Below are 57,671 nucleotides of genomic sequence, written 5' to 3'. Positions count from 1 at the left end.
ATGGACAAACGGAGCGATATCATTTTTGAAAGTACTAAAGATGTTTTTACCTTGTTTGATCAGAATAAAAACTTAGTCGCATTGCACTTAGAATTTAAAAACGATCAGTTTAGCGTTATCAGTGCAATTCTAGCCAAGAAATACACCACGATCGCAAAGAAAATATCATTTATTGGCAGTGATTATCTAGAGCTATACAACGCCGGTGTTTATATTTACTTGATGGACCCTTTTTTCTTTTCCAATACATCACTCCTCTTTATAAGAACCGATGTGAGAAATAAAATACTAAAAAAAGCCCCCTCCGACCTGCTTGATAATAAGGTTAAGGTATTGAATTACCTTGTAGAAAGAAGCTTTCCATCAATTGAGTAATCAGATAGATGCCCTGCTATTATGCTTTCCAGTACAAAAAATTAATGGCGGGCGGAGTGAAAACCAGCATCCTATCAACAAGAAGTTGAACAAAAATAAGAACATATGCTAGAGCTGGGGTATGGCAATGGTGGGCTGTAGAAACAGTTCCGCAGTGATTCGGCCTCTATAACATGGCCGAATCACTGCTCTGATCTCATTATTGTGATGTCTCGCATTCTCAATGCCACTCAGATCCAACACTCCCCCATCAATGTTTTTCGATCGGCACCACCAGCATATCAACCGCAATATGGTTGATCGTGCGGCGCGTACTGGATACTAAACGGCTCCACATATCGTGGTGGTGACCAAAAATCACCAAATCAATCCCCTTTTCACGGATGGCATTGTTCAGCGCTTCACTGAGTTCACCACGGCCAATGATCACTTCACTGATGGGATACTCCGCCTGCTGCTGGATAGCGTTAAGCATATTCTTAACTCGTTCGGAGAAGGTCTTATCGGCATAGTTGAATTCGCCACTACCAAACTCGCTATAGTGATTGGCTTGCTCATCGATATAAATCAACGACAGCTTGGCCTGCAGTGAGCCAGCCAATTCAGAACCTTTACGCACCAGCAGTTCGGCATCGTCACTCAGATCGGTTGCAATAACGATATGTTGATAAGTCATATTGTCGGCCCTCCGTATTACCTAATACCCAGCCTGATAACCTACCTATTAATTCTAGTCTAGTCTGAGAGTAGCAGCTCATCCTCTTATCGTTCTACTACTGGAACAATCAATCTCAGCATCAGGCACTACTGCAAAATCTGTAGGCAGCGCCCCAACGTTGTGAGCCCGCTGCGGTCTCGGTTAGCCGTTCCGCATCTAGCCCCCAAGCCCCATCTCCCATTACAGAAAGGTTCAGAAAATAAAGAAAATATATGATGGTGTGATATGCCTGGTAACTCCTTATACTCGGCCCTGTCGATAAGAAAAATCACCTGACCACCAACGCCCAACTCTTTCCCCTCCCATTCGACGCTTACTCTCAGATTAATCCAGACTTCGGCTTAATCATTTACCCATGATTGGCCCTGAGTGCCGGAAACGCCACGCGCCATTATCAGGATAACGCAATGTCAATTTCACCCTCTGCCCGGGTCGCAAGCAGCAGCTTGATTGAACCGGGGGCGATTATCGGTGCGCGCGTCAGCATTGGCCCTTTCTGCATCATCGCAGCTGGCGTCGAGATTGGTGATGACACGGTGATAGCCTCTCATGTCAGCATTAACGGCCTCACCCGTATTGGCTGTAATAACGTTATCGGGCAATTTTCCACCATCGGCGAAGTGAATCAGGATTTGAAATATGCTGGTGAAGCGACGGACGTGGTCATCGGCGACAGAAACAGGATCGGCAAGAATGCGACGATTCATCGCGGCACCGCTCAAGGCTATCGGCGAACGACTATCGGCAATGACAACCTGTTCTTGAACAACGTTCACATTGGCCATGATTGCATTGTCGGCAATACCACGGTTATCGGTGATAACTCGGGGCTAGCCGGGCATGTTGAGCTGGATGATTTTGTGCAGATAGGCAATATATGCGCGATACATCAGTTTTGTCTGTTGGGTGCCCATGCGCATATCGCCCATCAGTCCGGCGTGGTGCAGGATGTTCCACCTTTTGTCAGTGCCAGTGGCAACCGCGCGGCCCCCATCGGTGTTAACGAGTCAGCGGCAGCCTTCCAATCGCTGGACGATCGGCAACAGCAAGTGATCCAAGCCCTGTATAACATGCTGTATCACAATGCATTGGCGATCGATGAGGTGAAGCAGGAGGCGCAGCGCTTGAGCGAAATCTATCCGCTACTGCAATGGTTTACTTCTTTCTTCTCTCGCTCGGCGCGCGGCATTATCCGTTAGGTAATCCATTGATTATTCAGAGGGGCATGGCAGGCAAGCGGGCGCAGCATGCAGCGCCCCTACAATGCGTAGTCTACAGTCGTTTATTTAATTACCGCACGGCCAGTATTTTCGCTGGCAGACCAGATACGATAGCGCACCTCGACGTCCTTCGGCACGTAAACCACGATCGGCAAGCGGCTGTTATAGCGCTGCATCGCGGCATCCCCCAGATGAGCGGCAACGAACTCCTGACGCTTGGTATTATCCGGGCAAGCCATCATGGTAGAGGCCGGAGCCGACAGCTTCGGCAGTACAAAATAGTTGTAACCCCAACCGGCCAGCGTTTTACTCTCCAGGTTGCCGCCCATCATGTGACGATTGCAATCCACTTCCAGCGTTTGGCCAATCAGCAGCTCAACCTTAAAGTTTTCTTCATTCTCCTGCTTGGGTAAATAAATGACCTGCCGGCTCATGCCCGGCTCTGCTTTCGGGAACGGTGCTACTTTTTCCAACGGCTGCATATTGAGATCGTCATTACTTGCGGTGGTTGCAGCAACGGCGCTGACAGACGCGGCCATCAGCAGGCTGGTCACTACCATAGAAAGCTTGTTCATTTTTTATCCTTACAATTCATAACCTAAATACCCAACTACGCTAGCATACTTTACGCCGTTAAATTATAGGTCAAATCTGGATATCACCCTCAGACCCCTTGCCATCCATTAAGGTTTTCTTAAGACGGGATGATTACAGTAGCCTAATCCGTTACCGCCTATGAGCCTTCGTGTGAACCCATCAAACGCCAAACAATCGTCATTAAATCAATCCTCAACGGCTAGCCAAATTCAGACTGACGCCCTTTACTCCTTGCCCGCATCCTTTTACCGTTGGCAAGCCTTTGGGCTGATGGTGGCTGCGCTGCTGTTTATCTGGCTGTCACGCAATGAACAACTGGATTGGGCAGTCAGTAATTATTGGTATGACGCCGCCAGCCAGCGTTTTCCGTGGCAGAACAACTACTGGCTGGATCTGATCAACCACCGGTTGTTAAAGATTTCGGTGATCGCCGGAGCGGTGCTGGCGCTGTTTTGGGGCATTTATCGCCGTAATGCGCGGCTGATTGTCGCCATGCTGTTGATCGGCATTGGGCCGTTGGTGGTGGGGATCCTGAAGGCAACCAGCGCACACTCATGCCCTTGGGATCTGCTGGAGTACGGTGGCAAAGCGATGTCGTTTCCCCTGTTTGGCAGCACGCCAGCCTTTCCGGGGCCTGGCCGTTGCTTCCCCGGTGGCCACGCTTCCAGCGGCTTTGCCTTGATGGCACTGTTCTTTCTGTTTTATCCGCAACGCCCGCGCCTGGCTTACTGGTGCTGGCTGGGCGGCATCACGCTTGGCATGCTTATGGGCTTTGGCCAGATCATGCGGGGCGCACATTTTCTTTCCCATAACCTGTGGGCCGGGTGGTGGGTTTGGTTCAGCCAATTGGCTGTTTATTGGTGTATTAGCGGCTATTTTCGCCGTAAAACGAGGTAATACTTAATGGAGCAGTTGAACTATCTTCTTTTCGCCTGGATTGATGCCACTCCGGCCAGCCCGGAATGGTTGATCGATCTTGCCACCTTCATCGCACGGGATCTGATCGTCATTATCCCGCTGCTGATTGTCGGCCTGTGGTTCTGGGGGGCACATAGCCAACTGGCAGCACAGCGAGAAGTGGTAGCCAAAACGACCATTGCTCTGTTATTTGCCATGAGCGCTTCGGCCGCTATCGGTGCGCTGTTGCCCCATGAGCGCCCGTTTGTCACCGGCATCGGCTATACCTTTCTGGCGCATGCACCAGACAGTTCTTTCCCCAGCGATCATGGCACCGCCATCTTCACCTTCGCCCTGGCCTTCCTGTGCTGGCATCGTGTCTGGTCAGGTATTTTGCTGATGGTCGCGGCAGTCGCCATTGCCTGGTCCCGCGTGTTCCTTGGTGTGCACTGGCCGCTGGATATGGTGGGCGGTTTCCTGCTGGCCTGTGTAGGGTGTCTGTTTGCCCAATTGGTGTGGAACCTGTTTGGTGAGGCTATCGCCCAACGTCTGACGCGCCTGTACCATTTCCTGTTCGCCTTCCCGATCCGTAAAGGATGGGTGAAGGAGTAATACCTGCCCGCGGGGGGCTTGCCCCCCGCCAGCTATAGCATGCCGGTCGTTACGCGAAACTCCCGCATCTCCCCCGCTTTTAACATCACTGCCATTGGTATTGCTGCAACCTCTGGGCTGCAACTGGCCGGCTGGACAAACGCCGTCGCCCGCGAGTTGGTTCGTGGCCGCTGTAAGACGGCATAGCTGAATTGGCGGGTGGCAAAACGGGTTACATACCTTCTGCCGCACGGCGCCAGCATAAAGAACTCGGCCTGATCGACATACAGCGAGAGGTCGTCAGAGCAAATGACCCGCTGTGGATTATCACGGATATTGAGCGCACAGCCCGGCAGATTTTGGCGGAAAACGGCACCCTCTGCGCAGGCGTAGTTCATATGGCACATATAACTTAATGGCTGGGCCTGCTCAGCCAGGTTGTTGATCACCATTTCAATACTGAACTGTGTGCTGTTGGCGGCTAGCTGAACGGCCGGCTGGATGCGGCAAGGGCCATCGGCCGTGCTGGCTCGTACAGTGATTGCTTCCTCCTCGACCTCCAGCCAGACATCAATCACCGGACCATAATTAGCTGGCAAGCCTTGGTGAGAGGCAAAGCAACCACGGGCATCATTACGCAGTGGCTGCGCCTGGCTGGCTTTTGCTTTGAGAGACTGGCCATCAAACACCGCATCCCAAATCATCAAATCCTGGTAGGGCAATAACGTTAAGGTACCCCGCTGGTTTTGCAGCGCCAACGCGGCGATGTCACCAGGAAACATAAACGCGGTCACCGTAAAACCAGCGCCACGATACACTTCATTCGGCTGTATGCCGAACAATCCAGGGCTCAGATTAATGATCGTCTTCATCTTCTTTCCTCAGGGGGCAGCCGTTGCTCAGTGAACGGATTGGTCAAGGTGTAATCTATGTTATTTAAATAACATTTACCAGCGCATTCTGTGGCAGGTTGTGCTCATTAATTCCGCTTATGACTGAAAAATTAGTGTTAATACAGCTACCAATCACGATGTGACAATGTTAGGATTATAACATCACTAACATCCCAAAGCGTTATTACACCCACTGAGGAATTACCATGACTACTGAACAGATTGATTACGCTCGCTATATCGACCATACCCTGCTGGCTATGGACACCACGGAAAGCCAGATCAACCAACTGTGCGAAGAAGCGCGTCAGCATAATTTCTATGCCGTTTGCGTTAACTCGGGTTATGTCCCGTTGGCCGCTCACCTGTTGCAGGAAAGCAACGTTAAAGTATGCTCGGTTATCGGCTTCCCTCTGGGGGCGGGTTTGACCGTCTCCAAGGCTTTCGAAGCCAAAGCTGCCATTGCCGCCGGCGCCCAGGAAATCGACATGGTGATCAACGTCGGTTGGCTGAAAAGCGGCCTGAATGACGAAGTGAAGGCCGATATCGCCGCGGTGCGTGAAGTTTGCGCGGCTATCCCGTTGAAGGTAATATTGGAAACCTGTCTGCTCAGCGATGAACAAATCGTTGTAGTTTGTGAAATGTGTCGTGAACTGGATGTCGCTTTCGTTAAAACCTCTACCGGTTTCAGCACAGGCGGCGCTCGCGAAGACCACGTCAAACTGATGCGTGCTACCGTAGGCAGCGAGATGGGCGTCAAAGCCTCTGGCGCAGTGCGCGATCGCGCTACCGCAGGGAAAATGATTGCCGCCGGTGCAACACGTATCGGCACCAGCTCGGGCGTTGCGATCGTTTCTGGCGATGCAGCTGACACCGGTAGCTACTGATTTTCGCTAGCTCTATCTAGGTATAGCGACATCTAATGCGGGGTTGTGCCCCCAGTGCGAACTGGGTCTGCACTACTCCGCATTATTGTGTTGGAGCGAACGAAAGAAACTTTTGGCTCCTTTATCCCTTTCGGCCACACTTGAGAAACTTGGGGTATAAACCTGTAGGAAAAACTGATGGAAACCCGGCGCGACGAACGTATCAACCGGCTAGTTCAGGCTCTAAAGCGTTCTGACAAGATCCACTTAAAAGAAGCAGCCGCACTGCTCGGCGTCTCGGAAATGACCATCCGGCGCGATCTCAGTGCCGAACCTGCTGCAGTGGTCTTGCTTGGGGGTTATGTCGTAGCCGATCCGCGTATCAACGGGGTCACCAATTATTTTGTCTCCGACCAGAAAGCCAAACAGGTGGCGGAAAAGCGCCGTATTGGCATGTTGGCGGCACCGCTAGTCAACGAAAATGACACGGTGTTCTTTGACTGTGGCACCACCACCCCGGCCATTATCGACGCCATTGCAGATGAACTCCCCTTTACCGCCATTTGCCACTCACTCAACACCTTTCTGGCGCTGCAGGACAAGCCCAACTGCAAGGTGATCCTGTGCGGCGGCGAATTTAAACCGAGTAACTACATTTTTACCGCTGTTGGCCAACATAACGAGTTGGACCACATCTGCCCTAACGTGGCCTTTATCTCAGCGGCAGGCATCACTTTGCAGCACGGCGCAACCTGCTTCAATCTTGATGAACTGGCGATGAAACACAAAGCGTTGGACAAGGCGCAGCAAAAAATCCTGGTCGCCGACCACAGCAAATTTGCCCAAACCAAGCCTGCCTGCATCGGGCCGCTGGCATTGTTCGACAAAGTCATCACCGATCGCCAGCCTGACCCCGAATTCATCGACTTTTTCAACCAACACGCGGTCACTTTGCGTTTCTGATCTTGGCCTCACTGCCACTTTTATGCCGTGTCCCTGGTGCTACTTGAGGGGCGCGGTTGCCAATTTCTGGTTAAACTCAGGCTTTTTTTTAAGCAATTAAACTTAAATTATTCCTAATGGCCGATAATTACAGGTTAATGGATTGCAACAACTTGCCAGCGTTATTATTTCCCGCAGAACATTATTGCAGTAATTTGCATCAAATCTCACCCAGATAAAATGGTTCCCTTCTTGCACCCGCCTCGTTAAGCCGCCTTTTGGTAAAAAATTATCGGCTATTTTTAATCAAATTATCAGGATTTATCCTTATTCATATGATGATTAAGATCGTCTTATTAGGTCCGTCATCTTCCAGCCATATTGACAATGAAAATCACTAAATAAGTGTAAAAACAATCAGATAAACATTTCCCCCTCAATAACCAAACGTGATCTAAATCACTAAAACAGCTTAATCCGGCATTTTAGCTAGATCCAAACCATCACATAAAATATATTGCTCGCCCTGCCACACAAGACAGGTTTTTATCCGGTTAAACATCATACAAACCGGATAAAGGTTGTGGGATTAGTGAGAACGGTTGCAGCATGATGTTTCGCACAAACGCGCAACATTTGCATGAAAATTTACAATAAAAGCCTTTAACCGCACACATCACGCATTTGGAAGCAAGATCACGGTTGTTTCTGCTGTAAATCGTTATCTTGCCGCCAACAAAATCGGTGGGCAGTTGCTCCTCCGACAGAAACATCGGCGTTGACCCCGTTAACAGCAGAAACCATTTTGGCAGGTTAGCAACATCATTAGCCTGATAAACAATTCAGAGGCGCAATTCAACCTCTAGTTGTAACAACTGATTTTACCACTGGCGGGATAGCAACTTATTTCACCAGCGGATTTTAAACTTAAGTTTTTCTTTTTATTTTAAATTATCGTGTTCACCTCGGAGATATTTATGGACACTACACAGACCGGCACTATCGCCTCTGCAGCCTCAGGTTCCAGCACGGCCTGGCGTAAATCAGATACCATGTGGATGTTGGGCCTCTACGGCACCGCCATCGGCGCTGGCGTCTTGTTCTTGCCAATCAACGCCGGTATCGGTGGTTTGATCCCGCTGATCATCATGGCCATCATCGCCTTCCCGATGACCTTCTTTGCCCACCGTGGCCTGTGCCGTTTCGTTTTGTCCGGCAAAAACCCAGGTGAAGACATCACCGAAGTGGTAGAAGAACACTTTGGTATCAGCGCAGGTAAACTGATCACCCTGCTCTACTTCTTCGCCATTTACCCAATCCTGCTGGTTTATAGCGTTGCGATCACCAACACCGTGGACAGCTTCATCACCCACCAGTTGGGTATGACCTCGCCACCACGCGCCATCCTGTCGCTGATCCTGATCGTTGGCCTGATGGGCATTGTGCGTTTCGGTGAGCAGGCGATCGTGAAGACCATGAGTATCCTGGTATTCCCGTTTGTTGCGGTGCTGATGCTGCTGGCGCTTTATCTGATCCCTAACTGGAGCAGTGCCATCTTCGAAAACGTCTCACTGGCCGGTTCTGGCGGCAGCCTGGGCCACGGCCTGGTGATCACCCTGTGGCTGGCAATCCCGGTTATGGTGTTCTCGTTCAACCACTCACCGATCATCTCCGCCTTTGCTGTAGCAAAACGCGAAGAGTACGGCGTGGACGCTGAGAAGAAATGTTCCCGCATCCTGGGTTATGCACACATCATGATGGTGCTGACCGTGATGTTCTTTGTTTTCAGTTGCGTGCTGAGCCTGTCCCCAGCGGATCTGGCCGAAGCCAAAGCGCAAAACATCTCCATCCTGTCTTACCTGGCTAACCACTTTAACAACCCGGTGATCGAGTACATCGCACCAGTCATCGCCTTCATCGCCATCACCAAATCCTTCCTGGGCCACTACCTCGGTGCTCGTGAAGGCTTTAACGGCATGATTGCCAAATCGATGAGAAGCCGTGGCAAGACCATCACCACCAACAAGCTGAACCGCATCACTGCCATCTTCATGCTGGTGACCACCTGGATCGTTGCCACGCTGAACCCAAGCATTCTGGGCATGATCGAGAACCTGGGTGGCCCAATCATCGCGATGCTGCTGTTCCTGATGCCGATGTATGCGATCCGTAAAGTGCCTGCCATGCGCAAGTACAGCGGCCACATCAGCAACGTATTTGTGGTCGTGATGGGCCTGATTGCCATCTCCGCCATCCTGTACACACTGTTCGGTTAATAGCGCTCAGCCGGTGCCCAATGGCACCGGCTATCTCGAATCTCCCCCTCCTACCCCGCCGCGAACTCAAGCATGACCCATATGCCCCCTAAACGGCAGGCTGAGGGAATTAACTTCAAGAAGGAAGCGAGACTATGGTCAGCGTTTTCGATATTTTCAAAATTGGCATCGGCCCTTCCAGTTCCCACACCGTCGGCCCGATGAAAGCCGGTAAACAGTTTGTCGATGATTTGCAGGCTGCCGGGCAACTCCACGATACAACGCGGGTAGCGGTTGACGTCTACGGCTCACTGTCACTGACGGGTAAAGGGCACCATACCGACATCGCGATTATTATGGGCCTGGCGGGCAATCTGCCCCATGACGTGGACATCGACAGCATCGCCGGCTTTATTCGTGATGTGGAACAGCGTGGCCGCCTGTTATTGGCAAAGGGTGAGCATGAGGTTGATTTTCCACAGCTTGGTGGCATGAACTTCCATAGCACTAACCTGCCGCTTCACGAAAACGGCATGTCGATCAGCGCCTATGCTGGCGATCGGTTGCTGCACAGCAAAACCTATTACTCCATCGGCGGCGGATTTATCGTTGATGAAGAAAACTTCGGCCAATCGGCCAACAATAGCGTAGCGGTCCCCTACCCTTATCGTTCCGCGCTGGATTTACAGCAGCACTGCAAAGATACCGGGCTATCACTTTCCGGGTTGGTGATGCAGAACGAACTGGCATTGCGCAGCAAAGCAGAGATCGAAGCGCACTTTGCCGACGTCTGGCAGGTGATGCGTGCCGGTATCGAACGCGGTATGAATACCGAAGGGTTGCTCCCCGGCCCGATGAAAGTACAGCGCCGTGCCGCCGCCCTGCGCCGCATTCTGGTAACCGGTGACAAGAACAATATCGACCCGATGAACGTAGTGGATTGGATCAATATGTTCGCGTTTGCGGTCAACGAAGAGAACGCTGCGGGTGGCCGAGTTGTAACGGCACCCACCAACGGAGCCTGCGGTATCATTCCAGCGGTGCTGGCGTATTACGACCAGTTTATCCGCCCGGTGAACACCAACTCCTACAGCCGTTACTTCCTGACTGCTGGTGTGATAGGCACGCTGTACAAGATGAATGCTTCAATCTCCGGCGCCGAAGTGGGCTGCCAAGGGGAAGTCGGCGTGGCCTGCTCTATGGCGGCAGCTGGTCTGGCGGAGTTGATGGGCGGTAGCCCGGCACAGGTTTGTATCGCCGCAGAGATTGCCATGGAGCACCATCTGGGGCTGACCTGTGATCCCCTGGCCGGACAGGTTCAGGTGCCTTGTATCGAACGTAACGCGATTTCTGCCGTGAAGGCAGTCAACGCCGCACGTATGGCACTGCGTCGCACCAGCGAGCCACGCGTTTGCCTGGATAAGGTGATCGAAACCATGTACGAAACCGGCAAGGACATGAACTCCAAATACCGCGAGACATCACAGGGCGGATTGGCCATCAAGGTTGTGGCGTGTAATTGATTTTTTGCCCGCTGAAGTAATCGCTGTTTCCCCTCACCCCAACCCTCTCCCACAGGAGAGGGAGCTGTACGGAGTTACATTCAGGTACAGGCGTTAATCTGTGGCACTGCGCAGGGGCGTTGCCTGTGAGGTCAAACACGAGAGTTTATTTGTAGCACGGTAAGTCCCCTATCCCTTTTGGAGAGGGAGCTGTACGGAGTTACATTCAGGTACAGGCGTTAATCTGTGGCACTGCGCAGGGGCGTTGCCTGTGAGGTCAAACACGAGAGTTTATTTGTAGCACGGTAAGTCCCCTATCTCTTTTGGAGAGGGAGCTGTACGGAGTTACATTCAGGTACAGGCGTTAATCTGTGGCACTGCGTAGTGGCGTTGCCTGTGAGGTCAAACACGAGAGTTTATTTGTAGCACGGTAAGTCCCCTCTCCCTTTGGGAGAGGGTTAGGGTGAGGGGCATATTGGCCGAGGATCAGCCGAAAATACCGCCAAACCACTGGGTCAGCTTCATCATCACAAAGTCCCACATGCGGCTAAAGAAGTTCCCTTCCTTCACTTCCTGCATCACCACCAGCGGGTGCTGATCGATAGTTTTGCCATCCAGTTGGAAATCGATGGTGCCTACCACCTGATTTTTCGCCAGCGGCGCTTCCAGCGTCGGTTGGTTAAGCTTGTAGCTGGCCTTCAGGTTTTTCATCTGCCCCTTAGGAATAGTCACGGCGGCATCCTTCGCCACGCCCAGCGGCACTTCGCCCACGTCGCCAAACCACACTTTCTGCGTCACAAAGGCTTTATCGGCCTTGATCGGCGTTGCGGTTTCATAGAAGCGGAAGCCCCAAGTCAGCAACTTCTCGCTTTCGCTAAAGCGCACACGGTCACTCGGAGCCCCTAGCACTACTGAAATCAGACGCATTGGGCCATCGGTGGCCGAGGCGACGAGGTTATGCCCAGCCCCGCCGGTGTAACCGGTTTTGATACCATCCACATTCAGGTTGGTGCTCCACAGCAGGCGGTTACGGTTTATCTGGCGGATCTTGTTGAAGGTGAATTCTTTTTCTTTATGCAACGCGTACTCATCCGGCACGTCGCGGATCAGCGCCTGGCTCAGCAACGCCATATCGCGTGCGGTGCTGTACTGCCCTTCGGCATCCAGACCATGCACGGTCAGGAAGTGGGTATTTTGCAGGCCGAGGGACTTGCCATAATTGTTCATCAAGCCAACGAACGAATCCTGGCTACCCGCCACGAAGTCTGCCAAGGCGATGCTGGCGTCGTTACCTGACTGGATGACGATGCCTTTATTGAGTTCCGATACCGGCACCTGATCGCCGGGTTTGATAAACATCAAAGAAGAACCACGCAACACCGGGTTGCCGGTTGCCCAGGCATCTTTGCCCACGGTGACCAGATCGTCCGGTTTGATTTTACCGGCTTTCATCGCCTGGCCAATCACGTAACTGGACATGATTTTAGTCAGGCTCGCGGGATCCAGACGGGTATCCGCATTACCTTCTGCCAGGATCTTGCCGCTGTCGTAATCCATCAATACATAGGCTTTCGCATCGACCTGCGGTGCGGCCGGAGCCTCTGCTGCCTGTACGGTAGGCACAACCAACAGCATGACACCTACGCTGAGGGCCAATTTACCAAGAGGAGTGGAACGGTTATTTTTCATCATGACGTCGCCAGAGTGTCCATTCAAACCATTGAAATAGCGTTAACTTTCAAACATGTTCACGTTTTCAGCCAACCAGCGAGAGTGGCACGAGGCCGCGCTGCCAACCGCGAAATACCCAGCGGCTCCCATTTGGGCCAACGCGGCACCGAAAGTGCCCTCGTGGTGAGTTTATTAGATTGCTCTTATTTTTGCAGGGTTTAGGCTGATTTTTCTGCATTTTTACATAACTGTACGTTACCGCAGAGAAATTGGCTGGAAATCAGGCTATGCGCCAGGTTATGCAAACTTTCAACAAACCGTCGCCGCACTGTCATCAAAGTTACTTATGCTCTGCGCATTTCACCGCGACAACTGGTTCACAGCCGCGCGTATCCGTTATCCTATAGCCCGCAGCATTCCTTGCCGGAGAAATATTGATGGATTTAGCCCTGTTCGACCTGGATGAAACTCTGATTGATGATGACAGCGCCAGCCTTTGGGTTCGCTGGCTGGTAGCCGAAGGGTTCGCACCGGCAGAGTTGGAACGTCAAGAGCAGCTGTTGATGCAATCCTATTATCAGGGCCAGCTGTCGATGGAAGATTATATGCAGGCAACGCTGGTTCCGCTGGCGGGTCTGAGTACCCAGACCGTCGCTGGTTGGGTGCAACGCTATATTCGCCGGGATATCCTGCCCCGCGTCTACCCCGCGGCACGCGAACGCATGCAATGGCATCGTGAACGCGGCGACTGCATTCTGGTGATTTCAGCAACCGGTGAACATCTGGTTGCCCCCATCGCCGAGCAACTGGGGGCCGATGGCGCGCTGGCTATCGGTGTCGAAGTGTCAGAGGGCCGTTTTACCGGCAAGACCTACGGCACCATGACCTATCAGCAGGGTAAGGTCATCCGCCTGCAACAGTGGTTACAGCAACACCCTGAACTGCAATTTGCCCATAGCCACGGCTATAGCGACTCCATTAACGATAAAGCCATGCTGGAATACGTCGACAGCGCCACCGTTATCAACCCGAATAGCGATCTTGGCGCGCTGGCAGAACAGCACGGTTGGGAAGTCTGCCACTGGGAACGCTGATTTCAAGGTGACAAAAACGGCTTTGTAGCGTAGGTATGAGAGTTACTTTTGTCTGTCGATGAAGAGGTGCTTTGTGCTGACCATTTGGGGCCGTGAAAATTCTAACAACGTCAAGAAAGTGCGCTGGTGTGCCGCTGAGTTAGGGCTGAATTACACCCATATCAACGCCGGTGGTGCCTTCGGCAAGGTTAATGAAGAACCTTACCGATCGCTCAACCCCAACGGTCTGGTACCACTGTTGCAGGATGGGGACTTTGTGCTGTGGGAATCCAATACCATCGTGCGTTATCTGGCGGCCAAGTTCGGCCAGACGCCATTCTACCCGCAGGATCTCCAGGCTCGAGCTGCGGCAGAAAAATGGATGGACTGGAATACCTCAACCATCACCGGCCCCTTCCGCAACGTGTTCTGGGGCATGGTTCGCACTCCGCCTGAAAAGCGTGATATGGCTCTGATTGAGGCTGGCATTGCTGAACTGGAGCAACACTTTGCTATCATCGAACGGACGTTGGCTGAGCAGCCTTACCTCTCAGGCCAAGAGTTCGGCATCGGCGATATTCCGCTCGGCAGCTTTGTTTACGCCTGGTTTTCCATGCCTATCAAACGTCAGCCCAGCCCACATATGGAACGCTGGTATCAGCGGTTATGCGCACGCCCTGCTTACCAGCACGCGGTGATGATCCCACTCACTTGATTGCCACAGTGCCCCTACCGAGGCTCTTCGTACAACGCAGGGCTAGACGACGAAATCGTGCGGCGGATTATCCGGATGAACTCCAGAGAGGTCATCACCGCCGCCGATCTCAAACTCATCTGACAGGGCGCTAATCGCGCCCAACCCGCAGCAGTTTCCCATCACTGTCATCAGTCAGCAGATAAAGATAACCATCCGGCCCGACGCGCACGTCGCGAATACGCTCATTGCGATCGCCCAATAGCCGCTCTTCTGCCACTATTTTGTCACCGTCCAGCGTCAAACGGATCAGATCCCGTTGTGCCAACGCGCCAATAAACAGAGAGTGCTGCCATTGGGGGAATCGCGGGTTATCGTAAAACGCCATCCCGCTGACCCCCGGCGAAACTTTCCAATAATGCAGCGGCTGTTCGGTTCCTGGCACTACCTGGCCCTTGGCTTCAGGGATGGCTAACCCTGAATAATTAATTCCATAGGTCGCTATCGGCCAGCCATAGTTTTTGCCCGGCAGAGGAATATTGATTTCATCACCCCCGCGTGGACCATGCTCATGCTCCCAAATCTCCCCACTCCAGGGGTTCAGCGCCAATCCTTGCGGATTGCGATGGCCATAAGACCAAATCTCCGGTCGCTTGCCCTTTTGGTCAACAAACGGGTTATCGGCGGGTACCTTGCCCTCTGCCGTTAGCCGAACAATCTTGCCTTGCAGTTTGTCCGTTTCCTGAGCCGTCGCCCGTTGGTTGTTTTCACCCAAGCTAATAAACAGATAGCCCTGGCGATCAAAGGCGAGTTTAGAGCCAAAATGGTTGCCGGTAGACAACTTGGGCTGCTGGCGAAAAATGACACGAAAATCTTCCAGCTGTTTATTGTCTGCACTCAGGCGCCCATAACCAACAGCGGTGCCGGCTTTATCGACATCCCCTGCCTCTGCAAAGCTAAGGTAAACCCGGCGGCTAGTGACAAAATCCGGAGCCAGCACCACGTCTAGTAATCCTCCTTGCCCCTGCGCATAGACGTCTGGCACACCGGTAATTGGTGAGGAAAGCCCGGCAGACGGCTGCCATAACCGCAAACGGCCAGGACGTTCCGTTATCAGGATACCACTATCGTTCGGCAAGAAGGCCAGCGACCAGGGATGCTCAAGGCTGTCCTGTAATTCAGTCACTACCGGTGCCGCATGCAGCAGGCCATTGCCGAACAGCAACCAACCCGCAATCAAAAAAGGCCGCAACATGTCATCTCCTTAAATTGGTAGAGTCCAATGAGTTTAGCCCAGACGGTAAAGTTCGTGCTTTAATCTAAATTTCAATATGTTGCATTTTTCCTTTACTGTGCTTAAGTTAGTTGAACCATCCAGGAGGCACAATGAAAATCACCGTAACAGACGCACTACAGCCAGAAGATACCGAAGAGATTCGAAATCATTTGAAGACTTTCAACCACCAATTTGTCGGCGATATCCTGAACAAAAACATCGGGGTTTTTGTCCTGGATGATCAGGGTAATAAACTCGCTGGGTTAACCGGCAGTACCGTAGGCAGCTGGTTAAGCATCGATCTATTATGGGTTTCTGAGACATTACGCGGCGAAGGTGTAGGCAGTAAGCTCATCAAGAAAGCAGAACAGCAGGCAATAGCGGATGGCTGCAAATTTGCGCGTGTAGATACTTTCAGTTTCCAGGCTCGGCCATTCTACGAAAAACAGGGTTACCAATTGCAAATGACATTGCACAATGCGCCGGTAGAACATGAACGCTATTTCTTCACCAAAACCCTCACAGACTGACAGGTAACGCGATGGAAACCCAGGCAATGGTCATCAACTGCGTGGCGTATAAGGCCGGTAAACGGCTGAACGACGTGACGATTGAAGATATCAGTGAAGTGGTCAAGGAGCCGGACACCTTTATCTGGCTGGGCTTGTGGCAACCGGAAGACGCGTTCATGCGCAAGATCCAGGAGGAGTTTGGCCTGCACGATCTGGCGATCGAAGACGCCTTATGTGCCCACCAACGGCCGAAAATAGAAACCTACGGTGACTCACTGTTCATCGTGGTGAAAACCGCACAGTGGATGAAAGAAGAAGTCGAATACGGTGAGACCCACTTTTTCGTTGGTAAAAACTTCCTGATCAGCGTGCGCCACGGTGCTTCTTCCAGCTATGCCCCTATCCGCGCCAAGGCAGAGGAAAACCCCAAGCAACTGTGCCACGGGCCTGGCTTTGCGCTGTATTCGGTATTGGATTTTATCGTCGACAACTATCGCCATATCGTCGGCAAGTTCGAAACGATGATCGAAGACATCGAGTCCAACATGTTCAGGTCGGAGTTTGACGAAACCGCCATCGAAAACGTCTACAGCCTGCGCCGCCACCTGCTCGGCCTGCGTAATGCCGCCCTGCCGATGGATGAGATCTGCAACCAACTGATCCATCTGCATGAGGATGTGATCCCTAAAGAATTGCGGGCCTACGTTCGCGACGTGCAGGACCATACCCGGCAGGTCGCCAGCACGATAGATGATATGCGCGAAATGCTGACCAACGCCATGCACGTCAATCTGGCATTGGTGACCGTCAAGCAAAACGAAGTGGTTAAGCGATTGGCAGGCTGGGGGGCGATCCTGGCCATTCCAACGGTGATCTTCAGCCTGTACGGCATGAACTTCTCTGATATGCCCGAATTGAAGTTCCCCTGGGCTTACCACACCACGCTGGGCGTCACCGTCGCCGGTTGTTTCTTCCTGTACCAAAAACTCAAGCGTTCCGGCTGGTTATAGATCGCCATCAAAACGGCTTATACTGCTATAGCTGAGACTGCTGCTGATGCGGCTAGATGGGCGCAGCATGCGGCGTCCCTGCGGTCGAACAGTTTGGCCGTTAAAAATCCGGCCACTTTGTCATCAATCTAGGCCGTTTTTGTTTACGCCGCCAACATATAACGGTGTAATTTCCCGTTGCCCAAGTGTAAAATCCGCCCGTTTCTATTTTGGATTGAGCTATGTCACAAACTATGACCCCAAAAGCCCCCCGTGTCGGCTTTGTCTCACTAGGTTGCCCGAAAAACCTGGTTGATTCTGAACGGATCCTGACTGAACTGCGTAACGAGGGTTACCAGGTAGTGCCTCGCTATGATGATGCCGAGCTGGTGATCGTGAACACCTGCGGCTTTATCGACAGCGCCGTTCAAGAGTCACTGGAAGCGATCGGTGAAGCCTTGAACGAGAATGGCAAGGTGATTGTGACCGGCTGCCTCGGTGCCAAGGAAAACCAAATCCGTGAGGTGCATCCGAAGGTCCTGGAAATTACCGGGCCGCACAGCTACGAACAGGTTTTGTCCCACGTTCACCAATATGTGCCGAAACCGGAACATAACCCCTTTACCAGCCTGACCCCGGCGCAGGGCGTGAAGCTGACGCCAAAGCACTACGCCTACCTGAAGATTTCCGAAGGCTGTAACCATCGCTGCACCTTCTGCATCATCCCATCGATGCGTGGCGACTTGGACAGCCGCCCGATCGGCTCCGTGCTGGATGAAGCCAAACGCCTGGTGGAATCTGGGGTGAAAGAGCTGTTGGTGATCTCACAAGACACCTCGGCCTACGGCGTCGATGTCAAACACCGTACCGGTTTCTGGAACGGCCAGCCGGTAAAAACCAGCATGGTCAGCCTGTGTGAGCAGCTTTCCAGCCTGGGTGCCTGGGTGCGTCTGCACTACGTTTACCCTTACCCACACGTGGATGACGTGATCCCACTGATGGCAGAAGGCAAAATCCTGCCTTATCTGGATATTCCACTGCAGCACGCCAGCCCGAAAATCCTCAAGCTGATGAAACGCCCTGGCGCGGTTGAACGCACGCTGGAGCGCATCAAGCGCTGGCGCGAAATCTGCCCGGAACTGACACTGCGCTCCACCTTTATCGTTGGCTTCCCTGGGGAAACCGAGGAAGACTTCCAGATGCTGCTCGACTTCCTGGCCGAAGCCAAGCTGGATCGCGTTGGCTGCTTCAAGTTCAGCCCGGTAGAGGGTGCTGCCGCTAATGAACTGGCCGACCCGGTACCAGAAGAAGTGAAGGAAGAACGCTTCCATCGCTTTATGCAGTTGCAGCAGCAAATCTCCGCCCAACGCTTGCAAGACAAGATTGGCCGCGAAGTGCTGGTGCTGATCGACGAAGTGGATGAGGAAGGTGCCATTGGCCGCAGCATGGCGGACGCACCGGAAATCGATGGCGCGGTTTACCTCAACGGTGAAGCCAATGTCAAAGTCGGTGACATCGTCAAAGTGAAGATTGAGAACGCCGACGAGTACGATCTCTGGGGTTCCAAGGTCTGACTTCGACCACCGCGAAAAACAATAAAGGGGTTAGCAGCAGTGCTAACCCCTTTATTTATTGGTGAACTACCAGCTAGTTACTTTTCGTCTGGCAGAGCATAAGCAATGACATAGTCACCCCGCTCTGCGGCCTGACGAGCACCACCAGCGCTGATGATAATGTATTGCTTGCCGTTTTTCGGCGAGACAAAGGTCATTGGGCCGGACTGGCTGCCCACTGGCAGGCGCTCTTTCCAGATCTCTTTCCCAGTTGCCGTATCGAAGGCACGCAGATAGAAATCCTGAGTACCTGCAAAGAACAGCAGACCGGATTGAGTAGACAGGCTAGCACCCAGCGTTGGCATGCCCACTTCCATCGGCATACGCATTTTGATGCCCAGCGGCCCCGTATCCTGCACCGTACCTACCGGAACCTGCCACACCAGCTTGCCAGACTTCAGGTCTACCGCTGACATGGTGCCAAACGGTGGCTTCTGGCATGGAATGCCCAATGGGGAGAGGAAGCGTTCACGGATCGCACCGAACGGCGTACCGTCCATCGGAACCAGACCCATTTCGATGCCGCTGGCGCCGGTCGGCACCTTGCTGCGTGGCACCATCGAGTTGGCCAGCCCCAAACGCATATCGTTAACAAACATGATGGCATTGTTCGGATCCACCGAAACGCTACCCCAGTTCATCCCGCCCAACGAGCCAGGATATTGTAGAGCACGGTCGATACCCGGCGGTGTATAGACGCCCTGGTGACGCATCCCTTTGAACTCAATACGGCACAGCAGTTGATCGAGCGGCGTTGCGCCCCACATGTCTGACTCGGTCAGCGTCTGGTTGCCAATATTCGGCATTCCCACCGAGAACGGCTGGGTTTTGGAATAACGTTCGCCAGGCACATTGCCCTGCGGTACTTCACGCTCTTCCACTTTCGCCACCGGCTGACCGTTCTCACGGTTGAGCATAAAGATCATGCCCTGCTTACTGGTTTGCACCAGCACGGGTGTCGCGCCACCCTTACCATCTGGCAGATCGTACAGTAACGGTTGAGACGGCAGGTCAAAGTCCCACAGGTCATGGTGCGTGGTTTGGAAATGCCAACGCACTTTGCCGCTGGTGGCATCAACAGCCACAATGGAAGAGCTGTATTTATCATCCAGCGCGGTACGCTCGCCGCCGAAGAAGTCAGGCGTGGCGTTACCGGTCGGCAGATAGATCAGATTCAGTTTGGCGTCGTAAGACATTGCGGACCATACGTTCGGCGTACCGCGCGTATAGGTTTCACCCGCTGGTGGCAGTTTGGTAATGGCCGGATTACCCGGATCCCACGCCCAGGCAAGTTCACCAGTATGCACATCATAAGCACGCACCACACCAGGAGGTTCGCCGGTAGAGAAGTTATCCGCCACGCGGCCACCCACCACCACCAGGTTACCCGCCACCAATGGGGTTGAGGTTTGCTGGTAATAACCCGGTTTAACTTCGCCCATGCCCGCTTTCAGATCGACAGTTCCGTTATCACCAAAGTCGGCGCAAGGTTTGCCGGTATCGGCATCAATGGCAATCAAACGCGCATCGATGGTTGGCAGGAACAGACGGCGTTCGCACATGGCTGGTGCCGTAGCGCTAGCGGCAACCACTGGCGATGAGGCAGGCTGAGTCGCATTGTCGTAATAACCCAGGCCACGGCAGCGCTGCCAGTTAGGGGCTGAGGCTTTAGGATCGAAAGACCACTGTTGTTTGCCAGTATCGGCCTCCAACGACAGCACTTTGCCGTAGGCGGTACAGACATACAGGGTATTGCCGACCTGCAGCGGGGTATTCTGGTCTTCAGCGCCAGAACCGTTGCTTTGTGGAATATCGCCGGTATGGGCAATCCACGCCACCTTCAGCTTGCTGACGTTAGACTTGTTGATCTGATCCAGCGCGGCAAAACGGTCACCGTGGGTGGTATTCCCCCAATGTTCCCAGTTTTTCTGCTCACTACCGGCAGCCACCGGTTTAACCGGGATATCTTCCTTGGCCGCCACCAGTGGCGTAGGCACGAAGGTGTAACCAAATCCGGCCACCAGCGCAACCGCCAGCAACCCAGCCAAAGAATAGCTTACGAAGCCGCGAACCGGATGACCGGCACGTTTCTTCAACCATGGATAGGCCAACGCGGCCAGGAAGGCCAGCACGCCGAACATAAACAGGCGTGAGAACAACGGCCAGAAATCCAGGCCAACATCCCACAACGCCCAAATCAGGGTGAACACAAAGGCCAGCGCATACACCCATATGCCCGCAGGTTTGAGCTTGCTCACCAGTACCGCAGCGATCAGCATCACCACGCCCATCAGCCCAAAATAGAGACTGCCTCCCAATGAAGCCAGGTAAACGCCGCCGATTGCCAGCGCGAGGCCGATAACGCCCATCAGCCCCCCTAGCAGCCACATCAAGTAATTCCCTATACTTCGTTTATTGCCTGTCTTTGCCATATTCACTTTCTCCCACCGCTAGCAACGCGCAAATTTTGGCGCACTCACTGGTGTAATAAATAACCATCCCAAGATAACAACTCAACGGGGGTTAGGTTCCCCGCTGTACTACTGCTTACTACTCAAATGAATAAGCAACACTCATGCCCCCACCCCAGTTTCTGCCTGGAGCAGGTTCGAAATAGCGGCCATTGCCTTCGTTGACAATCACCGAGCCGACGTACTGGCGATCAAACAGATTGTCCACCCGGCCAAAAACGGTAAATTGCCAGTTCCCTACCGGGTAGCGATATCCGGTATTCAGCGCCGCCACGGTGTAGGACGGTGCCTGCTGTGAATTCTGATCGTTGGTCTGGATATCGCTCATGTAGCGCACTTCAGCACCGGCGAACCAACCTTGCGGCGGCGACCAGGCCAGCGAGGCGTACCCCATATTGCGGGCAATCCCCGGCAGGCGGTTGCCCTTTGGCACCTGCTTTGTGGCAGAACAGGTGCTATCGCCACAGACATCATCGCGGTAAGTGGCATCCAGCAGCGTCCAGGCCATTTGCAGACGCCAGTCGTAGCTGAACTGCTGCTCCAGCGCTAACTCCACCCCACGGCGACGGGTTTGCCCCGCGTTCTTGTAGCTGGTGCGCCCGTTGCTGCTCTCATCGACAACAATTTCGTTTTTGGTATCCGTCTGGAACAACGCCGCGCTGAACAGGCCGTTGCCGATACGGGTCTTGCTTCCCAGTTCAACGGTATCGCTAGTCGCCGGTTTTAGACCAAGATTGAGCCCCGCCACGCCACCTGGGCGATAAGAGAGTTCATTGATGGTTGGGGTTTCAAAGCCACGCCCGGCGGAAGCGTACACATTCCAGCCCTTGGTCAACGCATAGTTGAGCGAGCCTACTGGCAACCACTGGTGATAGCGGGCATCACCACTGTCATCACCATTACTGCCGGTAATATAGTGATCGTTGGAATCGAAATTGACGGTGCTGAAGCGCACTCCGGCATCCAGCGTCAAACGTTGGGTCAGGTTCCAGGAAGTTTGCAGATAGGGATCCACATTCCACATCAGGTTGCGTTCATCCCGCCGTAGATTACCCTTGGTCCCTAATTCGTTAACGCCATTGACTACCGTGAAATTCTCATAGCCTTTGCGCTGCTCGGTCATGGTTTCGTAGTCGAGCCCACCCGTCACGCTGAACGGCAACGTGGCGATTTCACCACGATGAGTCCAGCGAGTATCGATGCCCTGATAATGACGCGCCAGAGAGATCACTCCGCCGGGATGTTGTTCACTACGCTGCTGTACGGCTACTGGAATTGACTGAAACTGCGTGGTTTCCCGCTCACCGGCGTAAGTCATGATGCTCAGATCGTCATTGGCGCTCATCTGGCGTTCATAGCGCAACCCGGCCTGGGTTTGCGAAATGGTTTTACGCGTGTTGTATTGATCTGCTCTTGGAGCCTGGCGCGGATTGTCGTGCCATTCGGCTTCGGTTAAACCACCGGGATCGTCGGCATTAATATCCACCGAGTTAAACAACAGCGTCAGCGTGCTGACATCGTCAATGCGCACACCCAAACGCGCGTTACCCAGGTTCTTGCGTGCCCCACTGTGGTCGCGGAACCCTTCAGTGGTAAAACGGGTCGCGGAAACGGCGTAGTTCACGTCTCCGGCGTGCGTGCCATCGCCGGTTGCACCGCTGGCTTTCATGCCGTAGCGCCAGGTGCCGTCACTGCCGCTATACATACCCGCTTCAATCTTGTCCGGCTGTTGGCCGGTTTCGGTCTCTACATTGATGACGCCACCAGAAGCGTTGCCATACAGAGCAGAAAACGGCCCGCGCAAGACCTCAATCTTATCCACTGAATTAAGATCGATATTCGACGTTTGCCCTTGACCATCCGGCATGGTGGCAGGAATACCATCCACATAAATGCGCACGCCGCGTACGCCGTACATTGAGCGCGAGCCAAACCCACGGATTGACAGTTGCAAATCTTGCGCATAATTCTGGCGATTTTGAATTTGCAGCCCCGGCACGCTGCCCAGCCCTTCGGAGAGATTAATCTGCGGCCTGGCCTGACGAAGTTCATCGCCATTAAGCACGCTAACCGCTGCCGGAGTACTCAATTCTGAAAGACCGCTGCGCTTGGCCGTGACCACCATGGAAGATTGGTCCACAGCCCGATCGCTGGCCTGTACGTTTACCGCCACACACAGAGCACAAGGTAACAGCGCAGAAATGGCGATAGGTGAGATCGCTGTATTTTTTTTATTAAGAAAATTCATGTAAAAACTGCCATTAGACGCTTGAGAGGATAGGTACCTTTTAGAAAAAACCGAGCGTATGTTAATACTTATCGCAACAATTTGAAAATAGCGGAGAGAAACTCAAACTTCCGTTAACTCGAATTTCACACAAATGATAAATATAGATGATGTATATCAGGAGAGGTAATAGGAAGGATTTAGATTATTACTTTCAATATCAATGCGTAAAATTAATTTCCCTGTAATTTAGTCGAGTTTAATAATCAAACTGACAGATTAAAAAGAAGCAAGGTTTTTTTAGGGGGGTACTGCCCCGCAAGCAGCGGGACAGTTTGATTTGGTTAACTGATCGGCATGCGATTCGGGTCTGGGTATTGATATTCAAACCCCAGCTCATTACAGATACGGCTACCGTCCACCAGCCGCCCCTCTTGTTCATCTTCTTGCGCAAACTGCGGAGGTTGCAGATGCAGTTGCTCGGCCAGCGCAGGGTAGAAATCACGTTTGAGCGGATGGCCTGGCGCACAAAGATTATAGGTGTGTCCGCCCTTCGGCAGCTTCAGCAGCAGTTGAATGGCCGCAATCACGTCATCTTGATGCACCAGATTGACCCCGTGCGAGCCGCCCTTGACGTCAACCTTACCGGCCAGGAAACGCCCTGGATGACGATCCCCACCCACCAGCCCTGCCAAGCGCAAAACGTCCACCGACGTGTTGGGCAATTGATGCAGCCACAGCTCCAACTCCTCCAGCACTCGGCCAGCCGACGTCACCGGCTTGAGCGGCGAATCTTCCCGAACGGTGCCGGTGGTTTCACCGTAAACCGACGTGGAGCTGGTAAAGATAATATGCGGCACGCCAAACGCTATCGCGCTGTCTACCAGCATACGTACGGCATCAAAGTAGCTTGCGCTCCCCTCGACGGTGCGGCTGGCTGGCAGAGTGATCACCAACGCATCCGTGTACAACAGCTGTTCCAGATCGTGAGCTTCGCAAATCAGCTCCGGCGTCAGTTCCAGCCGATAACATTCGATACCACTCATCCGCGCGGCTTCTACCCCATCCGGCGTCGTTTTACTGCCAACCACTTCATACCCGTGGCCCATTAACGATAAAGCCAGCGGCATCCCTAACCAACCCAGACCCACAATGGCGACTTTTTTCATCAGTATGCCCCTAAGAATCGACTAACAAGCCCAACTTCACCGTTGCGGAAGGCCAACGGCCACACCGCAGGCGATAGTCGGATACTCCCCTAGGCTACGCCACCGCGCTGGTGGTTACAATCGGTTAACCTTAAGGTTGGGTAAAGCCGCGTGCGGCTAATAACTCAGGCGCTTTCAATAAATTAAATTCATAACCACAAAAAAGGGTTGCAAGTTATACAACGGATAGTTTAGCTTAATTAGCACCTCAGCACTGGCTGACCCAATTTTAAAGAGAAATGACATGACTCGCGTTCAGTTCAACCACCATCATCACCATCATCCTGACTAGTCTTTCAGGCGATGTGTGCTGGAAGACGATTCTCGAATCTTCCAGTGGCGCGTAGAACGAACTAAACGCAAGAAAGAGCCCTCGGAAGATATCTTCCGAGGGTTTTTTTTTGGCTCCGGACAGACAGAAAATATAATTTTAATAACAAATTCATAAAATTACAGATTAAACAGAGGTTACCATGTTGGACAAAACACGTTTACGTATCGCCATGCAGAAATCAGGCCGTCTGAGTGAAGAGTCTCAGGAATTGCTGGCCCGCTGCGGCATCAAGATCAACCTGCAGCAACAACGCCTGATTGCCTTCGCCGAGAATATGCCGATCGATATCCTGCGCGTACGTGATGACGATATCCCAGGCCTGGTGATGGATGGCGTGGTGGATCTGGGCATCATCGGTGAGAACGTGCTGGAAGAAGAACTGCTCAACCGCCGTGCTCAGGGCGAAGACCCGCGTTACTTCACGCTGCGTCGCCTGGATTTTGGGGGGTGCCGCCTGTCGCTGGCCACCTCGCTGGATAGCGAATACTCCGGCCCGCAAAGCCTGCAAGACTCCCGCATCGCAACCTCTTACCCGCACCTGCTCAAGCAATACCTCGATAAACAAGGCGTTCGTTTTAAATCTTGCCTGCTGAACGGCTCGGTGGAAGTGGCTCCGCGCGCAGGCTTGGCAGACGCTATCTGTGACCTGGTGTCTACCGGCGCCACCCTGGAAGCCAACGGCCTGCGTGAAGTGGAAGTGATTTACCGCTCGAAAGCCTGCCTGATCCAGCGTGATGGCGAAATGCCGGAAGCCAAACAACAGCTGATCGACCGCCTGATGACCCGCATCCAAGGCGTGATCCAGGCGCGCGAATCCAAATACATCATGCTGCACGCGCCAAGCGAACGCCTGGACGAAATCGTCGCGCTGCTGCCGGGAGCAGAACGCCCGACCATTCTGCCGCTGGCAGGCTCTCAGAACCGCGTAGCGATGCACATGGTCAGCAGTGAGACCCTGTTCTGGGAAACCATGGAAAAGCTCAAAGCCCTGGGTGCCAGCTCCATTCTGGTGCTGCCAATTGAGAAGATGATGGAGTAACGCCATGCCAAACTTCAATACCGTCGTCAATTGGGGCAGCTGCAGCGCGGAACAGCGCGAGGAGTTGCTGATGCGCCCGGCCATTTCGGCTTCGGACAGCATCACCCGCACGGTGCGCGAGATCCTCGATAACGTGAAGGCCAACGGTGACAGCGCGCTACGTGAGTACAGCGCCAAGTTTGATAAAACCGAAGTCGCGGCATTACGCGTAACGGCAGAGCAGATTGATCAAGCCTGCGCCCGTCTGGGTGACGAGATCAAACAGGCGATGGCGGTAGCCGTCGCCAACGTGGAAACCTTCCACAATGCACAACAGCTGCCAGCGGTAGACGTTGAAACCCTGCCCGGCGTGCGTTGCCAGCAGGTGACCCGCCCAATCGATTCGGTGGGTCTGTATATCCCTGGCGGTTCCGCACCGCTGTTCTCCACGGTATTGATGTTGGCTACCCCGGCACGCATTGCCGGTTGCCGACGCGTGGTGCTGTGTTCTCCACCGCCGATCGCCGATGAGATCCTGTATGCCGCCAAACTCTGTGGCGTGCAGGAAGTATTCCAGGTCGGTGGCGCGCAGGCGATTGCCGCCATGGCGTTTGGCACGGATTCAGTGCCACGGGTAGCGAAAATCTTCGGGCCGGGCAACGCCTTTGTCACCGAAGCCAAACGTCAGATCAGCCAACGCTTGGACGGTGCGGCCATCGATATGCCCGCAGGCCCTTCCGAGGTGTTGGTGATTGCAGACAGCGGCGCGACCCCGGCGTTTGTCGCTTCCGATCTGCTGTCTCAGGCCGAACATGGCCCAGACTCACAAGTCATTCTGTTAACCCCAGATGCCGCGATGGCCGAAGCAGTCGCCGTAGCGGTTGAGCAACAGCTGGCACAACTGCCACGGGCAGAAACCGCTCGCCAAGCTCTGGCCAGCAGCCGCCTGATTGTGGCGAAGGATTTGGCCGAGTGTGTCGCCATCAGCAACCAGTACGGCCCTGAGCACCTGATTATTCAGACCCGCAGCGCACGCGATCTGGTAGACAGCATCACCAGCGCCGGTTCGGTGTTCCTCGGTGACTGGTCGCCGGAATCTGCCGGGGATTATGCTTCCGGCACCAACCACGTGCTGCCAACCTATGGCTATACCGCCACCTGCTCTAGCCTGGGACTGGCGGATTTCCAAAAGCGCATGACGGTACAGGAACTGACGCCACAAGGCTTTATGACCCTGGCCCCGACCATTGAAATCCTGGCTGCCGCCGAACAGTTGGTCGCCCACAAAAACGCCGTGACCCTACGCGTCGCCGCACTGAAGGAGCAAGCATGAGCATCGAAGAATTAGCACGCAAAAACGTGCGCGAGCTGACCCCGTATCAGTCGGCCCGCCGCCTTGGTGGCAAGGGTGACGTCTGGCTGAATGCCAACGAATACCCGGTTGCGCCAGAGTTTCAACTGACCGCCCAGACCTTTAACCGCTATCCGGAATGCCAACCCGCGCTGGTGATTGAGCGCTACGCCGCCTACGCCGGGGTGAATAAAGACCAGGTGTTGGTCAGCCGTGGCGCCGATGAAGGTATCGAACTGCTGATCCGTGCCTTTTGCGAGCCAGGTAAAGATGCCATCCTTTTCTGCCCACCGACTTACGGCATGTACGCCGTCAGCGCCGAGACTTTTAACGTAGAGCGCCGCACGGTCGAAGCCAAAGAAGACTGGCAGCTCGATCTGCCTGCCATTGCCGCCAGCCTGGATAACGTCAAGCTGATCTACGCCTGCAGCCCGAATAACCCGACCGGCAATCTGCTCGATCCCGACGATCTGCGCAACCTGCTGGAACTGGCCAAAGGCAAAGCTATCGTCGCCATCGATGAAGCTTATATTGAATTCTGCCCGCAGGCGTCGGTTGCTAGCTGGCTGAGCGATTACCCACACCTGGTAGTATTACGCACGCTGTCCAAAGCCTTTGCTCTGGCTGGCCTGCGCTGCGGCTTTACCCTGGCCAATGAGGACGTGATCGCCCTGCTGCTGAAAGTGATTGCCCCGTATCCGCTCTCAACCCCGGTGGCCGATATCGCCGCCCAGGCGCTGAGCACCGAGGGGATCCGCGTTATGCGCCAGCGCGTCACCGAGATTGCCGCCAACCGCAGCTGGCTACAGCAGGCGTTACAAGACTGTGCCTGTGTGGAGCAGGTCTTCACCAGTGACAGCAATTACCTGCTGGTTCGCTTTACCGCCTCAAGTCATGTCTTTAAAACCTTATGGGATCAGGGCATTATCTTGCGAGACCAAAATAAACAGCCTGGCCTGTCCGGTTGCCTGCGGATCACCATCGGCACCCGTAACGAATGCCAGCGCGTCGTTGACGCACTCAATACTCTGCCCGGCGCATAGGAGCCAACGTGAGCCAAAAATATCTCTTTATTGACCGTGACGGCACGCTGATTGCTGAACCCCCTGAAGATTTCCAGGTCGACCGCCTGGATAAACTGGCGCTGGAGCCGGAGGTGATCCCTGCCCTGCTGGCCTTGCAGCAAGCTGGTTTCACCCTGGTGATGATCACCAATCAGGACGGCCTCGGCACCGCCAGCTTCCCGCAGGAAACCTTCGATCCACCGCACAACCTGATGATGCAGATCCTCAGCTCACAGGGCGTCAAATTCGACGATATCCTGATCTGCCCGCACAAGCCGGAAGACCATTGCGAATGTCGTAAACCGAAGGTCGCCATGGTCAAAGGCTATCTGGAGCCGGGCGTGATCGACGTGGCCAACAGCTATGTGATTGGCGATCGTCAAACCGATATCCAACTGGCAGCCAACATGGGTATTCAGGGGCTGCTGTATCAGCGCCAGGCGCTGGGCTGGCAGGCCATCACCCAACAACTGACCAAACGCGATCGCTATGCGCACGTTAACCGCGTGACCAAAGAGACGCAGATTGACGTTAAGGTCTGGCTGGATCGCGAAGGCGGCAGCAAGATCAAGACCGGCGTCGGCTTCTTCGACCACATGCTGGATCAGATCGCCACCCACGGCGGCTTCCGGATGGATATTCAGGTGAACGGCGATCTGTACATCGACGATCACCACACGGTAGAAGACACCGGATTGGCGCTGGGCGAAGCTCTGAGTAAAGCCCTGGGTGACAAACGCGGCATCGCACGCTTCGGCTTCGTGTTGCCGATGGATGAATGCCTGGCCCGTTGCGCACTGGATATCTCCGGCCGCCCGCACCTGGAATATAAAGCCGAGTTCAACTACCAGCGCGTAGGCGATCTCAGCACCGAGATGATCGAGCACTTCTTCCGCTCGCTGTCTTACACCATGGGCTGCACCCTGCACCTGCGAACCAAAGGCAAAAACGACCATCACCGCGTCGAAAGCCTGTTCAAGGTGTTTGGCCGCACGCTGCGCCAGGCGATCCGCGTTGAGGGCAATACGCTGCCTAGCTCGAAAGGAGTGCTGTAATGAACGTGGTGATCCTGGATACCGGCTGCGCCAACCTCGCCTCGGTCAACTATGCGGTGCAGCGCCTGGGCTATCAGCCACAGGTGAGCCGCGATCCGGAGATCGTGCTGCGCGCCGACAAACTTTTCCTGCCTGGTGTAGGTACTGCACAGGCGGCGATGGACCAGTTGGAACAGCGCGACCTGATCGATCTGATCAAAGCCTGTACCCAGCCGGTGCTGGGGATCTGCCTGGGCATGCAGTTGCTGGCAGCCAGCAGTGAAGAAAATGGGGGTATCAAAACGCTAGGGATTATCGATACTCCGGTAACACAGATGACCGATTTTGGCCTGCCTTTACCCCATATGGGCTGGAACCAGGTTACGGCGCAGGCCGGCGATCATCTGTTCCGCGGCATCGAGGATGGTGCTTACTTTTACTTCGTTCACAGTTATGCGATGCCGATATGCTCAAGCACCATCGCTCAGGCGAACTACGGCGAGCCCTTCACCGCCGCCGTACAAAAAGACAACTTCTTTGGCGTGCAGTTTCATCCAGAGCGATCTGGCAACGCCGGGGCGCAACTGTTGAAGAACTTTCTGGAGATGTAGGCAGCATGATTATTCCCGCTTTGGATTTGATCGACGGTAACGTAGTGCGCCTGCATCAGGGCGATTACGGCCAACAGCGCGACTACGGCAACGATCCGCTGCTGCGTCTGCAAGACTATCAGCAGCAAGGGGCGCAAGTTTTACACCTGGTTGATTTGACCGGTGCCAAAGATCCGGCGGCTCGCCAGATCCCACTGCTGCGTAAACTGCTGGCCGGAGTAAGCGTGCCAGTACAGGTTGGCGGCGGTATCCGTAACGAACAAGACGTTGCGGCACTGCTGGAAGCCGGAGCCACGCGTGTGGTCATCGGCTCCACTGCAGTCAAGCAGCCAGAGATGGTGCAGGGTTGGTTTGAACGCTACGGTGCCGATGCCATGGTGCTGGCGCTGGACGTACGCATCGACGCCGCAGGCCGCAAAAACGTGGCTATCAGCGGTTGGCAAGAAGACTCGGAGGCCACGCTGGAACAGGTGGTTGAACAATACCTGCCGTTTGGCCTGAAACATGTGCTGTGCACCGATATCTCACGCGACGGTACGCTGAAAGGCTCTAACGTGGGGCTGTATCAGGAAGTGTGCCAGCGCTATCCGCAGATCGCCTTCCAGGCTTCTGGCGGCATCGGCAACCTGGACGATATCGCCCAGCTGCGTGGCAGTGGTGTGGAAGGGGTGATCGTCGGGCGCGCCCTGTTGGATGGTAAATTCAGCGTTGAGGAGGCTATCGCATGCTGGCAAAACGGATAATCCCTTGTCTGGACGTCAAGGACGGGCAAGTGGTCAAGGGCGTACAGTTCCGTAACCACGAAATCATTGGCGACATCGTGCCGCTGGCCCAGCGCTACGCGCAGGAAGGCGCCGACGAACTGGTCTTTTACGATATCACCGCCTCCAGCGATGGCCGCGTAGTAGACAAAAGCTGGGTATCACGCGTGGCGGAAGTGATCGATATTCCGTTCTGCGTGGCCGGGGGCATCAAGAGTGCCGAAGACGCCAGCCAGATCCTCTCCTTTGGGGCGGACAAAATCTCCATCAACTCCCCTGCGCTGGCCGACCCAACGCTGATCAGCCGCCTGGCAGATCGCTTCGGTGTGCAGTGCATCGTGGTCGGGATCGACACCTGGTATGAAGCCGCAACCGGCAAATACCACGTCAACCAATATACCGGGGATGAAAGCCGCACCCGAGTCACCGAGTGGCAAACCCTCGATTGGGTGCAGGAAGTGCAAAAGCGTGGCGCAGGGGAGATTGTGCTCAACATGATGAACCAGGATGGCGTACGCAACGGTTACGATCTGGAACAGCTGAAGCGGGTACGTGAAGTGTGCAAGGTGCCGCTGATCGCCTCCGGCGGTGCCGGTACCATGGAACACTTCCTGGAAGCCTTCCGCGATGCCGACGTTGACGGCGCGCTGGCGGCTTCGGTATTCCATAAGCAAATCATCAATATCGGCGAACTGAAACGGTTCCTGGCAGAGAAAGGCGTGGAGATACGCGTGTGTTAACAGAACAACAGAAAGCTAAGCTGGATTGGGCAAAAACCGACAACCTGATGCCGGCAATCGTACAACATGCCGTTTCCGGCGAAGTGCTGATGCTGGGCTATATGGATCAGGCAGCACTGGACGTGACCGAGCAAACCGGCAAGGTGACGTTCTTCTCACGTACCAAGCAGCGCCTGTGGACCAAAGGCGAAAGCTCAGGCAACTTCCTTAACGTGGTCAGCATTACGCCAGACTGCGATAACGATACCTTGCTGATCCTGGCCAACCCGATCGGCCCAACCTGCCATTTGGGCAACGACAGTTGCTTCCATCCGGCAAGTAGCGACTGGGGCTTCCTGTACCAGCTTGAGCAATTGCTGGCTTCGCGTAAAACCGCCAGCCCGGATAGCTCGTACACTGCCAAGCTGTATGCCAGCGGTACCAAGCGTATTGCACAGAAGGTAGGTGAGGAAGGCGTAGAAACCGCCCTGGCCGCCACGGTGAACGATCGCGAGGAACTGACCAACGAAGCTTCCGACCTGATTTACCACCTGCTGGTGCTGTTGCAGGATCAGGAGCTGGATTTGAGCAAGGTGATTGGTCGCCTGCGCGAACGGCACGAGAAGAAATAATCCTGTTTTGCAGGAAATAAAAAAGCCGCCGGGCGTTAACCTCGGCGGCTTTTTTTATCGTTCAACGTGCGGGATTATTCCATCCATTCGGTATGGAATACGCCTTCTTTGTCGGTACGCTTATAAGTGTGAGCACCGAAGTAGTCACGCTGCGCCTGGATCAGGTTGGCAGGCAGTACAGCAGAACGGTAGCTATCGTAGTACGCGATGGCCGCAGAGAAGGTTGGCGTTGGGATGCCGTTCTGCACCGCATAGGAAACTACGTCACGCAGCGCCTGCTGATACTCATCGGCGATTTGCTTGAAGTAAGGTGCCAGCAGCAGGTTGGCGATATCTGCATTTTCAGCGTAGGCATCGGTGATCTTCTGCAGGAACTGAGCGCGGATGATGCAGCCGGCACGGAAGATCTTGGCAATTTCGCCATAGTTCAGATCCCAGTTGTTTTCCTTGGAAGCCGCTTTCAGCTGAGAGAAGCCCTGCGCATAGGAAACGATTTTACCCAGGTACAGAGCGCGACGAACTTTCTCTACAAACTCGGCTTTCTCGCCGCTGAAGGCAGCAACTTTCGGGCCGGTCAGGACTTTAGAAGCCGCTACGCGCTGGTCTTTCAGAGAAGACAGGTAACGCGCAAACACCGACTCGGTGATCAATGACAGTGGCTCGCCCAGATCCAGAGAGCTCTGGCTGGTCCATTTGCCGGTGCCTTTGTTAGCCGCTTCATCGAGGATCACATCAACCAGGTATTTACCCTCTTCGTCTTTCTTGGTGAAGATGTCTTTGGTGATGTCGATCAGGTAGCTGTTCAGTTCGCCCTTGTTCCACTCGGCGAAGGTTTCAGCCAGCTGCTCGTTGTTCAGATTCAGCGCCTGCTTCAGCAAGGAGTAGGCTTCTGCGATCAGCTGCATGTCGCCATATTCGATACCGTTGTGCACCATCTTCACGTAGTGGCCAGCACCGTCGGCACCGATATAGGCCACGCATGGCTCACCTTCGGCCACAGCGGCGATTTTCTTCAGGATGGGTGCCACCAGCTCGTAAGCTTCTTTCTGGCCACCAGGCATGATTGAAGGCCCTTTCAGCGCCCCTTCTTCGCCACCGGAAACGCCGGTGCCAATAAAGTTGAAGCCCTGAGCAGACAGCTCGCGGTTACGACGGATGGTGTCCTGATAGTAGGTGTTACCACCGTCGATCAGGATATCGCCTTTATCCAGGTGCGGAGTCAGCGAGGCAATGGTCTTGTCCGTAGCTTCGCCCGCTTTTACCATCAGCAAAATGCGGCGCGGTGTTTCCAGCGATGCAACAAACTCTTCGACGGTGTAGTGCGGCACCAGGTTTTTGCCCGGGTTCTCTGCGATAACTTCGTCAGTTTTGTCGCCTGAACGGTTAAAGATAGAAACGGTATAGCCACGGCTTTCGATGTTCAAAGCCAGATTGCGGCCCATCACCGCCATGCCGACAACGCCGATTTGCTGTTTGGACATTAGGAACTCCTGTCTGAGGATGACACCTGTATCACGGCTCTTGGCCAACAGGTTTTTGATGTGGCCAACATGTTAACTCAGGATTGTGTTCGCTGGGTAGTGATTGGTGCGATAGGTCACATAATTGCATATCACGGATAGACAATGCGGTTTTTACAGGCGCTTCTCGATCAACTGCTGGTATAGCTCAATGTAGCTTTCCGCCATACGTGCAGACGTGAACAGTTCTTGGAAACGTTTGGCAGCATTCTCTCCATAACGGGCTGCCAACTGCGGATCGTTCCACAGTTGCACCATCGCTTGGCGCAATGCATCAGCATCTGACGGAGGTACGACGATGCCTGTTTCCTTATCCAGATTGATGTAGGTAGTACCTGTGCCGATCTCACTGGAGATGAGCGGCTTACCAAACATCGCCCCTTCGAGCAAAGTGATACCAAACGCCTCTGAGCGCAAATGGGACGGGAAAACCACGCTGTAGCACAGTTGCAATAAGGCGGCTTTATCTTCATCCGGCAACGCGCCAAGGAAGTGAATATTCTTTAAACCTAAATCTGCGGCCTGCTGTTTCAACTCTTGCTCGATCGGACCAGCTCCAACGATCACCAACGGGAAGTCGGTGCCTTTTACCGCTTCAAGCAGAATATGGAGCCCCTTGTAGTAGCGGAAAGCGCCAACAAACAGGAAGAAGCGATCGCCCACCTTTTGTCGCCAGTGGTCGAGGTGCTGTTCATCCGCCATGGGATAAGAGTGCTTATCCAAACCATAAGGGATCACTTTGACTTTTGGCAGGTATTTCTGCAAGGTCACGCTCGTTTCCACATAGTTTGGCGAAGCCGCGACAATACAATCAACCGAATCTAAAAATTTTTTCATCAACGGCGTATAAAATTTTAACGCCAATTTTTGCTTCACTATATCCGAGTGATAGCTAACAATCGTCGGTTTTTTGACACCCGCGATAAAATGCACCATATCCATAAATGGATATGGAAAATGATAATGAATAATATCTGCCTGTGCAGCCAGCTGTTTAAACTTTTTTACTGCACTGATAGAAAATGGTGTTGAGGCCACTTCAAAATTGGTTGCTGCGTAATAGGCCGAGTGCGAGCCGACGCGTTCATTATCTATATCACCACGCGTGCTTAGCGACAGCGTTGTCGATTCGATATCATGACACATGCCAGCTTCGCTTAACTGGTAGATAACCTGTTCAATGCCGCCAAAGGAATCAGGATAATATGTTTTATAAAAATGCAGAACTTTTAACATGAAAGCTATTAAACCTGCTGATATGCGTGAATAGTCTCTGCGGCACAACGCTGCCAAGAGAAGGTTTTTGCCCGACTTAACCCACCGGTGATGGCAGATTCACGCCAAGTCTCATCTTCAATGCTCTGATGAATTAACTGCGTCAAGGTTTCGACATCCAAAGCGGCGCAGGTCAACGCGCACTCTCCAACCACTTCGGGTAACGAAGAACTGTTGGAACACACCACCGGCACACCCGATGCCATGGCTTCCAGCACCGGCAACCCAAACCCTTCATATAACGATGGGAACAGGAAGCTCCTGGCGCCAGCGAATAGGTAAGGTAAATCTGATGACTTGGTGTAGCCCAGATAACATAACCACCCTTCGCGTTCAGCCTGTTCAAAACGCACGTGCAGAGCCTCACTACGCCAGCCTTTAAAACCGCTGATAGCTAATGGATAAACCTTTCTTAAGCTAAGTGGCAACCGTTCGTAGGCGGATAGCAAGGTTTCAATATTCTTGCGCGGCTCAATCGACCCGGTAAATAAACAATATCGCCCTGCCTGCAAGCCATACTGGGATACTACGGCAGTAATAGACTCGGGATCGCGCGGGTAAAATTCCCCACTGCTAGCCAGCCTTGCCGCATACACTTTATTAGCAGGCAAGTTAAAATAATCCATCACCTCTTGCTGTGTAAAATCTGAGTCAGTGATCAATATATCGGCACGTTTCATCGTCAGCAGTAGCTCTTTCTGCATGAAACGGACGCGCTCTTGAGGATGACATTGTGGCCATGTAAAGACAGAGAGATCGTGAAAGGTGGCTACGCTAGGCCCAACTTTGGGAGGTAAATAGAAATTTGGGCCGTGGTAGATGGCATCAGGGTGTTTCTTTAACGCTAACGTTTTTAACCAGGGAGCCGTCAAACGGTATAGCTCAGAGGCAACTCTACTTTTTTGCACCATATGACGCAAACCCTGGCTTGAAGAACTGCTTTCCCTGGCTTGCGGTATTTGCTTACTTAGCCTACGCCCCTGAAGAAATAAAAGCTCAGATATCTCTGAGCTTTTAGTTAAACAGTTAGCTAACTCATAAGCATATCGGCCAATCCCAGTTAACGGATATTTAATCGGGTCAGTACCAAATATGACTTTCATCGTCAGTTTTCCAGCATCCAGCGCAACGTTTCCTCCAACGGAGGAGTATCCCAATCACCGACAAGACTGCGCAGTCTTGTCGCATCGCCACACAGTATCTTGACTTCGTTAGGGCGGACAAAAGCCGGGTTTACGCGGATATCCAGGTGGTGCGATGTGATTTTCTCACACAAATCAACCGCATCACGTAAAGAATAAGTTCGCCCGGAGCAGACATTGATCGTTTCGCCGATAGGCTTGACCCGTAACAGTGCCACATAGGCCTTGCTCAAGGCGCGGACATCGGTAAAGTCACGCCAAACGTCGATATTACCGAGCTCGATAACGGCAGCCTTACTCTTGTAGTGTTTGACGATTTTCGGCAACAAGAAATTATCTGCCTGGCCAACACCGGTATAATTAAAGGGCCGCGTAATGAATATCGGCAGTTTATCCACCCACAATCTGGCCATAAACTCCATGGCTAGCTTACTCACCGCATAATCATTCGCTGGGTTGGCGGGGGTTTCCTCACCGAGTTTACCCTCAGTGCTGTTACCATAAACATTGGCACTGCTGGCAATTAACACGGCATCCAATGGATGGCCACTGTCTGAGAGTGTCTGGAGTAAATTCCGAGTGCCCTGCAGGTTTACGCTATAGAAAGCATTCGCGTCACCATGGCCCACAAACGCAATGGCAGCAAGATGAACAACGACATCTGGCTTAACCTGGCCGATAGCTTCCGCTAACGCGGCTTCGTCTTGCAAGTCTACCTGAAAATAGTCCGCCTGAGCCGAAGGTAATGAACCCAGCCCATAAACCCGATATCCGGCAGCGGATAATTCCGCTGCCACATAACGGCCGGTAAACCCATTGATGCCCGTAACCAAGGCACGTTTGCCGGCGCCGAACATCAGAAGGAAGACCCTTTCTGATTACGTACAAGATCCTGCTCCACCATCATCTGGCACAGCTGCTCCAGAGTGGTCTTAGGCTCCCAACCCAAAATTTCCTTGGCGCGAGCTGGATTACCGATCAACAGTTCCACTTCTGCCGGACGGAAGAATTTCGGGTTAACGCGAACCAGCGTTTTGCCGCTAGCGACGTCAATCCCTACTTCTTGCTCATCTTTACCTTCAAAGCGCAGGGTATAACCGGCGGCTTTAAATGCCATGGCAACGAAGTCACGAACGGTTTCTGTACGGTTGGTTGCCAGCACGAAGGTATCCGGCTGCTCAGCCTGCAGCATACGCCACATGCCTTCGACATATTCTTTAGCAAAGCCCCAGTCGCGTTTAGCATCCATGTTACCCAGTTCCAACACGTCCAGTTTGCCCAGTTTAATTTTGGCAACGGAGTCAGTAATTTTACGGGTAACAAACTCACGGCCACGCAGCGGCGACTCATGGTTAAACAGAATGCCGCTTGACGCAAAAATACCGTAACTTTCACGATAGTTGATGGTCATCCAGTGGGCATACAGTTTGGCAACACCATACGGGCTACGCGGGTAGAATGGCGTATCTTCCTTCTGTGGAACTGCCTGTACTAAACCGAACATTTCAGAGGTTGATGCCTGATAGAAACGGATTTTAGTGTTAACAATGCGGATCGCTTCCAGCAGATTAACCGGGCCAATACCGGTTATTTCCGCTGTGGTAATAGGCTGTTCGAAAGACACCCCCACAAAGCTCTGTGCCGCCAGGTTATAAACCTCCATTGCACCTGTTTGCTGCAACAAACGAATGCTGGCAGACAGATCGGTCAGATCATACTCAACCAGATGCAGATTCGGGTGCTTATCAATCCCCAGTTCTTCTATGCGCCAGAAGTTTACTGAGCTGGTACGGCGATAGGTTCCATAAACCACATACCCTTTTTCAAGGAGAAGCTCAGCAAGATATGCGCCGTCTTGGCCAGTGATACCTGTAATTACTGCGGTCTTTTGCACAGAAAAGTTCCTATTTTGATCAAAACACATGATTACGCATCCAACAATGCTGCCATCCACTGAGGCACAGGTTCATTTTCTCTATCAAAACCTAGCAGCAGATTTTCTTTAAAGCCTGAAGTAATAGCGTAATGTCTCTCTTGTAAAAAAAGCTCATGGTACTTATCCGGGTGTTTGCGGTAAAGCAGAACATCCTTCTGGAAGAAACGAGCTCGGATTACCGCTGACTCCCGCTCTTTTGAACGTAATTGAGCTGGATGAAATACATCAACATCCCTTGCATAAGGCACTGCACCTAACTGCTGCATTCTCCAGCCAAAGTCCGTATCCTCACGAAAATGTGGGTGGTCAAATTGCAAATCAAACCCTCCCAAATAATTGAATACGGAACTTCTTACCAGCAGATTTGCCGTCATGAAGCCAATATTTTCAAAACCAACATTGGTTACTGGACGCCAATTATCATCACCCAAATGATCTGAGGTGATCATGCCTTCGATTCCTACAACACCTTCTAACTCAAAATACTTCCGTGCATTGGCTAACCAATTGGGGCCAGGGCGACAGTCATCATCGGTGAAGGCAATGACCTTCCCTTGGGCCAACATGGCCCCTGTATTCCTCGCTCGTACCGCACCTTTGACTGGTGAGTGGTAATAGCATAGTGGGAAACCAAAATCACGTTCGCGCTCTGACCACGGTTTCTCACTTTGATCGATAATAATGACTTCAAAATCACGTTCTATCTGCTTTTGCAGATAACCGACTAATTCATGGAGCTGATCGGGTCTTTCATAGCTCGGGATCACCACAGAGAAATGCGGTTGTGGCTGGTTTGCTAACTGAGCCCTAGAGGAAAACATTTTGCCTACGACATCAGAGATGCGCTCCCAGGCGTAACTGTTTTCAACGCAAACACGTGCCGCAGCACCGATAGCCTTACTGGTTTCAGCATCAAAGAGAGAACGAATGGCCGTAGCGAACGCCTGATCTGTTGGTTCAACGACCAACATGGCATTGAGTCCACCAGTATCAATGCCACGTGCACCAATTTGGGTGGTTACTGTCGGCATTGCCATTGACATAAAGTCAAACATCTTGATATTGGTGCCGGAGCCAGAAAACATCGGGTTCACAGCCATATCTGCCGCAGATAGCCATAACGCCTTATCTTCTTCACTCAACATGCCAGTCACACGCACATTACCGTGACTCACTTTTTCAACTGCCGCTCCGACCCCACCGGCGATAACAAAGGTGACATCAGGAACAACTGCAGCAAGCGACCCCATAATAAAGTGGGCAGCCTCGACATTTGGACCGTAAGCACTGCCGATAAAAATGGCAATTTTATCATCACTGGTAAAACCAAGTGCTTTTTTGGCTTTGACTCTTTCAGCCTCACCGGGGACATCATTTTTAAACGCCATGACCCCATTGGGGACAACCCGCATTTTTTCTGGCGAGAATTCATAAACCCGGTTAAATCGCAACAAATCCTCTTGAGAGCATGCCAGTATCACATCAGCACGTAGCCCAAGTTGATATTCATCACTAATAACCTGTCGTATAGCGGCTAACTCAGCCTCATTACTCTCATCAAAGAGTTGTGCCCGTAGATAACCCTCAACATTTTGAGAGTCATAGACCACCACTTTTCCTTGCAACAAGTTGGGATCAATTAATGGATAGACCCACGGATGAGAGAATACGACTACATCTGCCCGTTTAATATTCTCAATGACTTCATTTAAATAATTCGGCGACAAATGCCCTTGTTGACTGAAAACGACATCAATTACCGTTTTGCCCCCCGCTTGGGTCGCCCATTGTTGCGCAGCCAGGTGGTGCTCATCACTCAGGGGGACATTAATTTCTTCCAGACCCGGGCTGAGTTGGTGCTTACGATACTTTTCGCCTGGCCAGTCATATGAACCAACATAGGTGGCCTTAATATCCGTTCCCAAATTATGGTAGAGACCGAGCAGACGCAAACGCCCTCCCCCAATAGGCGGATCAATAGGCTGCATATCCGTGATGAGTACGTTCGCAGCTTCTTGCTTCAGGGCTACATCAGGAGCCATTGCCGCAGAAATTAGCTGTTTACCAACGGTAGCCCAAGACATGCCTTGAATTACATCGTATCCCTGCTGCCCCATTGCGGCCGCTTGTGATGTGTTATTGAATAACCATTCAAATCCATCACGCAGGCTCTCAGCGGTGGGCTCACAAATTAGCCCGGTTTCTTTATGCTTGACGAAATAAGTCGGTTCACCAGAGTCAGAGCAAGTGATTACCGGCTTACCACTGGCGAATCCTTCCAGTGTGACATAGCCGTAATCTTCTTTCTTTGGCACAAAAGCAACGGCTAGCGAATCAGCATAGTAAGCTAACAACTCTTCATCGCTTAGCCTGCCAACGAACTCAATTCTGTTATCACCAGCAGCCAACGACTTAAGATCACTTTCCGCTTCACCAATCCCTGAAATAACCAGGCGCATAGGCAACTTCGAAGCTTTTACAGCCTTAATAGCCAAATCAACCCGCTTCCAAGGGTGAAGCCGCCCTGGAAGGAAAAAGTAGTTGCCGGTTTGTCCTTGTCTGAAACCATTGACACCTAACGGAGGGTGAATGACCTCTGAATGAATACCACGCCAACGATATAGACGATTAGAAACCTCGTGACCAATGGTAAATTTAGCTTTAGCCTTCGAAATCGCCTCAAAATCCCATTGATGCAAAATCGCTCGCTCAGCCATCCGAACAGGATCATTACCCGGGAATGACTCACTGAACATGTCGTCAAATACGCGAACCGTATGCACTAAATACATCACATGGTTAGGGTGATTGACAGCAAAGGTCGGCGTCTTGGTCGAAATAACGGCATCAAAACGCGTCAAATCAAGATCACGGCAATACTGATAGTTATTGCCTATCTGCTCAAAGGAAGATTCGTCTGCTATAACCGGAATAATTTCAGCGACACAGCCAATCTCGAGTAGACCGCCAAGTAGCCCTTGATAGAAGCGTTCAGCCCCTCCTACTTCACCTTTTGCCGATTCTGTCGCTAAAACCGCAACGCGCAACCCTTTAAAGTCTTTCAACTCAGTGTATTGATTATGATATTTCACTGATTTCACCCTTCGTCCTTATTGACTTCAAGTTCTTTTTTAATTCTTCGGTGCAATTCATCAATACTGAGAGAGTCAGAAGACTTAAACGATGAGAACGTATTACTTTGCGCCGCTAAAACATCCTTTGCAGAAAACGCAGTGTTTGGGGTACTTCCCAGCAAAATTCTGAGGTAAAGATTGCGTAGCGCGGTGTACAACCCTAATTTTTTAGAGGTACGAACTACCAGCATCCTTAACCTTGGGTTTTGATTGGCTATCCGGGATAACTTTCTCAACCCTCGTTTCAGCAGCCCTACGCTTGGTGTTTGAGAGGACGGAGCGTTTCTATTTTTCAGTCTTCCCAACAAACGAACCGGAGAACTTATGCGCCATGAAGTACTACAGTAAATTTGATCGAAGTGTTTACGGAGCTGTTCAATCTCTTGCTTTAGAGCATAAATGCGTTCATTAGCGCCATCATATGCCTGAGAGAGCGCGCTATAAGCAGTATGTACTCTCTCATTTTCTGCGGTTAATGATGATGTTTTATGAACCAGATCCTGATATTTTTCTGCGTGATTTAAACGGTTGGAAACTTCCCCTAACCCTACGGCCAAACCATCAAGCTTGTCATTTTTATCATTCAGCATCGTGAGGATTTTAGCCAAAGCGTCATTATATTCTTGTTTATAATTATCCAGCTTTTGGCTAAGTACTTCAGCGTTTTTCAATGCCGTATACTCATTGTACGTTTGGTAGTCATCAAAAACACTAGGTGGATATTTAAGTGACGCGACAAGATCTTGGTGCTCAAGCGCGACATAAAAGCGATTAAGTCCATCAGCATACGCAAAGAGATAGTTATTTCCAATAAGCAACTCTTCAACTTCAGAGTGCGTTTCAATTTGAGTATTTGGGAAAGTCGATTCCACCACCACGACCCATGGCCGAAACTTATCCCAATCATTCCCTTTTAAAACCGAAATTTCTAAACCTTCAACATCAACCTTCAAAAAGTGAATATTTTCAGGCTGATATTCCTCACAAACATCGGCTAAAGTTCTTACCGTAACCTGGTGCCATTGGCCATTATGCCCTTCTGCTTCATGCGCTTTCGCAACTTCTTTATCAAGAGTCGCCCAGCCACGAATATCGCACTCCCAAATTTCCAACTGACCAGAGCATTCATTTAACGCACAATTAAGGTTTATATCTTCAGGTCGATCGGCGACAAGCTCATTGAAATGACCAAGGATAGGTTCAACATTGATCCCACGCCAGCCTAGATTATAAAAGGAGCGAGTCACGGAATCGATAATAGGATCATTTGCTCCTACATCAATATAAAAACCATTCTTCACATTCTTCAGTGCTTTCCAAAGCACCACATCCTCTAAATTCTGCGCATAAGAAATAAAACTCATTTTTGATGAATCCCTATTTTTGGATCTAACCACGTTAGCCCGACAAAATTAGCCTTATCAATATTCACAACATTAAAAAGCAATGCCAAATCACGCCACTCATAGTTATTGACTAAATGAGTATCAGTACTTACCAACGCGGTTTGTACGGAGTAGCTGCCAGGGCCAAGGTTTGCGTCAAAGCTGAAGTCATAAACCAACGTAGTACCAGTCTTAACATTCTCAATAACGCTCTTTTTCAAATCAGTATTTGTGCCATACAACACTTGACCTAAACGATCTTTAATACCATATCCTAAAACCAATCGAGGGATATCTTTATTGACTTTCACTTCGATATGCAAAGTCACAGCTTGGCCGACGTTAACAAATTCAACCTTTCGATTATCACTGTCCAGTAACGATATCTCGGAAACTTCAGCCTCCCCAGTTCCAGAAATGGTTTGAACCTTACCTTCAGCGGTAATTTTTTGCTCAACTTTTTGATTCTGTTTGGCGGCCAACAATGCATTATAATAATCCATAACGGCTTCAGGTTCACCTTCCATCTCAATACGTCCCGCATTGAGAAGGATTGCTCGGTCACAGATACTTTGTATGGCTTGTTTATCATGAGAAACGATTAACAACGTTGTTCCTTGCCGACGAAATTCACGTATTCTTTCAAAACTTTTATGTTGAAAATAATCATCGCCAACGGAAAGCGCTTCATCAACAATCAGAACGTCCGGTCTGATGGCTGTCGCCACGCTAAATGCCAAACGCATCTGCATGCCGCTTGAATAAACTCTTACTGGGCTATCAAGATATTCACCAATTTCTGCAAATGCTTCAATCTCCGGCATCAGCCTGGAAATCTCATCCCCATGTAACCCCAGCAATTGACCCGCCATATAAACGTTTTGGCGACCGGTGAAATCCGGATGAAATCCCATGCCCAACTCTAATAATGCGGCAACGCGACCTGAAATATGGATATGCCCTTTGGTTGGCTGACTGGTACCGGTGATCATCTTGAGTAAAGTACTTTTACCCGCGCCATTTATACCAATAATACCTACGGCTTCACCAGGATTTACGGTGAAATTGATATCCTGCAGTACCCATTTCATCTGATGCTTTACGACATTACCAGGGCAGAACCACTCTATAAGACGCGCCCAGCGATTAGGATATTGTTTAAATGCCTTCCCAATATTACTTACACTGATAGTACTCATTAAAGTTCATCCACCATTTCTGCCGCACGCTTTTGGAATAGGCGCATCCCAAAAATGCAAAGCAACACACCAATGATTGCTGCGGGCAAAATCCCATACCAATCAGGCAACTCACCTTTAACCAAGACCGTTTGGCAAGCCATGACGACCCCCGCCAGCGGATTGTATTCAATAAAACCGCGGAAGTTTTCCGGTAAAATAGTTACCGAGTAAACGATCGGAGTAAGCCAGAACCAAAACTGCAAAAAGATGCCAAAAAACTGCCCAACATCACTAAAGAAGACGTTGAGGACACCAATCGTCAAACCGAGCCCAATAGCAAAAAGAATCAAAACGGCAATAACGGGTATTAGTGAGAGTATTACCCAACCAGGGAAATAACCGCTAATTATTAAAAAAACACAAAAGATGAAAGATACAATAAAAAAGTTTAGCAGCGAACTTCCAACGATGATTGTAGGAATGCATATCCGCGGAAAGTTAATCTTCTTAAGCAGATTGCCATTATCAACGAACATAACCTGTGATCGAGAAATTATTTCAGCAAATAAACCCCAGCTTAAAATCCCAGCACAGAGATAGATACTATAAGCAAATGTATGATCTACGCCAGGTAATTTGGCCCGCATTATTTGAGAGAAAATAACCGTGTAAATAACAATCATAGCCAAAGGATTCAGGACATTCCATACTGCCCCTAACAATGAATTTCTATATTTAGTTTGAAATTCACGTTTAATACTACCCAAGATAAAGCTACGGTATTGCCATAGTCCTTTTATCATATTAAACATTGCTAGTCCCTTTGATGATAGCTTCAATCTCTTTAACTTTCTTTGAAACTATATTTCTATCACTCTTGGCTTCAACATTAAGCCTTAGTAAGGCTTCGGTATTAGAGCAGCGAACGTTAAAACGCCAATTATGGAACTCAATTGAAAGACCATCAGTTTTGTCAACGACTGCATTATGCCCATAAATAATTTCTATTTCTTTTAGCAGGCTTTCAGCGCTGCTGACTTTATAATTGATCTCCCCGCTACACGGGTACTGGGCAATACGCTCCCCAACCAACTGGCTCAACGCCTTTCCTTTAGCCGAAAGCAAACTTGCTACCAACAACCATGGGATCATCCCACTATCACAGTAGGCAAAATCACGGAAGTAGTGATGAGCACTCATTTCCCCGCCATAAACGGCATCGTCTTTACGCATACGCTCTTTGATAAACGCATGACCGGTCTTAGACATTACCGCTGTACCACCAGCCTGGCTGACAATATCAATGGTATTCCAGGATAGACGAGGGTCATGAATAATTTTCGCGCCTGGGGTGGTTTGCAGGAATGCTTCCGCCAATAAACCAACGATATAGTAGCCTTCAATGAAGGTTGCGTTTTCATCAAATAGGAAACAGCGATCGAAATCGCCATCAAACGCGATCCCCATATCAGCCTGGTGCTCTAATACCGCTTTTGCGGTATCAGCACGACACTCTGGCAACAAGGGGTTGGGAATGCCATTTGGGAATTGGCCGTCCGGCTGGTTATGGACCTTAACAAAGGAAACGGGCACATTATCTTGCTTGAAACGCCGTTCAATCTCATCGATCACATGGCCGGCAGCACCATTCCCTGAGTTGATCACCAACTTCATTGGGCTTAGCGTCTTGGTATCAATGTACCCTAACAGATGATCTACATAATCATTCAGAATGGAAATCTGCTGATAGCTACCACGTTTGCTTTCATCAACCGGAGCGAAGTTATTCACTTCGGCCAATTCCTTAATCGCAAACAGGCCTGTGTCGCCACTGATCGGTTGTGCATTCTCACGCACCAGCTTCATACCGTTATAGTTCATAGGGTTATGGCTTGCTGTAACCTCGATTCCACCATCCATATTGAGATGGAATGTGGCAAAGTAAACTTCTTCTGTTCCACTTAACCCAATGTCATAAACATCGGCTCCGGCATCACGCAGGCCGTTAGCCAAAGCCAATTTTAATGCTTCACTAGTCAAACGCACATCGCCACCCACGATAATGCGCTTTGGCTTTAAATATTCGCCATAGGCTCGCCCGATGCGGTAAGCAATATCTTCGTTTAACTCTTCACCAAGTTGACCGCGAATATCATAAGCCTTAAAGCATGTTAAACTGTTCATTAAAACCTCAAAAATTAGCAACGCCCGTAGTGATCTTTTATGCGGATAACGTCATCGTCCCCAAGATAAGAACCTGACTGAATCTCAATCAATTCTAACGGAATGTTGCCTGGGTTTTCTAAACGATGGATAACCGCAACCGGGATAAATGTTGACTGATTCTCGGTAATCAAGAACGTCTTATCGCCAGTAGTCACTCTCGCGGTGCCGGAAAGCACGACCCAATGCTCAGCGCGATGGTGATGCATTTGCAAAGAGAACGCCTCACCCGGATTCACAGTAATACGATTGACGTTAAAACGTTTCTCGGCGACCAAAATGTCGCAACGGCCCCATGGACGATACACCTCACGATGCCGACGGTATTCACTACGCTTATTCTTCTTCAGATGTTCAACAATCTTTTTAACATCTTGAACCTTAGATCTATCTACTACCAGAACGGCATCTTTGGTGTTAACAATCACCAGGTTTTCTACACCTACAGCAGCGACCAGCTTCTCGTCAGTGTTGATGTAGCAGTCACGGGAGTCATAGAGGAAAGTATCCCCGGTCAGAGCATTACCCGCCGAGTCTTTCTTACTTACTTCCCACAACGCCGACCAAGATCCGACGTCACTCCAACCAGCATCCAGGGGAATGACCACCGCATCGTGAGTCTTCTCCATTACCGCATAGTCAACCGAGTCATCCGGGCAGGCAGAAAACGCATCGCGATCAACATTGATAAAGTTTTTATCGCATTCAGTGTTAGCAAGCGCATCGCGGCAAGCCGCAAGGATATCTGGGCGGAATTTCTCCAGCTCTTCCAGATAGCGCTTGGCACGAAACATGAACATGCCGCTATTCCAGTAGTATTCACCGGTCTCGATATAGCTTTGTGCCGTCTCGCTGTCAGGCTTTTCTACAAACCGTTGAACAGGCGCAGCCACCGAACCATTCTTACATTCCCCACGTTGAATATACCCGTAACCCGTTTCAGGCCCGGTGGGGACGATACCAAAAGTGACCAGACTCTTTGCAGCTGCATGTGGTAGTGCCAGGTCAATGGCACGATGGAATGCTTCGACATCATTGATAATGTGGTCGGCCGCCAGCACCAACATGATAGGGTCATTGCCCTGGGCAATAGCATTCAATGCGGCCAGAGCGATCGCTGGAGCCGTATTGCGCCCTACCGGTTCCAAAATGATGTTATGCGATAACATGTCGATCTGCCGAAGTTGTTCAGCAACCATAAAGCGATGATCTTCGTTACAGATTACAACAGGCTCACTGACGCCGACACCATCAAGCCGCTTTAACGTTTCTTGCAGCATTGAATGGATGCTATGCAAACGCAGGAATTGCTTGGGATGGAGTTCACGGGACATTGGCCATAAACGACTGCCAGTGCCGCCTGCCATAATTACGGGTAGTAACATTATTTATCCTTTATTACGTTAAGCTAAAAAGCTTCAAGTAATACAATCACTTAATAAAAATACGCCAATCGCAGTCTTTAACTCGCTTTCTTAGGTCATCACTCAGTCTTAATCCTCTTGGCAGTCAGTATGTCATTATTCCGATTTTCACACAAACCGTCATACTTTGTTACATCATAAAGTATAATGGTTGGCCGTAGAGGCGAGGTCAAAAAACCATCTTACTCACTGCCAGATCAAAAAAGCACGCTACCGCCCTTGGCTCAACAGCTACCAATAGACTGAAAATAAAGTATAAATTTTACGTTTTGTCCAATCCTTACGCTAAGTTAAGCATACAACAAGGCACACGATCATTACTTAAACGCGTACTTGTGCCCATTGGACGAGATTTTTGTTGAGTATGCTACCACCTAAGCGGGCAAAACACCTGTACATTGTCCGCTCTTTCAGTTTAATCTGAATACGTTTGTTGGTTTATTGAGCTACACGCCTGCTCTATCAGAAAATTTATTTTATATCAATTAATTAAGAGGGAAGAAATTCCCAAATTCTGTAACAAAGCCTGCAAATTGATAGCCGCCTTATCATTGCAAGGGCGAAAAAAAAGCCCATAAATGGGCTTTTAAGAATGCGTTATATTAAAGAATTTTCTTAGTTTTTACTAGCGTATCCCTGTGGGTTGTTCTTCTGCCAGTTCCAGGTATCACGCATCATCTCATCGATACCACGACTCACCTCCCAGCCCAGTTCTTGGCGAGCCAGGTTGGCGTCGGCCCAGAAGGCTGGCAAATCACCATCGCGGCGCGGCAAGATCTGATAAGGGATAGCAACACCGGAGGCTTTCTCGAAAGCATGCACCATCTCCAGCACGGAGAACCCAACACCAGCTCCCAAATTATAAGCTTTGAACCCTTCGACCTTCTTCAGATGATCCATGGCCATCAGGTGGCCTTCAGCCAGATCCATCACGTGAATGTAGTCACGCACACCGGTACCGTCTTCCGTTGGATAATCACCGCCGAAAACACCCAGCTTCTCCAGCTTGCCAATAGCAACCTGCGAGATGTATGGCAACAGGTTATTAGGGATGCCATTAGGATCTTCGCCGATCAGGCCAGACTCATGGGCACCGACTGGGTTGAAGTAACGTAAAGCGATAATCGAGAACTGCGGCTCTGCCTTAGCAAAGTCCTGCAGGATTTGCTCAACCATCAGTTTGGATGTGCCATACGGGCTAGTCGTACCGCCAATAGGTGTGGTTTCTACATAAGGGACTGGGGAATTAGCACCATACACAGTGGCTGAGGAACTGAAGATAAACTGATGAACTCCGGCACGACGCATCTCATCCAGGAGCACCAGGGTGCCAGAGACGTTGTTTTGATAATACTCTAACGGTTTGCGGGTTGACTCCCCTACCGCTTTGAGGCCAGCAAAGTGGATCACCGCCGAGATACGGTGGCCGTCGAAGATACGGTTCAGACACTCCGGATCTTGAATATCGCCTTGGTAGAAGATGGCTGCTTTGCCCGTTAGCTGCTCCACACGGTGCAGTGACTCTTCGGATGAGTTCGATAGGTTGTCTAGGACGACAACCTCTTCTCCACGTTCCAGAAGGGCCAGAACGGTGTGGGAACCGATGTAGCCAGCTCCGCCGGTGACTAGAATTGCCATTGTTACCCCTTTTGTGCGCGCTGGGCGCGCATAGAATCAGAAACCTGTAGCCTTCTATTCTACTCATTAAAAGTTTAGCGACTAGCAAGTTTAGCAAATCCTCTGCCCAGGAACCATATTCAGCCATATTAAACATATTTAAAAAGGGATCAGTCTAACAGAGCTCTTATTTTGATGTAACAACAGATTTTACCTTTCTGAAAAGATCAAGCAGCTAAACTATCATCGTTTATGAATGGTAACCGCCAATCATACATGAAGCAACTCTGTTACTCATACACATCATAGAGTAAAAAACCACATTATTGACATCAAAACATGAAATTATAGTTTAAGATTTACTAACCAAAAACAATATAACAAACAATTCCTAAAACAAACAACCCCAGTAGAAATAATGCCCCTTTAAGTTTTCAGAAAATTTTCTGAAACATAGGGACCAAAATCTTATTACCATACTCACCTAAATGATCATCATCGTAATAAATAGGTCTACCATCATGCATGCTTCCACATATTCCATTTTTGCACAACAGCGGTAATGGATTAAGTATCTTTACGCCACATTTTTTTGCTGCCTTGTCCTGAGCCTCCCAGACAAAGGAATGACGCTTCATGTAATCTGTTTCGGTTAAATAAATATGTGGTGTTTCCTTGCCAAACATCATCGCTCTAGACAACGTTTTTGGAACATCAAACATCATCTCCGGAATAGGACGAACCATAAACACCGGGCGAGTTGAAGCAATTTCACACACAGTATCAATAAGTCCCTTTTCAAATTCACTCAAAAATTCAGGAGTTGGTGTACGGAAAACAGACGAGAAGTAGACAATTGGTCTATTCATCTTTTCTAGAATGTTATGTTGTCCAAATGCATATGCTGAAGTTCTGTTTATGATGACCACAGGAATGGATTTATCCATAGTGGCCAACTTCTTTTTTTCCCACTGATTGTACTCAAAGCAATGCTGGTTATCAGGAGCTTCTCCTGGAATAACCTTTGCACTATAAATAGTTGGGCAATTAGCATAAGTCAGGTCTAATACACCATAACTCTTTGATGGAAGTGCAGCTTGTACCGCAGTTGTCATGGCGTCAGCGTGGCTATCACCAACAACAATCGCCTTGATATCACTTCCCCCGTATACACAAGCATTGGAGGTTGTACCTGATGTCGAGAAACACTTATCCCGGCTAGGTTTGATGTTGTAGCTTTCGTTTGCGATAAGATCAATCTTCGCGGGGACGCGGCTTACAAAATTAACTTTATAGATGGCGAGTGATGCTGCGCTGATGATCACCATGCATAGAGCTATTGTTAATACGTTCCCCCATGGTGTTTGTTTTGATAGCCTTCTGCGTGCTGGGTTTTCAATCAGGTGCAGGGATAGTTCGCCAAGCACGAGGCTGACGATGATCCCGATAACTATCCACTGCCACTGGTGTGCAGTTTCAGTATATGTCAACAAAACCACTACCGGCCAATGCCAAAGATATATCGAATAGGACGATACACCTAGTCGTTCGGCAATGAAATTGGATGTAAATATTGAGTTTTGGCGGCCAGCTCCCAGGACGAGCATCGCCCCTATAACAGGAACTGCTGCATTCAGGCCCGGCCACGCAAGTGAAGGGTTAAAAAGCACAATTGACGCGCTTATTAAAATAAAGCCAAGAAGTTCGATCTGTTTTGCTTTTGGCGCTGAAATTGTGGCATTACGAGTACCCCACCAGACCGCACCGCCGGCCAGCATTTCCCATGCACGGGTAGGCAATAAGAAAAATGCAGCTGCAGGCGTTTTAAAGGCCAGATAGCTTGACAATGCAAAGGAAAGAATACAGCCAGCAAAAATAACAAACTTAATCCCATTTGTTTTCCAGAAATGCCACATTACCATGAAAGCAATCGGTAATATCAAATAGAACTGCCATTCAACGGATAAAGACCAGGTATGAAGTAGCCACTTTTCATGGGATGCAGCGTCGAAGTATCCAGCCTCCCTCCAAAACTTGATATTTGAAATGAAGAAAATAGCTGATAGTGCATGGATAGAGAGCGTTTTATAATCTGCCGTGGGGAGCCAAAACCAACCCAAGGCCAATAGGCACAGACACAAGGCAACGAGTGCTGGTATGATCCTTCTGGCTCGCGCAAGGTAAAACTTCCATATTGAAAACTTGTCTGCTTCAAGGCCATTGACGATGATTTTTGTCATAAGGAAGCCAGAGATGACAAAGAATACGTCTACACCGACAAACCCACCGCCGAAGCAAGGGATGCCAAAATGGAACAAAACAACAGCAATGACAGCCCAAGCTCTGAGTCCATTGATGTCATGCCTAAAAGCCGTTACATTTGAAGACATAATTTAACTCGATTAGCAAAAAATGAATATATTGTTGAACACAAAAAAATGTCATCAAAACTTAAAGTTGGCTAACATTCCTCATCTAATGATCGGAGGTTATGAGAATGTAATGCCACTCATATACAAATAACGACTGGCATAAAATCATTAAATAAGAGAAGAACACTATAATGACAAAAAAATTGAATTTTTAAAATAAATTATAGCCGAAAAGAAAAAGATATTAGCAAAAAAAATACAGTCTGGATTATCGTAACTTTATTAATAAAGGAGAATTGAAGCATCACATTACGACATTAATAACCTTGTTTTAAAAAGTGCATTAAACCAGACTTGAAATTATATTTACACTTAACTTTTATTTATGTCCGAGCGCTCACCAATAACATGCGATAAATATTTTCCATAAAGCGTTTTTCCTAACAACTTAGCTTCTTCCTCAACTTGCTCACGAGAAAGCCAGCCTTTACGAAATGCAATTTCTTCCAAACAAGCAACTTTAAAACCTTGGCGTTTCTCAATTGTATGAATAAACTGTGACGCTTCAATAAGGCTATCATGAGTACCAGTATCTAACCAAGCGAAACCGCGACCAAGTAATTCAACATTCAACTGGCCTGCTTCAAGATACATTTGATTCAGAGTAGTAATCTCTAGTTCGCCACGGTGAGATGGTTTAACATTTTTGGCCATTTCCACCACAGCTGCATCGTAGAAATATAATCCTGTAACAGCCCAGTTCGACTTGGGAGCAGTAGGCTTTTCTTCAAGTGAAAGAGCACTAAACTTTCCGTCAAACTCGACAACACCAAACCGTTCAGGATCCATCACCTGATAACCAAATACCGTAGCACCAACTTCTCGTTTAGCAACGCTTTCAAGCTTCGTGCTGAAACTTTGACCAAAGAAAATATTATCCCCAAGAACCAATGCACATCGTTCTCTATTTATAAACTCTTCACCAATGAGGAAAGCCTGTGCAAGCCCATCTGGACTAGGCTGAATCTCGTAGCTGAGTTTTATTCCGAAGCGACTGCCATCACCAAGTAAGCGTTTGAAAGAGGGTATATCATCAGGCGTTGATATGATTAGAATATCTCTGATCCCTGCCAGCATCAGTACAGAGAGCGGATAGTAGATCATTGGTTTATCATAAATAGGGAGTAATTGCTTGGATACACCGCGAGTGATGGGATACAGACGAGTTCCAGACCCACCAGCTAAAACAATTCCTTTCATATTCACTTTCCTAGATTAAATTAACGGGTTAGCGCTAAGCGTTCACTTTTGTAGGAGTTATCCTTAACACGACGCCACCATTCTTCATTTGCTAAATACCATTCAACAGTTTTTCGAATTCCACTTTCGAAAGTCTCCTGAGGGCTCCAGCCGAGTTCTCGTTCTATTTTCGAAGCATCAATTGCATAACGCATATCATGTCCGGGACGATCGGTAACAAAGGTGATCAATTCTTCATACATAACTAGGTTACGGGGTTTATTCGGCACCATAACATCCAAAATACGACAGATCGTTTGCACAACTTCAATATTTTTGCGCTCGTTATGGCCACCAATGTTGTACGTTTCACCTACTTCACCGTCACAGACAACTTTGTACAGAGCCCGTGCGTGATCCTCTACATACAGCCAGTCACGCACTTGAGCACCATTGCCATAAATTGGCAATGCTTTACCTTCAAGCGCATTAAGGATGGTTAGCGGGATCAGTTTTTCTGGGAAGTGATAAGGGCCATAGTTATTGGAGCAGTTCGTTACGATCGTTGGCAACCCGTAAGTGCGTAGCCAAGCTCTGACTAGGTGATCGCTTGAAGCTTTAGAAGCAGAATAAGGACTGCTTGGTGCATAAGGTGTGGTTTCAGTGAATAAGTCATCGGTACCGTGCAGATCGCCATACACTTCATCGGTCGAAATATGGTGGAAGCGGAAGGTTTTCTTTGCCTGCTCCCCCAAAGTTTGCCAATACTTGCGGGCAGTTTCAAGAAGCGTATAAGTTCCCAAAATATTGGTTTCTATAAAAGCATCAGGACCATCAATAGAGCGATCAACGTGACTCTCAGCAGCCAGGTGCATTACCGCCTCAGGTTGGAATTCGGCAAAAATATGGTCTAACTTGGCTCGATTACAAATATCTAAATGTTCAAACCTGTAACAGTCACTTTGTGCTATCGAGGCTAAAGACTCGAGATTACCTGCATAAGTAAGGCTATCTATGATCAAGATTTGATCTTTAGTTTCGTTAATAATATATCGCGCTAAGGCAGAACCAATAAAACCAGCACCACCGGTAATAAGAATTTTCATATTCCCCTCAGAGTAGCTACACAATGTGAGCTATAGATTGTCCACACAGTTATTAACTACTAATGACAAACCAATATAATTTCCTACGTAATAACATTGTCTATTAAACATTAACAACAGAGTCATTAATGACTATGATACTTTATGAACTTACAACGCTATTCTTTAAAAATGCATATAACTTAATTTATTACAACATCGGAATCATTAGATGTCATTATATTAATAAACCTTTCAGTTTTAGAAAATTGAGCCTCAGCGCCCCAAATTGAAAGAATTATACTTCTATTTTTCGTAACATCGGGTTTTGGTAGTGAATGAACAGTTTTTATATCATCAATACTGTAAATATCAAAACCACTTTCCGATAAAAATGCATATAAAGGATTAGCCTTATCTAAAAAAACGTATGCACCTACAAACAGAGATATGATAATGTTACCCAACCCTTGTTGTCTAAGATGATTCATTACAACAAAAGGACAATCCTGCAGCAAATTTACATATTCATCGAATGAAATAAAGTCAGTTAATAACTGTAAATCTTCAGATTTAAAAGATTCGTAAAACAATCTAACAATTTTATCTTTATAGAGATTAGTGTCACCATAACTCAGTGGAACCACTATTTTATACCCCAACCCAAAATTAAATACGTCCTTAAAAGCATCAATATGATTATTCGTTGGTGTACAACTATTCCCTAAAAGAACCTTTTTACTATCATAATTAACCTTAAGATCACCTAGCAAATGAAGAGTATTAACGAAGCCACAATAGTTCCAATCAACATAATTCATTTCGCAATTGAACTTTTCTGAGACCAAGCTAAACTCACTAAATAAAACAGGGGAAAAATAATCAATACTTTTTGGATTAAAGAGTATTGAAATTATTTTTTTTATAATAGAACTTACAAGTGAGTTAGGTTTAGCGTTTCCATAGATATCAATTGCAATTTTTCTAGTCTCAGGTTTCAAGACACAAAGTTCGTCATTTTCTATAATGCTATAATAATCAAAACCAAAACCTATCCAAGCTTTCTTTACTCTAGCAGAACTAAATAGACAAGCTATTTTGGCTGGCTGAGTAAGAGAATGAAATATGATTGCGTCAAAATTATTGAGTTTACCAAGAATGCACATTATTAGAAATTTTTGGAAAGAAAATACTTTTACCCGTTTACTTTTGACAAATTCAGGAGTTTCTTTCTTTGATATTACCCAATACTCATTAACCCCCTCATTGACAGCATCAAATTGGGAGATCGCATCATCTATGAATTTCTCATCTGCAGCCAAATGTAAAATCATATTATAGTTAAAGCCTCACTACAAAATTAAGAACGATCATTTATTTTTTTCTCTAATTCAAGGATATTCATCTTCCTAAGACCGATTATCTTCGCAGGAACCCCTGCATAAATGGTGAATTGATTGCAAGTTCCTTTTATGAGACTTAATGCTCCGATAGCTACACCAACATCTAATTTAGCTCCTGGTAAAATAACAGAACCAGATCCAACAATACAATGTTTCTCTAATGTAACTTCTTGATGATGAACATTTGTCAAATCTGCTGGAATCATTGGGTTTGTCATAAACTCACCTGAATAATCATCAGAACTTGAGTATATACTTACTCTTGATGATATATTGCAGTAATCCTTAATTGTAATAGCTCCTTTTCCAATAATGGAACTATAAACAGCAATATGTACAAAATCCCCAATTATTACACCATCACTTCCAGCAGATATCACGCAGAAATCATCAATTCTAACATTACTACCGATAGTAATGTTACTAGTATTGTGGAATGATGCCTTATCCGATATTAATACATTATTACCAAAAGATTTGAACCCGACTTTTTTTAAGTCATTTAAAGATAACCATCCCACAATTGTCTCCAGCTTTATTTTTTACGATAATTAATTATTAAGTTAGCAACTTTAGCAATATCATTGCTAGACAAACTGGCATGAAGAGGTAGACAAATAACATTATCGGAAATTTGTCTTGCGTTTGGTAGATTTGATGGATCTGATGATGGTAACCCTCTATAGGTTGAAAAATCAGAAATCAAAGGATAAAAATATCTACGACCTAGTACATCATTATCTTTTAAATGATTATAAAGATCATCTCTACTTCTTCCATATAGAGCTGAGTCGACAATAATAGGATAATAAGAATAATTATAGACCACATTGTCAGATAAAATTGGTAACTTTATACCATCAAAATCACCTAATAAGGTCAAATACTCCTCGAAGGCAACTTTGCGTTGACTTATTGCTTGATCAACATAGTTTAGGGACAACAATCCAAAAGCAGCCTGAACTTCATTCATTTTGGCATTTATGCCAGGAGCAACCACAGTAACTTCATCTCTAAAACCAAAATTTTTTAAATCATCAATGTGCTGTTTCATTTTCCTATCTTTGCAAATAATTGCACCACCTTCAATCGTAGAATATGTTTTGGTAGCATGAAAGCTTAAAATAGATAAGTCTCCCCAGTTTAAAACAGACTCACCATCCGATTTAACTCCAAATGCATGCGCTGCATCATAAATGACTTTTAAATTATATTTCTCGGCAATGTCCATGATTTTTTTATTATCACATGGATTTCCATAGACATGTACCGGCATAATAGCTGTAGTCTTCGGTGTAATTGCAGCCTCGATCTTTTCCGGATCCAAGTTAAACGTAACTGGATCGATATCAACAAAAACTGGCTTTATTCCATTCCACCAAAGGGAATGAGTTGTAGCTACAAAACTGTACGGCGTGGTTATTACTTCTCCGCTAATTCTGAGAGCCTGTAGAGCAGTTATTAATGCTAATGTACCATTTGAAAATAAGCTTATATATTCCGTATCTAAATATTCGGCTAACTTTTTTTCTAACTCTTGGTGATATGTGCCATTATTTGTTAGCCATTTTTTCTCCCAAATCTTCTCCAAGTAAGGAATAAACTCTTCCAGAGGAGGTAATAAAGGAGATGTGACAGTAATTTTATCGCTCATATAAACTCTATATTTCTATTAACAGTGGATTTATCTTGAACATCATTAAATTCAAGCGTCATGTATAGATTATCCGCACGGATCGTTATCCTTTAAACACTAAGAATAAAACGAAGTGCATTTATTTCGATATAGCTAGCAATCTAATAAGCTGATTTATTTATAAATCCTTTAAAAACAGTCAAGAAAATTATCTTTAAATCTAACCACAAACTCCAATTCCTTATATATTCAAGATCATACTGGATTCTTTTTTCCATTTTTTCGTTTGTATCTGTCTCACCACGCCAACCATTTATTTGTGCCCAACCAGTAATCCCTGGCTTAACTTTGTGGCGTAACATATAGCCTTGGATGATTTTTCGATACTCTTCGTTATGAGCAATGGCATGTGGCCTAGGGCCAACTATTGACATATCACCAATAAGTGTATTAAAGAATTGAGGTAATTCATCCAATGATGTTTTCCTTAAAAAACCACCTATCACTGTAAACCTAGAATCATTCTTTGTCGCTTGCGTAACTTTAGCACCATCCTCCATGACAGTCATACTTCTAAACTTCCAGACTTGTATAGACTTTCCATCCATACCGTAGCGCTTTTGTTTGAATAAAATAGGTCCACTCGAAGTAAACTTAACGGCACATCCTATAGAAAATAGCACAGGAGAAATAAAAATTAAAATGATTACTGATAATACGATATCTTCTAATCGTTTAATTATACGATTTAACCCTGTAAGGGGTGTATCGCACAATGAAAGAACAGGGATGCCATTTACTTCTTCACTACGATGCTTTAATATCTCCAATGAAAATAAATCTGGTACTAACATTACTGAGCAAGTTGTATCTGCAAGTTCATGCATTATTTTTTTTATTTCTTTTTCATTTTTCATTGGTAATGCAATATAAATTTTGTCAATATCCCCACTCTTGGCATCCATGATCATTTGGTCAATTGAAC

General features: G+C 49.4%; 49 protein-coding genes and 1 other annotated feature (2 of these 50 cut by a window edge). Of the genes, 22 read left to right on the top strand and 27 right to left on the bottom strand.

Translation table 11 applies throughout. The features are described 5' to 3' along the window. A protein-coding gene (locus ACMV5I_RS16310; RefSeq protein ID WP_414824827.1) for a hypothetical protein crosses the window boundary here: on the top strand, positions 1–375 show its 3' portion. 210 nt of this gene lie to the left of the window's left edge; 375 of the gene's 585 nt are visible here — the last part of the coding sequence; the start codon falls outside the window, past its left edge; its stop codon occupies positions 373–375. Between the two features lie 250 nt (positions 376–625). Here ACMV5I_RS16310 and ACMV5I_RS16305 read toward each other — a convergent pair whose 3' ends face one another. Continuing rightward, on the bottom strand, positions 626–1,051 hold the full coding sequence (locus ACMV5I_RS16305; protein ID WP_414824826.1) for a universal stress protein: 426 nt from the start codon (positions 1,049–1,051) through the stop codon (positions 626–628). Positions 1,052–1,500: 449 nt separating this feature from the next. Here ACMV5I_RS16305 and lpxA point away from each other — a divergent pair, with 449 nt between their 5' ends. Then, a complete protein-coding gene (lpxA, locus tag ACMV5I_RS16300; protein ID WP_202712311.1) occupies positions 1,501–2,292 on the top strand; it encodes an acyl-ACP--UDP-N-acetylglucosamine O-acyltransferase in 792 nt (263 codons plus the stop codon). An 83-nt stretch (positions 2,293–2,375) separates the two neighbouring features. Here the strand turns inward: lpxA and eco are convergent, their stop codons facing one another. Beyond that, entirely contained in the window at positions 2,376–2,888 is a 513-nt protein-coding gene (gene eco, locus ACMV5I_RS16295) for a serine protease inhibitor ecotin (protein WP_046808133.1), read from the bottom strand. Positions 2,889–3,048: 160 nt separating this feature from the next. Between eco and ACMV5I_RS16290 the strand changes: the two genes are divergently transcribed. Further along, the gene (locus tag ACMV5I_RS16290; RefSeq protein ID WP_414824825.1) at positions 3,049–3,807 is read left to right on the top strand and encodes a phosphatase PAP2 family protein; all 759 of its coding nucleotides are present in this window, start codon (positions 3,049–3,051) and stop codon (positions 3,805–3,807) included. A 6-nt stretch (positions 3,808–3,813) separates the two neighbouring features. Beyond that, the gene (gene ybjG / locus ACMV5I_RS16285) at positions 3,814–4,419 is read left to right on the top strand and encodes an undecaprenyl-diphosphate phosphatase (protein WP_024485553.1); all 606 of its coding nucleotides are present in this window, start codon (positions 3,814–3,816) and stop codon (positions 4,417–4,419) included. A gap of 32 nt (positions 4,420–4,451) precedes the next feature. On the opposite strand, the gene ACMV5I_RS16280 is transcribed toward ybjG, so the two are convergent. Further along, positions 4,452–5,270, bottom strand: coding sequence for a hypothetical protein (locus ACMV5I_RS16280; RefSeq protein ID WP_414824824.1), 819 nt, complete (start codon positions 5,268–5,270; stop codon positions 4,452–4,454). A 227-nt stretch (positions 5,271–5,497) separates the two neighbouring features. Here ACMV5I_RS16280 and deoC point away from each other — a divergent pair, with 227 nt between their 5' ends. From deoC to ACMV5I_RS16260, 4 genes are all read left to right on the top strand, one after another. Further along, entirely contained in the window at positions 5,498–6,178 is a 681-nt protein-coding gene (deoC, locus tag ACMV5I_RS16275; protein WP_024485555.1) for a deoxyribose-phosphate aldolase, read from the top strand. 177 nt (positions 6,179–6,355) lie between these two features. Beyond that, positions 6,356–7,120, top strand: a complete 765-nt coding sequence (gene deoR, locus ACMV5I_RS16270) for a DNA-binding transcriptional repressor DeoR (protein ID WP_065685372.1) — start codon at positions 6,356–6,358, stop codon at positions 7,118–7,120. Between the two features lie 956 nt (positions 7,121–8,076). After that, on the top strand, positions 8,077–9,375 hold the full coding sequence (locus ACMV5I_RS16265; RefSeq protein ID WP_174333466.1) for an HAAAP family serine/threonine permease: 1,299 nt from the start codon (positions 8,077–8,079) through the stop codon (positions 9,373–9,375). Between the two features lie 134 nt (positions 9,376–9,509). Then, a complete protein-coding gene (locus tag ACMV5I_RS16260; protein ID WP_141131802.1) occupies positions 9,510–10,877 on the top strand; it encodes an L-serine ammonia-lyase in 1,368 nt (455 codons plus the stop codon). 465 nt (positions 10,878–11,342) lie between these two features. Here the strand turns inward: ACMV5I_RS16260 and ACMV5I_RS16255 are convergent, their stop codons facing one another. Continuing rightward, positions 11,343–12,548, bottom strand: a complete 1,206-nt coding sequence (locus tag ACMV5I_RS16255) for a serine hydrolase (RefSeq protein ID WP_024484085.1) — start codon at positions 12,546–12,548, stop codon at positions 11,343–11,345. 416 nt (positions 12,549–12,964) lie between these two features. On the opposite strand from ACMV5I_RS16255, the gene ACMV5I_RS16250 reads away from it, so the two are divergent. Together ACMV5I_RS16250 and ACMV5I_RS16245 are read left to right on the top strand one after the other, a co-directional pair. Further along, entirely contained in the window at positions 12,965–13,621 is a 657-nt protein-coding gene (locus ACMV5I_RS16250; RefSeq protein WP_202670700.1) for an HAD family hydrolase, read from the top strand. Between the two features lie 73 nt (positions 13,622–13,694). After that, positions 13,695–14,315 (top strand): glutathione S-transferase family protein, encoded by a 621-nt coding sequence (locus ACMV5I_RS16245; RefSeq protein ID WP_260513273.1) that lies wholly within the window; start codon positions 13,695–13,697, stop codon positions 14,313–14,315. A 130-nt stretch (positions 14,316–14,445) separates the two neighbouring features. On the opposite strand, the gene ACMV5I_RS16240 is transcribed toward ACMV5I_RS16245, so the two are convergent. Beyond that, positions 14,446–15,549, bottom strand: coding sequence for a PQQ-dependent sugar dehydrogenase (locus ACMV5I_RS16240; protein ID WP_414824823.1), 1,104 nt, complete (start codon positions 15,547–15,549; stop codon positions 14,446–14,448). A gap of 131 nt (positions 15,550–15,680) precedes the next feature. On the opposite strand from ACMV5I_RS16240, the gene ACMV5I_RS16235 reads away from it, so the two are divergent. The 3 genes from ACMV5I_RS16235 (at position 15,681) to rimO (ending at position 18,645) form a co-directional block, all read left to right on the top strand. Continuing rightward, positions 15,681–16,100, top strand: coding sequence for a GNAT family N-acetyltransferase (locus tag ACMV5I_RS16235; RefSeq protein ID WP_121606432.1), 420 nt, complete (start codon positions 15,681–15,683; stop codon positions 16,098–16,100). Positions 16,101–16,111: 11 nt separating this feature from the next. Then, positions 16,112–17,092, top strand: a complete 981-nt coding sequence (locus ACMV5I_RS16230) for a magnesium and cobalt transport protein CorA (protein ID WP_414824822.1) — start codon at positions 16,112–16,114, stop codon at positions 17,090–17,092. Positions 17,093–17,313: 221 nt separating this feature from the next. Then, positions 17,314–18,645: a 30S ribosomal protein S12 methylthiotransferase RimO gene (rimO, locus tag ACMV5I_RS16225; protein WP_074028890.1), complete on the top strand. Its 1,332-nt coding sequence runs from the start codon at positions 17,314–17,316 to the stop codon at positions 18,643–18,645. Between the two features lie 77 nt (positions 18,646–18,722). Here rimO and ACMV5I_RS16220 read toward each other — a convergent pair whose 3' ends face one another. The 3 genes from ACMV5I_RS16220 to ACMV5I_RS16210 all read right to left on the bottom strand — a co-directional run bounded on the left by ACMV5I_RS16220 (position 18,723) and on the right by ACMV5I_RS16210 (position 24,551). Beyond that, positions 18,723–21,116: a glucose/quinate/shikimate family membrane-bound PQQ-dependent dehydrogenase gene (locus ACMV5I_RS16220; protein ID WP_414824821.1), complete on the bottom strand. Its 2,394-nt coding sequence runs from the start codon at positions 21,114–21,116 to the stop codon at positions 18,723–18,725. 118 nt (positions 21,117–21,234) lie between these two features. Continuing rightward, positions 21,235–23,403, bottom strand: a complete 2,169-nt coding sequence (pqqU, locus tag ACMV5I_RS16215; protein ID WP_414824820.1) for a TonB-dependent receptor PqqU — start codon at positions 23,401–23,403, stop codon at positions 21,235–21,237. Between the two features lie 323 nt (positions 23,404–23,726). Then, positions 23,727–24,551, bottom strand: coding sequence for an SDR family oxidoreductase (locus ACMV5I_RS16210; RefSeq protein ID WP_071680793.1), 825 nt, complete (start codon positions 24,549–24,551; stop codon positions 23,727–23,729). A 283-nt stretch (positions 24,552–24,834) separates the two neighbouring features. Here ACMV5I_RS16210 and hisL point away from each other — a divergent pair, with 283 nt between their 5' ends. The 9 genes from hisL (at position 24,835) to hisIE (ending at position 32,114) form a co-directional block, all read left to right on the top strand. Beyond that, on the top strand, positions 24,835–24,882 hold the full coding sequence (hisL, locus tag ACMV5I_RS16205) for a his operon leader peptide (protein ID WP_100396937.1): 48 nt from the start codon (positions 24,835–24,837) through the stop codon (positions 24,880–24,882). Further along, positions 24,858–24,993: a sequence feature (His leader region), on the top strand. It overlaps the preceding gene by 25 nt. A 70-nt stretch (positions 24,994–25,063) precedes the next feature. Beyond that, positions 25,064–25,963, top strand: coding sequence for an ATP phosphoribosyltransferase (gene hisG / locus ACMV5I_RS16200; protein WP_021179966.1), 900 nt, complete (start codon positions 25,064–25,066; stop codon positions 25,961–25,963). A gap of 4 nt (positions 25,964–25,967) precedes the next feature. Beyond that, positions 25,968–27,275 (top strand): histidinol dehydrogenase, encoded by a 1,308-nt coding sequence (gene hisD, locus ACMV5I_RS16195; protein WP_141131794.1) that lies wholly within the window; start codon positions 25,968–25,970, stop codon positions 27,273–27,275. Then, a complete protein-coding gene (gene hisC / locus ACMV5I_RS16190; protein WP_414824819.1) occupies positions 27,272–28,336 on the top strand; it encodes a histidinol-phosphate transaminase in 1,065 nt (354 codons plus the stop codon). The genes hisD and hisC overlap by 4 nt, the downstream gene beginning before the upstream one ends. Before the next feature lie 8 nt (positions 28,337–28,344). Beyond that, positions 28,345–29,412, top strand: coding sequence for a bifunctional histidinol-phosphatase/imidazoleglycerol-phosphate dehydratase HisB (gene hisB / locus ACMV5I_RS16185; RefSeq protein ID WP_021179969.1), 1,068 nt, complete (start codon positions 28,345–28,347; stop codon positions 29,410–29,412). Then, complete coding sequence (gene hisH / locus ACMV5I_RS16180; RefSeq protein WP_021179970.1) at positions 29,412–30,002, top strand: imidazole glycerol phosphate synthase subunit HisH; 591 nt, start codon at positions 29,412–29,414, stop codon at positions 30,000–30,002. The genes hisB and hisH overlap by 1 nt, the downstream gene beginning before the upstream one ends. A 5-nt stretch (positions 30,003–30,007) precedes the next feature. Beyond that, on the top strand, positions 30,008–30,745 hold the full coding sequence (gene hisA, locus ACMV5I_RS16175) for a 1-(5-phosphoribosyl)-5-[(5-phosphoribosylamino)methylideneamino]imidazole-4-carboxamide isomerase (protein ID WP_021179971.1): 738 nt from the start codon (positions 30,008–30,010) through the stop codon (positions 30,743–30,745). Continuing rightward, positions 30,727–31,503: an imidazole glycerol phosphate synthase subunit HisF gene (gene hisF / locus ACMV5I_RS16170; RefSeq protein ID WP_021179972.1), complete on the top strand. Its 777-nt coding sequence runs from the start codon at positions 30,727–30,729 to the stop codon at positions 31,501–31,503. Before hisA ends, hisF begins: the two co-directional genes overlap by 19 nt. Beyond that, positions 31,497–32,114, top strand: coding sequence for a bifunctional phosphoribosyl-AMP cyclohydrolase/phosphoribosyl-ATP diphosphatase HisIE (gene hisIE, locus ACMV5I_RS16165; protein WP_021805010.1), 618 nt, complete (start codon positions 31,497–31,499; stop codon positions 32,112–32,114). Before hisF ends, hisIE begins: the two co-directional genes overlap by 7 nt. A 74-nt stretch (positions 32,115–32,188) precedes the next feature. Here the strand turns inward: hisIE and gndA are convergent, their stop codons facing one another. The 19 genes from gndA to ACMV5I_RS16070 form a co-directional block, all read right to left on the bottom strand. After that, on the bottom strand, positions 32,189–33,595 hold the full coding sequence (gndA, locus tag ACMV5I_RS16160) for an NADP-dependent phosphogluconate dehydrogenase (RefSeq protein WP_065685396.1): 1,407 nt from the start codon (positions 33,593–33,595) through the stop codon (positions 32,189–32,191). A 153-nt stretch (positions 33,596–33,748) separates the two neighbouring features. Next, a complete protein-coding gene (locus ACMV5I_RS16155; protein WP_414824818.1) occupies positions 33,749–34,870 on the bottom strand; it encodes a glycosyltransferase family 4 protein in 1,122 nt (373 codons plus the stop codon). Positions 34,871–34,878: 8 nt separating this feature from the next. Next, positions 34,879–36,012 carry a glycosyltransferase family 4 protein gene (locus ACMV5I_RS16150; RefSeq protein ID WP_414824817.1) on the bottom strand — a complete coding sequence of 378 codons (1,134 nt, stop codon included), beginning with the start codon at positions 36,010–36,012 and terminating at the stop codon, positions 34,879–34,881. A gap of 2 nt (positions 36,013–36,014) precedes the next feature. Further along, entirely contained in the window at positions 36,015–36,908 is an 894-nt protein-coding gene (locus ACMV5I_RS16145; RefSeq protein WP_414824816.1) for a GDP-mannose 4,6-dehydratase, read from the bottom strand. Further along, entirely contained in the window at positions 36,908–37,975 is a 1,068-nt protein-coding gene (gene gmd / locus ACMV5I_RS16140) for a GDP-mannose 4,6-dehydratase (protein ID WP_414824815.1), read from the bottom strand. Before gmd ends, ACMV5I_RS16145 begins: the two co-directional genes overlap by 1 nt. A 2-nt stretch (positions 37,976–37,977) precedes the next feature. Further along, positions 37,978–41,088: a glycosyltransferase gene (locus ACMV5I_RS16135; protein ID WP_414824814.1), complete on the bottom strand. Its 3,111-nt coding sequence runs from the start codon at positions 41,086–41,088 to the stop codon at positions 37,978–37,980. Then, positions 41,085–42,485: an FkbM family methyltransferase gene (locus ACMV5I_RS16130; protein ID WP_414824813.1), complete on the bottom strand. Its 1,401-nt coding sequence runs from the start codon at positions 42,483–42,485 to the stop codon at positions 41,085–41,087. Before ACMV5I_RS16130 ends, ACMV5I_RS16135 begins: the two co-directional genes overlap by 4 nt. Further along, positions 42,482–43,705 (bottom strand): ABC transporter ATP-binding protein, encoded by a 1,224-nt coding sequence (locus ACMV5I_RS16125; RefSeq protein WP_414824812.1) that lies wholly within the window; start codon positions 43,703–43,705, stop codon positions 42,482–42,484. Before ACMV5I_RS16125 ends, ACMV5I_RS16130 begins: the two co-directional genes overlap by 4 nt. Next, on the bottom strand, positions 43,705–44,499 hold the full coding sequence (locus tag ACMV5I_RS16120) for an ABC transporter permease (RefSeq protein ID WP_223501207.1): 795 nt from the start codon (positions 44,497–44,499) through the stop codon (positions 43,705–43,707). Before ACMV5I_RS16120 ends, ACMV5I_RS16125 begins: the two co-directional genes overlap by 1 nt. Further along, positions 44,492–45,871: a phosphomannomutase CpsG gene (gene cpsG / locus ACMV5I_RS16115; protein ID WP_414824811.1), complete on the bottom strand. Its 1,380-nt coding sequence runs from the start codon at positions 45,869–45,871 to the stop codon at positions 44,492–44,494. Before cpsG ends, ACMV5I_RS16120 begins: the two co-directional genes overlap by 8 nt. A 14-nt stretch (positions 45,872–45,885) precedes the next feature. Next, positions 45,886–47,295, bottom strand: coding sequence for a mannose-1-phosphate guanylyltransferase/mannose-6-phosphate isomerase (locus tag ACMV5I_RS16110; protein WP_021179982.1), 1,410 nt, complete (start codon positions 47,293–47,295; stop codon positions 45,886–45,888). A 654-nt stretch (positions 47,296–47,949) separates the two neighbouring features. Then, positions 47,950–48,972, bottom strand: coding sequence for a UDP-glucose 4-epimerase GalE (gene galE, locus ACMV5I_RS16105; protein ID WP_141131784.1), 1,023 nt, complete (start codon positions 48,970–48,972; stop codon positions 47,950–47,952). A 413-nt stretch (positions 48,973–49,385) separates the two neighbouring features. Beyond that, complete coding sequence (locus ACMV5I_RS16100) at positions 49,386–51,341, bottom strand: acyltransferase family protein (RefSeq protein ID WP_414824810.1); 1,956 nt, start codon at positions 51,339–51,341, stop codon at positions 49,386–49,388. A 354-nt stretch (positions 51,342–51,695) separates the two neighbouring features. Continuing rightward, complete coding sequence (gene rfbA, locus ACMV5I_RS16095; RefSeq protein ID WP_414824809.1) at positions 51,696–52,583, bottom strand: glucose-1-phosphate thymidylyltransferase RfbA; 888 nt, start codon at positions 52,581–52,583, stop codon at positions 51,696–51,698. 20 nt (positions 52,584–52,603) lie between these two features. Beyond that, positions 52,604–53,668 carry a dTDP-glucose 4,6-dehydratase gene (gene rfbB / locus ACMV5I_RS16090; RefSeq protein ID WP_414824808.1) on the bottom strand — a complete coding sequence of 355 codons (1,065 nt, stop codon included), beginning with the start codon at positions 53,666–53,668 and terminating at the stop codon, positions 52,604–52,606. A gap of 182 nt (positions 53,669–53,850) precedes the next feature. Beyond that, positions 53,851–54,981 carry a TDP-N-acetylfucosamine:lipid II N-acetylfucosaminyltransferase gene (locus ACMV5I_RS16085; protein ID WP_414824807.1) on the bottom strand — a complete coding sequence of 377 codons (1,131 nt, stop codon included), beginning with the start codon at positions 54,979–54,981 and terminating at the stop codon, positions 53,851–53,853. 26 nt (positions 54,982–55,007) lie between these two features. Beyond that, positions 55,008–55,571, bottom strand: coding sequence for an acyltransferase (locus ACMV5I_RS16080; RefSeq protein WP_414824806.1), 564 nt, complete (start codon positions 55,569–55,571; stop codon positions 55,008–55,010). A gap of 14 nt (positions 55,572–55,585) precedes the next feature. After that, a complete protein-coding gene (locus ACMV5I_RS16075) occupies positions 55,586–56,704 on the bottom strand; it encodes a DegT/DnrJ/EryC1/StrS family aminotransferase (protein WP_414824805.1) in 1,119 nt (372 codons plus the stop codon). A gap of 143 nt (positions 56,705–56,847) precedes the next feature. After that, a protein-coding gene (locus tag ACMV5I_RS16070; RefSeq protein WP_414824829.1) for an undecaprenyl-phosphate glucose phosphotransferase crosses the window boundary here: on the bottom strand, positions 56,848–57,671 show its 3' portion. Its footprint extends 601 nt past the window's final position; 824 of the gene's 1,425 nt are visible here — the last part of the coding sequence; its start codon lies beyond the right edge, outside the window; it ends in the stop codon at positions 56,848–56,850.

This window comes from Serratia sp. T13T92, from assembly GCF_047530105.1.
GTDB classification, from domain to species: Bacteria; Pseudomonadota; Gammaproteobacteria; order Enterobacterales; family Enterobacteriaceae; genus Chania; species Chania fonticola.
Note: the sequence above shows the minus strand (reverse complement) of the source record. Positions and strands in the feature narration are given on the sequence as shown.

What these genes read in the sequence shown, in the direction of transcription:
- ACMV5I_RS16305 (WP_414824826.1), bottom strand. Translation starts at nt 1,051, where the DNA reads ATGACTTATCAACATATCGTTATTGCAACCGATCTGAGTGACGATGCC.
- lpxA (WP_202712311.1), top strand. Translation starts at nt 1,501, where the DNA reads ATGTCAATTTCACCCTCTGCCCGGGTCGCAAGCAGCAGCTTGATTGAA.
- eco (WP_046808133.1), bottom strand. Translation starts at nt 2,888, where the DNA reads ATGAACAAGCTTTCTATGGTAGTGACCAGCCTGCTGATGGCCGCGTCT.
- ACMV5I_RS16290 (WP_414824825.1), top strand. Translation starts at nt 3,049, where the DNA reads ATGAGCCTTCGTGTGAACCCATCAAACGCCAAACAATCGTCATTAAAT.
- ybjG (WP_024485553.1), top strand. Translation starts at nt 3,814, where the DNA reads ATGGAGCAGTTGAACTATCTTCTTTTCGCCTGGATTGATGCCACTCCG.
- ACMV5I_RS16280 (WP_414824824.1), bottom strand. Translation starts at nt 5,270, where the DNA reads ATGAAGACGATCATTAATCTGAGCCCTGGATTGTTCGGCATACAGCCG.
- deoC (WP_024485555.1), top strand. Translation starts at nt 5,498, where the DNA reads ATGACTACTGAACAGATTGATTACGCTCGCTATATCGACCATACCCTG.
- deoR (WP_065685372.1), top strand. Translation starts at nt 6,356, where the DNA reads ATGGAAACCCGGCGCGACGAACGTATCAACCGGCTAGTTCAGGCTCTA.
- ACMV5I_RS16265 (WP_174333466.1), top strand. Translation starts at nt 8,077, where the DNA reads ATGGACACTACACAGACCGGCACTATCGCCTCTGCAGCCTCAGGTTCC.
- ACMV5I_RS16260 (WP_141131802.1), top strand. Translation starts at nt 9,510, where the DNA reads ATGGTCAGCGTTTTCGATATTTTCAAAATTGGCATCGGCCCTTCCAGT.
- ACMV5I_RS16255 (WP_024484085.1), bottom strand. Translation starts at nt 12,548, where the DNA reads ATGATGAAAAATAACCGTTCCACTCCTCTTGGTAAATTGGCCCTCAGC.
- ACMV5I_RS16250 (WP_202670700.1), top strand. Translation starts at nt 12,965, where the DNA reads ATGGATTTAGCCCTGTTCGACCTGGATGAAACTCTGATTGATGATGAC.
- ACMV5I_RS16240 (WP_414824823.1), bottom strand. Translation starts at nt 15,549, where the DNA reads ATGTTGCGGCCTTTTTTGATTGCGGGTTGGTTGCTGTTCGGCAATGGC.
- ACMV5I_RS16235 (WP_121606432.1), top strand. Translation starts at nt 15,681, where the DNA reads ATGAAAATCACCGTAACAGACGCACTACAGCCAGAAGATACCGAAGAG.
- ACMV5I_RS16230 (WP_414824822.1), top strand. Translation starts at nt 16,112, where the DNA reads ATGGAAACCCAGGCAATGGTCATCAACTGCGTGGCGTATAAGGCCGGT.
- rimO (WP_074028890.1), top strand. Translation starts at nt 17,314, where the DNA reads ATGTCACAAACTATGACCCCAAAAGCCCCCCGTGTCGGCTTTGTCTCA.
- ACMV5I_RS16220 (WP_414824821.1), bottom strand. Translation starts at nt 21,116, where the DNA reads ATGGCAAAGACAGGCAATAAACGAAGTATAGGGAATTACTTGATGTGG.
- pqqU (WP_414824820.1), bottom strand. Translation starts at nt 23,403, where the DNA reads ATGAATTTTCTTAATAAAAAAAATACAGCGATCTCACCTATCGCCATT.
- ACMV5I_RS16210 (WP_071680793.1), bottom strand. Translation starts at nt 24,551, where the DNA reads ATGAAAAAAGTCGCCATTGTGGGTCTGGGTTGGTTAGGGATGCCGCTG.
- hisG (WP_021179966.1), top strand. Translation starts at nt 25,064, where the DNA reads ATGTTGGACAAAACACGTTTACGTATCGCCATGCAGAAATCAGGCCGT.
- hisD (WP_141131794.1), top strand. Translation starts at nt 25,968, where the DNA reads ATGCCAAACTTCAATACCGTCGTCAATTGGGGCAGCTGCAGCGCGGAA.
- hisC (WP_414824819.1), top strand. Translation starts at nt 27,272, where the DNA reads ATGAGCATCGAAGAATTAGCACGCAAAAACGTGCGCGAGCTGACCCCG.
- hisH (WP_021179970.1), top strand. Translation starts at nt 29,412, where the DNA reads ATGAACGTGGTGATCCTGGATACCGGCTGCGCCAACCTCGCCTCGGTC.
- hisA (WP_021179971.1), top strand. Translation starts at nt 30,008, where the DNA reads ATGATTATTCCCGCTTTGGATTTGATCGACGGTAACGTAGTGCGCCTG.
- hisF (WP_021179972.1), top strand. Translation starts at nt 30,727, where the DNA reads ATGCTGGCAAAACGGATAATCCCTTGTCTGGACGTCAAGGACGGGCAA.
- gndA (WP_065685396.1), bottom strand. Translation starts at nt 33,595, where the DNA reads ATGTCCAAACAGCAAATCGGCGTTGTCGGCATGGCGGTGATGGGCCGC.
- ACMV5I_RS16155 (WP_414824818.1), bottom strand. Translation starts at nt 34,870, where the DNA reads ATGTTAAAAGTTCTGCATTTTTATAAAACATATTATCCTGATTCCTTT.
- ACMV5I_RS16150 (WP_414824817.1), bottom strand. Translation starts at nt 36,012, where the DNA reads ATGAAAGTCATATTTGGTACTGACCCGATTAAATATCCGTTAACTGGG.
- ACMV5I_RS16145 (WP_414824816.1), bottom strand. Translation starts at nt 36,908, where the DNA reads ATGTTCGGCGCCGGCAAACGTGCCTTGGTTACGGGCATCAATGGGTTT.
- gmd (WP_414824815.1), bottom strand. Translation starts at nt 37,975, where the DNA reads ATGTGTTTTGATCAAAATAGGAACTTTTCTGTGCAAAAGACCGCAGTA.
- ACMV5I_RS16130 (WP_414824813.1), bottom strand. Translation starts at nt 42,485, where the DNA reads ATGAGTTTTATTTCTTATGCGCAGAATTTAGAGGATGTGGTGCTTTGG.
- ACMV5I_RS16125 (WP_414824812.1), bottom strand. Translation starts at nt 43,705, where the DNA reads ATGAGTACTATCAGTGTAAGTAATATTGGGAAGGCATTTAAACAATAT.
- ACMV5I_RS16120 (WP_223501207.1), bottom strand. Translation starts at nt 44,499, where the DNA reads ATGTTTAATATGATAAAAGGACTATGGCAATACCGTAGCTTTATCTTG.
- cpsG (WP_414824811.1), bottom strand. Translation starts at nt 45,871, where the DNA reads ATGAACAGTTTAACATGCTTTAAGGCTTATGATATTCGCGGTCAACTT.
- ACMV5I_RS16110 (WP_021179982.1), bottom strand. Translation starts at nt 47,295, where the DNA reads ATGTTACTACCCGTAATTATGGCAGGCGGCACTGGCAGTCGTTTATGG.
- galE (WP_141131784.1), bottom strand. Translation starts at nt 48,972, where the DNA reads ATGGCAATTCTAGTCACCGGCGGAGCTGGCTACATCGGTTCCCACACC.
- ACMV5I_RS16100 (WP_414824810.1), bottom strand. Translation starts at nt 51,341, where the DNA reads ATGTCTTCAAATGTAACGGCTTTTAGGCATGACATCAATGGACTCAGA.
- rfbA (WP_414824809.1), bottom strand. Translation starts at nt 52,583, where the DNA reads ATGAAAGGAATTGTTTTAGCTGGTGGGTCTGGAACTCGTCTGTATCCC.
- rfbB (WP_414824808.1), bottom strand. Translation starts at nt 53,668, where the DNA reads ATGAAAATTCTTATTACCGGTGGTGCTGGTTTTATTGGTTCTGCCTTA.
- ACMV5I_RS16085 (WP_414824807.1), bottom strand. Translation starts at nt 54,981, where the DNA reads ATGATTTTACATTTGGCTGCAGATGAGAAATTCATAGATGATGCGATC.
- ACMV5I_RS16075 (WP_414824805.1), bottom strand. Translation starts at nt 56,704, where the DNA reads ATGAGCGATAAAATTACTGTCACATCTCCTTTATTACCTCCTCTGGAA.